The organism is Gardnerella sp. KA00243 (genome assembly GCF_049244105.1).
Classification (GTDB): domain Bacteria; phylum Actinomycetota; class Actinomycetes; order Actinomycetales; family Bifidobacteriaceae; genus Bifidobacterium; species Bifidobacterium leopoldii.
This window is the reverse complement of record NZ_CP058375.1, coordinates 1441789-1499459: the sequence shown is the minus strand read 5'-3', so window position 1 is coordinate 1499459 and position 57671 is coordinate 1441789. Positions and strand designations below refer to the sequence as shown.

The window sequence follows — 57671 nt, the reverse complement described above, 5'->3', positions numbered from 1 at the left end:
TGTTGCTGCTAGTATTTTTGGAGTTCAATGGACTTTGCGCATTAGTGCTATTATTACGGGAATTATGGCTCTTATCGTTATTTTTGGAGTCAAGGGCGAAGGCACAGGTTCTGCTCACAATCTTGCGCGTAGAGCTATTGACCGTATGCGCGTTTTGCATATTCCTCATTCAGCAGAGCATCACGACGTAATGCACGATCACACCCATAATCATTACTAAATGCTTATTAAACGCTTACTAAGTCGCTTTTAAGGATACTAGACTGAGCAAAATCCTTACTTTGGCAATTTCTGTGCAGAACAGTTATGCAATACGCTTTCCATACTCTGCTTTTCTTCGCGAGTTACAGTTAAACCATATTTATATTTAACAGCTATTTGCCTAGCAACATATTCGCACCTAAAGGTTTTGTTTGAAGGAAGCCAGTAAGCTGCGGACGCGGAACCTTTTTCTTGATTAGCAGCTCCTTCAACCGCGAGTAGATTCATCATATCGTTGCCAAATTTTAATCGTTTTGCACGATTCCATTTCCATGCTCCAGATTCCCACGCATTTTGTAATGCAACAACATGATCTATTTGAATTAAGGCACTAGTTTTTCGCCCACGCACGAAGTTGATATCTTTGCCAGTATACGGATCATGCAACAAGCCGAAACGCACTTGGCAAGATCCTGCGTACTTGTATTTCACATTTTGTAAATCACGCGCTAAAACATCTTCCCTAACGTCACATCCGTTACCGTCATCGTCAGTAGTACGATATCCAAATACTTGACGCTCGTACCCGTAACGATAAGGCTTAGATATACGCAATTTTTTCAATGCTTGCGCAGCTTCTCCGCTTGCTTCATATTCTCCTGTAATCTTCCCAACGTTACTGTTTATTTTAGGAAGCAACAAGCCAATAACAATCCCACATAAAACAGCAAACAACAGCATCCAAAACAGCGCAAGAAACTGCCTCTTGTTACCACGATTACGCATGTTCAGCCCCCAACCCAACTTATGCATATTCTATATTTTTTAAATTAAAGTTAGTTACTGCTCTTAACTCTCATAACAGACGGTATTCTTTGTAAAACAACATCTACAACTTGCTGAATCATAATTACAAGCAAAACCATTGCCATAACAGCATAAACAGTGCTCCATGCTGGAATATTAGCTGGAACCGGATGGATAGTGTGAGAAACAACTAGTGCGGCTACAGAAATGCTAATTAACGATATAGCAAGAACAAGTGCCGACATGCCTCCACTTTTACGAGCCAAACGCATTCTTTGTTGAGAAACTTTATGCATTGAAGTAACCATTCGATTAACGCAATGCTCACCTTGCCTAAATGCAAGTACTTCATCGATACCAAGTTCAATATCACTTACTTCATTCTCAACTTCATGTTGTTCAATGCGCACTTTATTTGCAATATGCTTGGAGCGTATAAGTAAGTATCGAGGAACAATAAACATAATAAACACGCACGAAGCAATAGCTACATAAGACAAATTCGCATCGAAATAGTACAAAACAACCATAAGAGGCACAACTGCAAATATCATTCCAACATTCATGCTGATATGAGCTTTATGCCAACGTTCGTGATGCATATCTACACCTGCAAATGTTGTAACAAGAGTTAATGCACGAACTGCCATACAAGCAACAGCAACAAGCACACACTGTTGCATTACAAAACCAAATATTGGACGTCCTGCAACAGCAAACATTGCTGAAACAATAGCAACAGGAATACATACTGCAGAAACAAGATTGAGAGCAGTACTAAACATTGATATAAAAGCAAAAATAGCACGTTTGAACTTTGAGATTGTTCTCACTTCATAAGTGTAAGCAATACTTGCAATAGAAGAAATATGCTTGTTTTTATTAGGATCTTGCTGAGCTTGCTCAACGTTTTGCGAGTTTCGTGAGTTTTGCGAGTTCTGAGATTCGTTTAATTGATTTAGTTGCGTAATATTTTTAGAACTATCATTAGCAATATGACGATACGATTCTACAGTTGCTATTTCGTCCGTTGAGCTAATACCAGCATCATTTGGCATTAACACTATTACATTTGCATAACGCGCTATGCGACGCAATATTTTAACAATTCCTTCAGCTTCATGATTGCTAATATCACATTGGGAATAATCAAAAACGTACACTTTAGTGTGTCTTAAAATTGCTCTAGCGAGAATAACTCGACGTTTTAAATCTTCAGAATTATAGGATGCTTCAGGATTATTAAAAAGTCTATCTATTGGCATATCTAGACCGTCGTAATCGGCATAAACAACGCCATCTATTCGCACAGCTCGCAATGCATCCCACATCGCAGTAGTCGTAGCTGTTGGAGCAGCCAAAAGTAAGTTTTCTCGCAATGTTGTGGAAAATAGATGACTTCGCTCGCTAACTATAGTAACAATATCTGCTAAAGCTGCAGAACTTGCATCATTCAACGACAAGTAAGATGCACTATCGTTTGCGTCAAATACTTCAGAAACTACAAATGGAGAAACGTCGTCTTCATGAATATCATAACGGTCGCTATAAGAAAGCAATATGTCAGCAGATTTGTTAAAACCTGTACCAGAAAGTATTTTCTCACGCATAACATGATGATATTTACTTGGAATAACTTGCAATTCACCAGATTTTGCAATTATCGATAAACGCTGAGCTTCATTAGTATTCGCATTATTTTCCAAAATATTGCATCGCATACGCAAAGCAATATTGGTTGAGCCATCAGGCAAAGATAATGTTGAACCATCGTCACTAAATGCTATTGGAGCAGGAGAATCAGTAACCATTTTTAACAATGTTTCAACATGATCCAAACCATGAACAGCATGCTTAACTACATGCATATTCTTACCAACAATTCTCAGTGGCTGGACGCTTAACATTAACAAGGGCATTGTTAACAGAGCTGCAGCAAGACCTACACCTTTAACGGAAGATAACCAAACAGTTGCAACAATTGCGAGTCCAGCAATAACATAGGCAAATAACGCACTTACACAACGCCACGATACTGGGCTTAGTGCCAACGAGAATATAAGAGAAGCGACATTAAACAATGCAGCTAATGCGCAAATCCCGGCTATAGCAGGGTTAACTGTAAATAGTGCTGCAGAAACAACCACAGGAACAGGAATAGCTGCAATAATTTGTGGAACTAAAGAAGCAACAAAACTTTGTATTGCAAAAATATCTTCATTTACACGCAAAGAAGTAATGTCATGAGAATCTTCAATATCTACAGAACGTAGAGATAACATTGCGTGCAACATTTTAGGGCGCAAACGCATAGCTATTCGCGACTCAATTTCTGCACAAACAGTACACGACCAGTAAAAAACTGCATATTTCAGCAAAATAATAGCAGCTAAAGCAATAATGTAAGACGTAAATTCAACAGAACTCATTAAAGAAGTTCCAGTAGAACGAACAGGTCTTAATACTGGAGACAACATCCCAACGCAAACGTAGACAAAAGCTATGTTTACAAGATAAGAAATCGCAAGACACGCCGACCTTAAAATAACTAGATGCTTAATTCCTGGCACGAACGCAAAGCAGCGATTTATCATCTCCTGATCCTTTTCTTTATTCCATATTTATTCAAAAAACCACACACTCCCAACTGATGTTAAGATTACGCTTCACACACACCATCAACACGCCGGCATCCGCGTAATTATGCTGATTTTAAGCCATTTTGCCAGATATTAGCATTAAGAAAATAAAGTTGTTTCACAACTGTTTCACGCAATATTTAAATAATCAAAAAAATAATTAAAAATACCATTCTTAATTCTATTCTCGATAATTTTTAATGCAATTTTTCACAATCGCAAAATTATCTCAATACGGCACCAATAGAAGAACGCAATTTTAAGCCAGCAGGTATTTGCCCAACTCCATGAGACATATCTGGGAATGCTGGCTCAGGCCCATGATTCATTAATCTCAAAGCTTCACGCACTGCCAACGACCCTAATTGCTGCATATCGAGACTCACAGTTGTAAGAGGTGGGAAAAAATCACTTATTGCCGGAATATCGCCGAAACCAACAACACTAATATCACTCGGAATTTTCAAACCGTGCTCATACAAGGAACGCACAACTCCTACTGCCTGCTCATCGCTTGAAGCAACAATAACAGTCGGCAATGCAATGCCATCTATGCCAAATTTCTCAATCATATGATTCATTCGCGCGTAACTTTCAGAAGACTTCCACGAAGTACATTGCACAATATGCGAATGAATACCTTGAGCAGTTGAAAGTGAACGCCATGCAATGAGTCGCGTTGCAGCACCTCTCCATTGCGAAGGACCTGCTATATAAATGGCATTTCGATGTCCATAATGCGCAATAAGTGACACAATATCGTTCATTGCGCGAGATTGATTAATACCAATCATTGAATACTCAACGTTGCTATGAGAACGCAACATATTCATGCCTTCATGCGCGCTTATTGCACCATGAGTAGCAGTAACGCATACGCACGGCTTAAGAATACGCGTACGACACAGTGACGTAAATATTGCATCTGTTGGAGCGTCAATTATTAATCCGTCGACATTTTGCTCTTCAAAACTCTCGCATAAATCTTGAATATCACTTTGTTCACATAATGTTTCGTTGACCATGCTAATAGAAAGAAAAAGACCACGAGATTTTGCTTGCGCTTCTATAGGAGCAATAATGTTTCGAGATGTTCTATTTTCTGCACCAACGATAAGCCCTAAAGTACGCGATTTCTTAGTTGCTAATGCGCGTGCTGAATTACTCGGATAATACCCAAGCTGCTCAATAACTCGCAGAACTTTAATTCGCGTGCTAGCAGAAACATCAGGAGAATTATTAATAACGCGAGAAACAGTTTGATGACTTACACCAGCAGCGTGCGCAACATCGATCATTGACACGCGTTTTGCTTCATTTTTTGCCATATGCACCCTCGCTTATAAATGCCAAGACAATCTATGCAAATCGCTAGGTCCTACTTTTTTAATGGCATTGCGATGAGCTAAAGAACCGTAACCCTTATTACTTGCCCAATCGTAGGCTTCATATTGCGGATTTTTAGCAAGAGATACCATAAGATTATCTCTAGTAACTTTTGCCAAAACTGCAGCTGCAGCTACGCTCGCACACTGCCTGTCTGCTTTTACTAAAGTATGAACTTTTACAGGCTCAGGAACGTAAGGAGCGTCAAAAGTATTTGCGACTTTGTCAATATAATCGCAAGGTCCATCCAATATTGCGGCAATACGAAAGTTTGAATTCGCACGCGTATTCGCACGCGTATTCGCATTTACGCTAAAACTTAGCTTTTTAATATCTTCTTCAACTTTAGAAATTGCTTTTAATGCAGCGACACCAAGCGCATAGCTAATGCCCCACTCATCAATTTCTGTGTTAGTGCAAGATTCGACTGCCCAAGTTGTACACCATTTTTGCAACGGTTCATAAAGCTCTTCTCGACGCTTTTCGCTCAGCAATTTAGAATCAGCTAAGCCTTCAGGCATATAGTTTTCTTTTACTTGTTTAATTCCAATAACTACAGCTCCTACCATCACAGGACCTGCAAGAGAGCCTCTTCCTACTTCATCAAGACCAATAACCCAATCATAGCCTTCGCAAAGCAGATCTTGCTCATATTTAAATGATGGAACAAGCGGTATATTGGATGATTTATTTGGCATAATTGAAATCAGTTGATATAAGTCGCGCTAATACAATTTCGTTAATACTAATTGCGCTAATACTCTTATTTTGCAGGACGATCAGGCACATTGTTAAAATCATCATGATGTTCGTCTAAAAGACCAATTCGATCAAGCGGCCACGATCTAAACACAGCAACGCCCTCGATTTTGGAAATAGGAACTAAACCGTCATCGCCATCATTGCGATGGTATCGTGAATCTGCAGAATTAGAACGATTATCACCCAAAACAAACACGTGACCGGCTTTGACTTTTACTTTAAACGGAAAAGCACTCGGGTCAACACCAGGACGAATATAGGAAGATTCTCGTATTGGAACACCGTTCACAACAATAGGCTGCCCAGCGCCTTTACATTCAACAGTATCTCCAGGCAAACCAATAAGACGCTTAATTAAATCCTTGCCAACAGCACCGGAAGAATTTTCACCACTCAACCAATGTGCAGGATCCTCAAAAACAACAATATCTCCACGTTTTAATGGGAATAAGCGCGGAGTTAGCTTAGTCGTAATAACATAATCGCCAATATGAATAGTATCTAGCATAGAGCCAGAAGGAATTGTGTAAGCTCCAAATAGGAACACACGAATAAGTATCACTACTAATACTGGAATACCGAACCATGTTATAGCATCGCGCAAAGTTAGGCGGTCATTTTTAGCACGCTTAGAATGTGCAAAATGCTTACCTTTTCTATTTTTGCGCTTAAACATGCGAGAGCCGGAAGGTAAATCTCCTTCCGGCTCTGGTGGAACCGGTGAAGGATCTATACCATGACCCGCTACTGAAACGATATGAGTATCGCTAATTTGCGTGTCATCAGTCATAACAAATACCCTTCACATAAGTTCCATTTTACTTAGCAGAGTTATCGCGACGCTCGGCAATACGAGCAGCCTTACCACGCAAAGCGCGCAAGTAGTAAAGCTTAGCGCGACGAACGCGACCGCTACGAACCAGCTTAATCGAATCGATAGCTGGAGAATGAAGTGGGAAACGACGCTCAACACCAGTGCCGAAGCTCACCTTACGAACAACGAAAGTTTCACGCACGCCAGCACCCTTACGAGCAATCACAACGCCGGTGAAAGTCTGAATACGAGTGTTGTTGCCTTCCTGAATCTTAACATTGACATCAACGGTATCGCCAGGACGGAAAGCTGGAATTTCTTCAGCAGCCTTAAGATGCTTAGCATCAAATGCTTCTACAGCATTTACCATAATATTCCTCCATCGCCGCCGCATATCGACGCATAGTAAGCGTTAGCAACAAATGTGCTACGCAATTCTTTCCCCAAAAAGTTCGCTTTTTAGGGGGCTTCCGATCCGCGCAATCTTAAATAAGAAGCGACTAGACCTAAAAGATAAAAGAACTATGCGGCATCCCTTTATCGAAAGCATACAAATACCAAATTATGCTCAATAATGGACATTATTGAGCATAATTCCGCACTATTCTGCACTATTTCAGCGCACAACTCCATCGAGAGGAGCAGTTTCAACTGTACGAGTCAACTCGTCATCATCAGCGTCATAATCAAACAACTCGCCGTAACGACCCCAGCTAATTGCAATATCAAACTGCTGACGTGCCAAAGCATCCGTGTGCTTACTGCGCAACAAATCCAAAATCAGCTCGCCACGAAGCTTTCCGTTACGATTCCTACTCAAAGCTTGATCAATTGCGTGCACAAGAGGTGCATGTTCAATCGCAAGACGAGCAAAAACTTGCTTACTGTGCAAAATATCGGCATTATGCCACTCTTCACCCTCAGAAGTAATAGTAATATGACCGTTTTCTGCAGTAAGTAAATTAAGCATCGTGCCCGCATCGACAAGTGGGAACAAATCATCAATCTCAAACGACAAATCAGCTGCCAAATCCGCCAAATCAATGCCATCTGGGTTTTCAGAAATCACGTCAAGCAAACCAGCCATACCACCTGGTGTAGCGTTTGGAAGCAAATGAACAGCCACAGGCTCTGCCTTTACCTCACCTGCTTCAGCTTCATCCTCACTTTGCTTATCTTCATCTTCATCGTCATGGTGGCGCTGAATAAGCATATCTGCAATTGCTGCAGCTTCGTTATCTTCAGCATCTTCATTAGTTGCATTATTTGCTTGATCTTGAGAATCAGCATCTTCGGAAGCGTCTTGCTCTGCAGCGCTTTCTGGAGCAGAACCAGTCAAAATAGCATACAGATTATCAACCATCGCTTCAAATTCAGCACTGTGCTTATCTCGAGGACGAGGCAAATCAACATTCACATCAGCAATTAAGTGACCTGGATGAGATCCAAGAACCACAACGCGATCAGCCATTTGCACAGCTTCTTCAATATTGTGCGTCACAATAAGCACAGACTTAATATCTCGCTCCTCGCTAGACCACAGCTTAAGAACTTCCTGACGCAAGTTTTCTGCAGTAAGCACATCGAGAGCAGAGAATGGCTCGTCCATAAATAATGCATCCGGTCGTAGCACCAACGCGCGCGCAATACCAACTCGCTGACGCATACCGCCGGAAAGTTCCTTAGGATATGCTGTTTCAAAGCCGTCCAAACCGATTGCGTCAATTGCAGCTAAAGCAAGCTCAGTACGCTTTTCTTTACTAACGCCTCTAGCACGCAAACCAAGTTCCACATTGTCTTGTACTGTAAGCCACGGCATAAGAGCGAAGGTTTGAAATACGATTGCAACACCTGGGTTTGGACCTGTCAGCTCGCGTCCGCGATACGTTACTGTGCCTTCTGTTGGCTGCACAAGACCAGCCATTGTGCGTAGGAAAGTTGATTTTCCAGCACCAGAACGTCCTAATATTGCTACGATTTCACCTTCGCGAAGGGTGAAAGAAATATCGTGCAAAACGTGCTGAGTAGTGCCACTGTCAGAAGTGAAGCTTTGACTGATGTGCTTTGCGTCGATAATATCGCTTGTAATTGAGGATTGCACTTTTTTTGCATTGCTCTTTAAAGTATTCATAATTTTGCCAATCTTTTTCATAAAATTTTGTTATTTTAAGCGATTTATTAGTAATTTTATTAGTCGATTTATTAGTCGATTTAATTCAATACGTAACGTTTTTCGGAAATACGTTGCATTGGCGACCAGAATAATCGGTTGCTTAAAACAACAATCAAGCTCATAACAGTTACGCCAACTAAAGTGCGCGCAGAATCTCCTAAAGTGGTTGCATTAGTAATATATGCGCCCAAACCCTGAGTTTCCATGTGGTTCTTTCCATATTCCACAATCTCAGACACAATCGAAGCATTCCATGCACCGCCTGCAGCTGTAATACCGCCAGTGCACCATGAACCGAAAATAGACGGCAAAATAAGCGTCTTCCATCGCAAAGTACGATCCAAGCGGAAGCTGCGCGTCATTTCACGCAAATCATCAGGGATAGCACTAGCACCTGCAATAACATTGAACAGAATGTACCATTGCGTGCCAAGAGCCATCAAAATAATACTTCCCCAACCAAGATCAATATGCCAAGCCATAAACCAAGCCATAGCAAACGGGAAGATGAAGTTTGCTGGGAAGCTAGCAAGAATTTGCACTATAGGCTGCATAATACGCGAAATCTTAGGATTCATGCCGATTACAACACCAACAGGAACCCAAATAAGCGAGCTTATTAAAATCAACACAGCAACGCGTATAAAAGTGATGCCACCAAGCATGCCTGCAGTAATAAACTCATGCAAACCTGCAGTTGTATACACAAAGTAAAGCATATGGGCAGCGCCAGCAGCCACAATAATTAGCATAATAACGTTAAATACCCAATCACCAAGCTTATGCTGAGCAGCCTTGTGAGGCCACTTGGAGCCTGTGCGACCGAATGGGCGCGTTACTTTTTCAAGCCACTCGCGAATTGGCAAAAACAGTTTACTAATAACTTCATCTGCATGAGAGTGACGAATAAGAGTCAAAATAGCACTGTGACGCTCATTATCAGATGCGCTTTGCGTAATGCGGAAACGCTCAGCCCAAGCTGTAAGCGGTTTCCACAAGAAGAAGTCAAGTGCCAAAACAACAATCACCATCGACACAATAGCCCACCAAATAAGACCAAGCTTATTTTCGGCAGCAGCTTGTGCCACAAAACTACCGATGCCAGGAAGAGCGTAAGTGTGATTATTTACGGAAATCATTTCCGAAGCTGTAAGGAAGAACCATCCGCCTCCAACAGACATCATGCAATTCCAAAGCAGTGGAATCATTGCGTTAGGCATGTCTAGCACCCAGAAACGTTGCCAATGCGTGAGTTGCAAACTACGAACTGCCTCATCCAGTTCCTTTGGCTCGCTGAGCAGCGAACGGTGGAACGAAAAAGTCATATTCCATGCTTGACTCGTAAAAATAGCAAAAATCGAAGCGGCTTCAACACCAAGCATCGATCCAGGGAAAATTACCAACCAAATCGTGACAGTTGCCGAAAGGAAGCCAAGAATTGGAACTGATTGCAAAATATCTAGAAGAGGAATAAGCACCTTGCCAAGCCTACGACTGCGAGCTGCAAGAGAGCCATAAACAATAGTAAAGATAAGAGATGCAACTAATGCGATCAGCATGCGAAATACTGAGCGCAAAGTGTAGTAAGGCAGATTGATTAAGTCCGTGGATACCTTAGATGGTATGCCACTTGGACCAATCGGTTGATTTATGCGCTGAATAAGGAAGGCAGTTACGCCAAAAACGGCAATAATGCCAACGCACACAATAATATCCGACCAGAAACGAGTGTTCTCGTCGACTTGCGCACCTGCGCTTTCTTTGCGCGAAGTTGTAAATACGGTCATAATAAAGTCCTCGAATAGGCAATAAGTGGGTTCACTTTCGTGTATTTTTTATTTCTATTCATTTATTACGCAGATATCTATTGAGATTTCTATGCGAATTTCTATTTAGATTTTCGTAAATTCTTGCGTAGCCGTATCACCATTGATTACGTTACAGGCGCAAATAACTAGAACTCACGTTTTAACTCCACAAATTATATTTCGTAAGTTATATTTCGTAAGTTATATATTTCGCAAGTTTTGCAACCTAAATTCGGTGATTGCCGGCTTCATATATTCAGGAGGAACATCCGAACTACTACTGCCAATAGTGTCGGAACCTTCATCAGTACGAGTACTAGAATTATGGCTTTTACTGTCATGTTTCACGGCAAATCACCTCCTTAAGTTAGTGCGCTGCCGGCGCAAATCTTCATCATTGAATCGGAGGTTTACAAGAGAACAGAGGCGCACCAAAACACACAAACGCATGTTAAGCGTGCCACGTCGTTCAAGCTTCAGCTTCGCAGGGCGGTGGCGTTGCATTAGTCGAAGCCTTGAATTCGACAACGACTGTTAACCAGCGTGCAGTGTCTCCACTGTGTTGCGGCAGCAACCCGTATCCCCGTGGTAGCCTTACCTACCGACCGTGCTCATTATAAATTATTGTTGCAGTTGTGTCAACATGCAGCAAAACACATTGCGATGCATTTGAAACTTACAAAACTCAGCGACAGATGCTAAACAAAAAAGCCTCTTGACGAATTAACGCCAAGAGGCTTATAAATCAACAATCGCTAAAAACGATTGCCTATATGACTACTATCTTACTTGCGATGAGCGCGATAGAAGCGAATCAAGCTCTGTGTAGAAGCATCCTGAGCTGCCAAAGCTTCATCATCCTTAGAAATTGCAGGAGTAATCTGCTTTGCAAGCTGCTTGCCAAGCTCCACACCCCACTGATCGTAGGAATCCAAGCCCCACACAGTGCCTTCAACGAAGGTAATGTGCTCGTAGAGAGCAATAAGCTCGCCCAAGCTAAATGGAGTCAAAGCATCGCCGAAAATGGACGTGGTTGGACGGTTGCCCTTGAACACGCGAGCTGGCACAATCTCCTCTGGAGTGCCTTCAGCGCGAACTTCATCAGCAGTCTTGCCGAAAGCAAGAGCCTTAGTCTGTGCAAGATAGTTGCCCAAGAAGAGCTCGTGCACATCCTGATCGCCATCCTTAGTAGGATTTGGCGTGTTCACGAAAGCAATGAAATCAGCTGGAATAAGCTGAGTGCCCTGGTGAATCAACTGGTAGAAAGCGTGCTGGCCGTTAGTACCTGGCTCACCCCAGAAGATTTCGCCGGTTTCGCTTGTTACAGGAGTGCCGTCCCAGCGCACAGACTTACCGTTGGATTCCATGGTGAGCTGCTGCAAATAAGCTGGGAAGCGGTGCAAGTATTGATCGTATGGAAGCACAGCGTGAGAAGCAACCTTGTAGAAGTTGCGGTACCAAACGTTGAGCATACCGAGAAGCACAACAACGTTCTTCTCGAATGGAGTCTCAGCGAAGTAAGTATCGATTGCATGGAAGCCCTTCAAGAACTCTTCGAAGCGCTCTGGACCGAGAACAACAGCCAAAGAAGTGCCGACAGCGGAATCCACAGAGTAACGACCGCCAACCCAGCTCCAGAAGCCAAAAGCGTTGGTTGGGTTGATGCCGAACTCTTCAACCTTTTCGAGGTTGGTGGAAACAGCCACGAAGTGCTTAGCAACAGCTTCAGCCTTCTTTGCGTCGCTTCCGTCAATAGCACCGCACTCCTGAAGCTTATTCAGCAACCAAGTGCGAGCGGTACGAGCGTTGGTCAAAGTCTCCAAAGTAGTGAAGGTCTTGGAAACAATGATGAACAAAGTGGTTTCTGGATCCAAATCCTTGGTCTTTTCTGCCATATCGTTTGGATCAATGTTAGAAACGTAGCGAGCGCTAATACCAGCGTCAGCATATGGCTTCAAAGCTTCGTAAACCATGACCGGACCCAAATCAGAGCCGCCGATACCAATGTTTACAACGGTCTTAATGTTCTTGCCGGTAACGCCCTTCCAAGCGCCGGAACGAACTTCGTTAGCGAAATCGTAAATGCGACCCAACACTTCACGCACGTCTGCAACGGTATCTTGACCGTCAACAATGAACTTGCCAGCATCCTCTGCAGGACGACGCAAAGCAGTGTGCAAAACTGCACGATCTTCTGTATTATTAATGTGCACGCCAGTGTACATTGCCTTAGTGCGCTCGTCAAGCTTAACTGCCTTTGCAAGGTCTGCGAAAAGCTTAAGAGTTTCAGGCTTAATTAAATTCTTAGAAAGATCGAAGTGGAGATCTCCAGCTTCGAAGCTCAACTTATCCACGCGATTTGCATCCTCAGCAAACCACTTCTTCAGGCAAACACCTTCTGATTGCAACTCGTCGTAATGCTTCTGCAATGCAGCCCACTCTGGGGTTTTTACGGCGTCAACTGGCGGATTGATGGCCATTTCTAGGTCCTTTCATTTCTTCAACTTACGTGACAGCAATCGTCACTATAGTCCAATTCACAAGATACTCACAAAAGCAGACAGAAACACGCGAAGCTTAACACAAAAATGAACACAATCACACTGGTGCTGCGCGAAAGCAGGTCGTCGCGCCTGCGAGGAAAGAAATCCCACAAAACTCGCGCCACACTAAACGAATTGCAATACAAACTATGCAATACTTGCTTAATGACTATTATATTTTGTACGGCGCGCCCATTGGACAAATTTAAAAATATGATATATAGTAATTGATTTGTGCGCGAGTCGCGAATGCGTCTCGGGCAACATGCCGCTTTAGCTCAGTCGGTAGAGCGTCTCCCTCGTAATGAGAAGGTCGACAGTTCGATTCTGTCAAGCGGCTCTCTGACTCGCTCGAGTGTATTAATACTTTTGATTTGTTTTTATTCGCTCGATTATTTATATGAGTCTATGCGCGAGTGGCGGAATGGTAGACGCGCAGGATTTAGGTTCCTGTGTCTTACGACGTGTGGGTTCAAGTCCCATCTCGCGCACGAAATTTTTCGCTTATTCAGTAATAAATGCTTATTCGGTAATAAATAATGCCTGCAACTCCGGCAAAAGCGCGCGCAAAGCATTACCTCTGTGCGAAATAGCATTCTTTTCTTCTTGAGTCAGCTCCGCGCTAGTCAAACCTTTCATTTGCACACCATCGCGAATAGGCTGAAGATCTGGCACAAATAGCGGATCATAGCCGAAACCGTTAGTTCCGTGCACCTCGCGCAACAAGTGACCAACCATTTCTCCGACTCGAACAGTCTCAAAGCCGTGAGAATGCGACATAACACTGCCTTCAGGAACCTCACTGCACCCATCCGGAATAGCAAGAGCTGCAGCACAACGAAAACGAGCAGTACGACATTGATCTGGAATATCAGAAAGTTGGCGCAAAAGAAGCTCATTATTAGCTTTATCGTCCCCATGCACACCACTCCACCTGGCAGAAAGAATACCAGGGGCAGCACCAAGCACGTCGACAATAAGACCCGAATCGTCTGCAATAGCAGGATAACCTGTTCTTGCAGCAACATCACGCGCTTTGAGCAAAGCATTCTGTTCAAAAGTCACGCCAGTTTCCACAGGATCAGGCAAGCCAAGAGAACCTGCAGTTACTAACTCGAAACTGTTTGCCAGCTTCGACAATTGCTCCTCTAAAATTTGCTTAATTTCAACGAGTTTTCCCTCATTATGTGTTGCCACAATAAGCTTCACGCCCGTTCTCCTTCAATCTCTTCTATTTTGCTAAAGCGGCTTTTTGAGCAGCTTGCAATTCGCGATTACCTTTAGTTGCCAAATCAAGTAACGTATTTAATTCGTCGCGATTAAATGGACGATGTTCTGCAGTGCCTTGAATTTCAATGAAAGTGCCGGAACCTGTCATAGCTACGTTCATATCTGTCATAGCTTGACTGTCTTCAACATAAGGCAAATCAAGCATAGGCGTGCCGTTAATAACGCCTACAGAAACAGCGGAAATAGAATCCTTAATAACACTTGCAGCAGAGCGAATATGACCATTCTTTTCTGCCCAATTAAGCGCATCTACCAAAGCTACATAAGCTCCAGTTACAGAAGCAGTACGAGTTCCACCATCCGCTTGCAACACGTCGCAATCAATTTGAATCTGGCACTCACCCATTGCTTTCATATCGACTACACCGCGCAAGCAGCGACCAATAAGACGACTAATTTCGTGAGTGCGACCACCAATTTTTCCACGCACAGATTCGCGATCAGTTCGCTCAGCTGTTGCTCTAGGAAGCATAGAATATTCGGCAGTTACCCAACCCAAACCGGAATCTCTACGCCAACGAGGCACACCAACCGTAAAAGTTGCAGTGCACATTACGCGCGTATTGCCACACTCAATAAGCACAGAACCTTCAGGAACATCAGTAAATTTACGTGTTATGCGCACAGGTCGGAGCTCGTCAACATTACGACCGTCAACGCGAATTGGTTTTACAGATTCCAACATATCCTTGATTTGAGTCATACCTCACAAATTTAGCACGTGGCTGTTATCTTCTATTTCTTCTTCTTAGCGCGCAGCAATTTTGTACTAAAGCTGCTCAGAAAGCTTCATCCACTCATCCTCAAGAGCACTGGTTTCTTGCTCGTTTTTTTGGAGATCTTCGTTAAGAGATTGAAGTCCAACAAAGTCACTTGGGTTATGCGCAGCCATTTGCGCTTCAATTTGCGACTTTTCTTCTTCAAGCTTTGTAAGTTTTCGCTCGATTGCAGAAACTCGCCTTGCAGCATCGTGATAGGCTTTGCCTGTAAGTTTTGGCTCAGCTACTGTACTTTCTGAACTTTCTTTAGTTGTAGAATTTGCAGTACTTGAAGCATTCACAGTACTCGCAGTACTAATGCTATTTTCGTGATCACGCTGCAACTTTTCTACAATTTGCAAATACTCATCTACACCGCCTGGAAGGTGACGAATTTTGCCGTCAATAAGCGCAAATTGCTGGTCTGTTACGCGCTCAAGCAAGTAGCGATCGTGCGAAACAACAATCAAAGTGCCGGGCCAAGTATCGAGCAAATCCTCCATAACTGCAAGCATGTCAGTGTCAAGATCGTTTCCAGGCTCATCCATAATCAGCACGTTTGGCTCGTTTAGCAAAATCAGCAGCAACTGCATACGGCGCTTTTGACCGCCCGAAAGATCCGCAATTGGTGTCATAAGCTGCTCGGGCTTAAAACCAAGCCTTTCCATAAGCTGACCTGGAGTCACTTCTTTGCCATCGATAATATAGCTAGGCTTATAGCGACTTAAAACTTCTTTTACTTTATATTTTCCAAGCTTTTCAAGCTCTTCTAGCCGCTGCGAAAGCACAGCAAATTTTACAGTCTTGCCAATATTTACGTGTCCAAGCGTAGGCTTTAGAGACCCGTCAATAATGCTTAATAATGTTGATTTTCCTGCTCCATTCGCGCCCACAATTCCAAAACGATCGCCTGGGCCTATAAGCCAAGTTGCATCGTCTAAAATCATGCGTCCAGTAATAGTTTTGCGCGATGCAGCTGAAGTTTCTGCAATGTTTTCTGCGCTCGTAGCAGTATTTTCAGAAGTATTTTCCGCAGTATTTTCAAAAGAATTTTCTTGACTCTCGTCAACGGCAATAGTAACGCTTCCTACGTGAGTTGGTTGCGCAAAAGCAGATTCTACAATATCGACTTTATTTGATTTTTCTGCATTATCTTCACCTAAAGATGCGTTTTCTACAATATCCGGATCGATATTTTTTAGCTGCTGAGCGTTGTCGAAAATTTGCGTAACGTCAATTAAATCAACAACTTGCTTACCAAGACGCGAAGTTGCCATTTTCTTCAATTCAAGAGTGTCTCTTAGCGGCGGCACATCTGCAATAAGCTCACGCGCTTGCTTTACGTGGAATTTTTGCTTAGTAGAACGCGCACGAGCACCCCTAGAAAGCCAAGCTAACTCTTTTCTTGCCAAATTTCTGCGACGCTCTTCGCGCACATCCGCTTGGCGTTCACGCTCCACGCGTTGCATCATATAAGCGCTGTAACCACCCTCGAAAGGATCAATTACGCCGTCGTGCACTTCCCACATCGAAGTGCAAACCTCATCCAAGAACCAACGGTCGTGCGTCACAATCAAAAGCGCACCTTGACCGTCCTGCCAACGGTGAAGAAGATGCTCCGCAAGCCAATGAATCGTCACAACGTCCAAATGATTCGTAGGCTCATCCAAAGCCAAAATATCCCAATCGTGCAACAATAATCTTGCTAAATCTGCGCGCCTGCGCTGGCCTCCAGAAAGCGTGCCTACTTTTGCTTCCAAATTTATGCCACCAAGAAGCGCTTCTACAATTTCGCGTGAACGCTGATCTGCAGCCCACTCGTAATCTTCGCGATTTTCAAGAGCAGCCTCGCGCACAGTTGCGTTATCATCCAATGGATCTCGCTGATCCAACATGCCAAAAGTAAGCCCTCCGCGTTTTGTAACGCGACCAGAATCAGGCTGCATTGTACCGGCAAGTAGTCGAAGTAGCGTTGACTTTCCGTCACCATTTTTTCCAACAATACCTATTCTGTCGCCTTCAAAAACACCTTGAGTTACGTCTGTAAAAATCGTTTTTGTAGCAAATTCTAGCGAAACTCGTTCTAATCCCAAATCATACGTAGGCATAATCCACAAATATAGCTGAACACTTATACGAAAGGATATAGAAGAAATATGGAAAAATGCGATCGCAAATGCGAACACGAAGCTTAAAAGCGCTTGTGTTGGTAGTAGGACTATAATAATACGTGCTATGAAAACTCAGAACAATCAACAAAATCAACAGAATATGCAGAGCAAACACAATCAAAACAATCAAAACAACTCACATGCGCAACACAACGAAGATGGAGTTTTGAGATTAGATGGCGATGAAACACGTCCTGGAGACCCAACGCAGGAACTTTTGAACGCTTTAGGCACAACTATTTCGCCGGATCTTTTGGTAGAAGCACTCACCCACCGCTCGTTCTCGCACGAGCATCCTGGCACACGAAATTATGAGCGACTTGAGTTTTTGGGCGATGCTGTGCTTGAGTTAGTTTCTACGGAAACGCTGTTTTCTACACATCCAGACATGACTGAAGGTCAGCTTGCAAAGATGCGAGCGAAAGCTGTGTCTGAATGGGCGCTTTCTGCTGTTGCGCGCGAAAAGCTGCATGTTGGCGCGTATATTCTTCTCGGTCGCGGAGAAATGGAGCAGGGCGGAAATAATAAAGATTCAATTTTGTGCGATATTGTTGAAGCGCTTATTGGCGCAACTTTTGTTGAGCATGGAATTGATGAAGCTCGCAGAGTTGTGCATCGTTTGATTGACGACACTTTGGCGGAAGTGCTAACTGAAGGACCAGCTCTCGATTGGAAGACTTCGCTTACAGTCAAAGCTCACGATATGGGTTTGGAAGATCCAGAGTATCGAATGGCTGTTTCTGGGCCAGAATACGCACCAGTGTTTGAAGCTCGCGCGGTTTTGGCGCATAAGGATGGCGACGAAGTGCTGGGAGTCGGAAGTGGCTCTAGCAAACGAAAAGCGCAACTCGCAGCCGCCGAAATCGCTTGGCACGCACTCGACGCGCGTAAGTAACTACGAACTTTACCTGATCTGCGAACTTTGTCATCGATACTTCGAATACGATAAGCGACTATCAATCAAAGAACACTAGCATTATTGCTCTGCCATCGCTACACCGAAATGACTACCACACAACAAAAACACTAATCATTTTCTGAGTAGTGAGGGGTGGGTGTTGCTTGAGAGGTCGAATATTAGTGCGGTAGAGATTTGAGATTTTTCGCACTGAGCGCGGCGAACGTCAGAGCCGCAGGCTGCTGATTCGCCAAGCGAAGAAGAAAAATCGAAAAATCTCTGCGATAAAACGAGGTTATTAAAGATTAAACACGCAGAGTTTGGGGGATTTCTTTACGAGCACTAAAAGAGGACTGAGGAAGCAACATTCCTTAAGAACAAAGCAAACAGCAAAACCTCTAACAGCCAAAGCGACGAAGGACGGGACGTGCGAGGAGAGAAATCCCCCAAAACTCACGCCACACCAAACGATAACTCGCGCAACAACCACAATACGCAAGAAAAAGAAAAACCCTGCCACCCGTCGATGGCAGGGTTTCTGTTAATAAAACCTACTTGGTGTGCTCGGAGCGAATAGCTTCACGGTAAACACGACCACGGAAGGTTCCGCAAGATGGGCAAGCCATGTGTGGGAATGCCTGAGAACCGCAGTTCGGGCAAGTCACAGTCTGCACGGCAGACGCCTTCCAATTAGCGCGACGCGAATGCGTATTAGCACGCGAGGTCTTGTACTTAGGCAGTGCCATAATTCTTTCCTCTATTTCGTTCAATCGATTGAGCTTAAGCGTTCTGTATATTACAGCAAGCGCCGTACAAATTGCGCAACCTAATTTCTCTTTAGCGCAACAGAAACTTTACAAGCGCGCGCAGTTTATGCCGCTTTTCAACCCAAAAACGGCAGCTACTTTACACCTCGTATTAATGCCGCTCTTCATTCTGCTCAAGCTGAGCTTTCAAATCCTCTAAAGCAGCAAAACGAATATCCGTAACGTCGTGATGATGATCTGGATGCTCGTTTAAGTTTTCGCCACACTGAGAGCAAAGTCCGCGGCAATCCGGCTCGCACAACGGCTGCAACGGCAACTCACTTACCATCGTGTCGCGAATAAGAGCCTCAATATCCGCAAAATCGCCACCCGCAACTAGCGGATACACATTGCCTGACTCGTCATTTTCATCCCAAATTTGCGATTCAGCTTCATCCGCATCGCCACGAGTATTGCGATTATCAGAACGATTAGAACGCGAGTCAGCATATGGGAAGAATACACACACATCCACTTTCCAATCGCGACGAAGCGGCATCAAGCATCGAGTACATTCTGCATGCACCGGAGCAGTAATACTGCCCTGAAACATTAAGCCGTCAACCACAGCATCAAAATCGCCATCAACCATAACATCGCTGCCTGGCTTTACGCCAATAACGTAATCTCCAATGCCTTCCGGCGCCGGAAATACGCGATGCAACGACATGCTACTACCAGCGCGCGCAGCCATTTGCGCTACTGGAACAGCCCATGGTGATTGGGATGGATGCGAAGCCATTACTAATTCCTTTCCTCTTCATCATCGTCATACAATGATGAGCTAATGTCGTTTTGTACGTGCGCTGCAGCTCGGCGACGATCTTCTAACACTCGCTGACCCGCTTGCACGTCTTGCTCTAATTTATCTAGCTGCTGCTTTAAGCCTTCCATAACAGTTGCGCAATACTGATCCGCACCTTGCGTAAGCTTGTCTGATTTTGCTTGCGCAGTAGCGAGAATATCGCGAGCTTTCTGTTTTGCTAAAGCCGTTACGTTTTCTTGACCTGCTAAGAATTGAGCACGCTCTTGCGCCTCTTCAATTATTTCTGCAGATTGAGATTGCGCTGAGGAAACAATAGAGCTTGCTTGTGCTTGCGCTGTACGCAAACGTCGCTCTGCTTCTCGCATTAATGCAGAAGCTCGCTCCAATTGCACAGGAAGCATATCTTTCAAACGTGCTAACTGATCAACGAACTCATCGCGATCAATTTTTACCATTCCTGCAGCAAACAGAACATTCTTTGCTTCCGAAAGCGTTGCTTCCATTGCGTCAATAATGTCGTAAACTGTAGTAAATTCAGCGCGACTCTTTGAACGCACTTCATCGCTTATTGTTTCTGCAGCTACTTTTGAAGTTTCAGATTCATTTTCCTCAAAGTCGATAGCACCACCGTCTTCTCGCTCTCGTAAATCTGGAAGAGGGAAAGGAGAAAATGATGCTGGCGAAGAAGCTGCTTTGCTATTTTTCTTGTTCTTATTTGCACTATCAGCGCCATTATCTTGCACATCTTCCGCAGCAGAAACACTTCCGACTGCTGCAACAGATGACGTTTCTGTATTGTCAGCATCTGAGTCAACTAATAGGTCGCCTTCACGCGCACTTCGCACGTCGGATTGCGTTGTATTTACAACGCCGTCTTGAGCATCTTCTTCATCTGCGAGAACTGGATGCAATGGAAGCTTTTGATTGCGATCAACTTGCACTTCGCGCTCCATTGTGTCGTCTCCTTCACTAGATAATCCAGAAGTTGCGTCAGTAAGTTCATTTTTATTTGTCATCTTCTACTCTCCTGTTCAATTGTTCAGCATAGGTGAATTGTTATCTACGCCTAATGATTGTTCATTAAAAAGCTTTTTTAATAAGGGTATTACGTTATCTGGAACCATGCCAGTAACATTTCCACCATGACGAGCAACATCTTTAACCACAGAGCTTGAAACATGCTCAAGCACAGGATCAGCAGGCAGAAAAAGCGTTTCGATACCTGCTAATTTGCGGTTCACTAGCGCCATTCCAAGTTCTGCCTCATAATCACCGTTTTGACGTAAGCCTTTTACGATTACTGTAGCACCAACTTTTGTACAGTAATCAGTAATCAAACCAGCTGTTGAAGTTACTACTATTTTGCAATTGCGATTGAAACTATTCTGAGCTTGCGGCAAATTATTTATTGCTTCTTGAATAATTTTTACGCGCTCAGATTCAGGAAATAACGGAGTCTTTGCAGCATTTACCGCAACTAGCACATGTACTTCATCAAATAGATGCGTACAACGTTGTATTACGTCTAAATGGCCGGCAGTGACTGGATCATACGAGCCGGGGCACACAGCTATAGTCATGCTCTTAGATTATCACCCATTGCGCTCAGAACAAAAATATATTAATAAAATAGCGTTACTTTTATCGTTAAAGATAGAAGTAACGCTGATATTTAATATAAATTGCTTAAATACGCAACATAATTACTTAAAAATTAAACTTTCCTAATTCCTCGTATATGCGCTTGCATTCAGGGCAAACTGGGTAGTCATTTGCTTCGTGTCGAGGAATCCACACTTTACCGCACAAAGCTACTACTGGTCGACCAGTTAAGCGCGACTCTTCAATTTTGTCTTTTGACACATAGTGCGCAAAACGATCTGCATTACCACCATCATCTAGACGAGCATCTTCGTCAACTTCTGGACGTTCTAGAACAGAAGTGCTTGTGCCGGAACCAGAGTCTGGATCTGTGGATTGCGAACCAGATTCCATAACAGCATCTAACGCATTATCTGCTTCTAAAGATGAAAACATCTCGCATCCTTTCGTAACGCATTGTGTAACGAATTTCGTAGCGCACTAAAATTTAATTGAATTTTATTCGCAAAACCAAGCATAAAGCATTATCGCAACAAACACTCAAAAAGCTGTCGGAAACGCTAATCTTTACGCATGAATTATTTGCGAAAATTATTTGCGATCCTTTTGCGAATCTTATTTAGTTATTTAGTAAAGTTTAGTTTTAAAAAAATCAATTTACAGTACTTGAATTTCTGTTGGTATTGCAGGATCTCCGCGCATCAAACTTTGCGCAGCCAAAGGCAGTCGACGCAAAGCAGAAGCGCAATAATCCTGGGCACGCATAATCGCATCGTGACCCATAAACTGTTCGTCAGCTTCACCGTCGACCATGTAATCAACTAGCAGATTTTCCCACGAATCCTTAGGCTTAAACTGAGCGAGCGCAACTTCCGAACCGGAAATCACGTGTTCGCAATCAGCTACACCGCAAGAATCGCTGCTGTAATCGTATGAACGATACGCCAACTTACGTCCAGGCACAGTCGCTTTATTCTTAGAACGCTTAGCAACAGGCTGCATTACACCATCTGCACCCTCACGCTCAGTAAGCTTATAAACCATTGCGCAAGTTGGAGCGCCGGAGCCGGTTACAAGCATTGTGCCGATGCCGTAAGAATCCACAGGCGCATTTTGCAAGGAAGCAAGAGCATACTCGTCCAAATCGTTAGTAACTGTAATCTTTGTGTTTTTAGCACCCAACTCGTCGAGCTGATTCCTAACGCGACGAGCCAGAGCGCACAAATCTCCAGAATCAATACGAATTCCGCCAAGATCTGGACCTGCAACTTCCACGGCTGTCTTTACAGCTTCCTCAATATTATAAGTGTCAACAAGAAGCGTAGTGCCTTTGCCAAGAGCTGCAATTTGAGAAGTGAAAGCGTCACGCTCAGTGTCGTGAACAAGAGTGAAGCAGTGAGCTGCAGTTCCGATTGCCTTTAAACCGTAAAGTTTTGCAGCTAACAGATTTGCAGTACCTTTAAAACCGCCAATTACTGCGGCACGAGATGCAGCAACTGCAGAATATTCGTTCGTGCGGCGGCCGCCCATATCCATGCAAGGACGTCCTGCGGAAGCAGAAACCATGCGAGCTGCAGCAGACGCCACAGCACAATCGTAATTGAGAACGGAAAGCAGAAGAGTTTCAAGCAAAGTGCACTCGCCGAAAGTGCCTTCTACTTGCAAAATTGGCGAGTTAGGGAAGAACATCTCACCCTCGCGATAACCGGAAATTTTACCGCGGAATCGGAAATTTTTCAGCCATTCAATGGTTTCTGCACTAACAATTTTGCGATCACTTAAGAAACGTAAATCATCTTCCGAAAGATGGAATTTTTGCAACTCTTCCAAAATGCGGCCCATGCCAGCAACAACTCCGTAACGACGGCCTTGAGGCAAGTGGCGCGTAAAAATTTCAAAAACGCACTTGCGATTTGCGGTGCCGTCTTTAAGAGCAGCGTCGAGCATAGTGTATTCATACATGTCCGTCATAAGAGCAGATGAAATCTCAGCCATGATATTCCTTTCGTAACGAACAAAATAAAAACAGCTAGGTAATAGATAAGTAATAGATATGAATCTAATTGGATTACTAAAGCTAAATCTAAAACCAAATCGCAATAATTGTATCGCTAACTAAAGAGCCGACGTACGAAATGCAACTTCTCGAAGTCACTCTGAGTATAAAGAAGCATTTATAATAGCAATTATGCTTAATAAGAGTTTGAACGAAGAGACTGCAAAAGTTACTAAAGCCGCAGAAAACCTGCACTTATACAACACGGCTTCACATTCAACGAACACTTTCGTACCTAAAAAGCCTGGTCAAGTAGGCATGTACGTGTGCGGCGCCACAGTGCAAAGTTCTCCGCATATTGGTCATATTCGCGCAGCGATCGCATTCGATATAATCCGTCGCTGGATGCTACGTTTAGGCTACAAAGTCACGTTTGTTAGAAACGTCACAGATATTGACGATAAAATTATGAAAAAAGCCAATGAATCAGGGCAAAATTGGTGGGAACGAGCATATATTTACGAGCGCGAATTTACAAAATCCTACAATACTTTAGGGGTACTTGCGCCAACAGTTGAGCCGCGCGCAACAGGTCATATTACAGACATGGTTGAGCTGATTGAGCGTTTGATTGAGCGCGGTCACGCATATGTTATTAATGACAGCGACGGAAATCCTACTGGAAATGTTTATTTTGACGTGCCAAGTTGGGAGCATTACGGCGAATTAACGCACCAAAATCAGAACCAAAATGAAACTTGCGCAGACGAAGCCGCAGCTATTGCAGACGCAAAAGGTCCAAGCGTAGACGCTGCTGAAAACGATATTTACAATCCAACAGATCCTGCAGATGCTTCACCAGACAAACATGATCCTAGGGATTTCGCACTTTGGAAAGCACCTTGCGATTTCGATCAGCCGGATGCGCGCTGGAAAACTCCTTTTGGCGAGGGACGCCCTGGTTGGCATATTGAATGCTCTGCTATGAGCCATCGATATCTTGGCGACGATTTCGATATTCACGGAGGCGGCCTGGATTTGCGTTTCCCTCACCACGAAAACGAAATGGCACAAACGCGTGCTGCTGGCTGGGAAAGCGCTGATGTGTGGATGCATTCAGCATGGGTTACCGCAAAAGGTGAAAAAATGTCCAAATCCTTAGGAAATGGACTTTCCGTACCAGTAGTTTTGGCAAATAATTCGGCTTGGGTTGTGCGTTATGCTTTGGGAGCAGTGCAATATCGTGCAATGCTGGAGTGGTCCGACCAAGCTTTGGTGGAGTCAAAATCGGCTTACGATCGCATTATGAACTTCCTTGAGAGAGCTGGCAGATTGCTTGACAAGAAGCCAACTTGCGAAGAAGTGCACTCTGTTAACGCAGACGAGCTTCCAGAAGATTTTACTCGCGCTATGAACGATGACATTAACGTTTCTGGCGCAATCGCAGAAATATTTACTACAATTCGTCAAGGAAATGCTCTTATTGACGACTGCAGCAAAGATTCTTCACAAGCACAAAGCGAAAGCGTACAAAAGCTCATATATCTCGCTGTTTTGCAAGTGCGAGCTATGTTAGATACTTTGGGCTTGGATCCTTACGCAAAAACGTGGGCTTCGAACGATAATCAATCGTCTGCAGAAGGCTCAAATGGCAAGGAAAGCAAAGAATACTCAGCTTTGGACTCTTTAATTACTTTGCAACTTAAAGCTAGAGCAGATGCTAGAAAAGCAAAGGATTTTGCTACTGCAGATGCTATTCGCGACGCGTTAAATAACGCAGGAATTGTAATTGTCGATACTTCGCAAGGATCATCTTGGCATTTGCAATAAACGAAAGTAACGCAAAAGTATTAGTTAGCAATTGCACTAAAGTTACGTTAGCAACAACAGGTAGAATGGAAAACTATGGCAGCATTTAGTTCGTTAACAGACCGCCTTTCCAATGCTTTTAAGCATTTGCGCAGCAAAGGCAAGCTATCAGAATCCGATATTGACGGCACAATTCGCGAGATTCGTCGCGCACTTCTCGATGCAGACGTTGCGTTGGAAGTAGTACGCTCATTCACTGCTCGAATTCGCGAGCGCGCTCTTGGTGAGGAAGTTTCGCACGCTTTAAATCCAGCTCAGCAAGTTGTGAAAATTGTAAACGACGAGCTTACGCAAGTATTGGGCGCAGGTGTAGATAGGCAGCTTAATTTTGCGAAGTACCCTCCAACTGTAATTATGCTTGCAGGTTTGCAAGGTGCAGGTAAAACTACGCTTGCTGGAAAGCTAGGCTACTGGCTAAAGGATGCAGGTCATACTCCTTTGCTTGTAGCAGCAGATTTGCAACGACCTAATGCAGTCACACAGCTGCAAGTTGTTGGCGAGCGCGCAGGAGTTCCTGTATTTGCTCCAGAAAAGGGTGTGCAAACAGGTGGAAGCGCGATTTCTTTGCCATGGTTCACTAAAGGCGACCCTGTTAAAGTTGCGCGCGATTCTATTAATTATGCGCGCGAAAAAATGTATGACACTGTGATTATTGATACCGCAGGTCGTTTGGGTGTTGACGAAGAGCTTATGAAGCAGGCACGCAATATTCGCGATGCCGTGCAACCGCAAGAAGTGCTGTTTGTTATTGATGCAATGATTGGTCAGGATGCTGTTCGCACTGCTCAAGCTTTTAACGATGGCGTGAACTTTACTGGCGTTGTGCTTTCTAAGCTTGATGGCGACGCTCGAGGCGGTGCTGCACTTTCGGTTGCAAGCGTTACTGGAAAGCCGATTTTGTTTGCTTCTACAGGTGAAGGTTTGAAGGATTTTGAAATCTTCCATCCTGATCGAATGGCTTCACGCATACTCGATATGGGCGATATTTTGACGCTTATTGAGCACGCACAGAAGCAGTTCGACGAAGAAGAATCGCGCAAGGCTGCTGCAAAAATAGCTGAAGGCAGCTTTGGTTTGGATGATTTTTTGGAGCAGCTTCAGCAAGTTCGTAAGCTTGGCTCAATGAAGAAGCTTTTGGGCATGATGCCTGGAATGGCAGCTCACCGTCAGGAGCTTGAGCAGTTTGACGATAAGGAAATTGACCGAACTGAGGCAATTATTCGCTCTATGACTCCTCAAGAGCGTAGAAATACAAAGATTATTGACGGATCTCGCCGCGCGAGAATTGCTGCTGGTTCAGGTGTGAGCGTTTCGCAAGTTAATGCACTTTTGCAACGTTTCGAGCAGGCTGCAAAAATGATGAAGCGAATGAGCGGAGGCGCTGGAATGCCTGGCATGGGCGGAATTCCTGGCTTCGGTGGAGCCGGCAGTAAGTCGAAGCGCAAAGACAAGAAAGGCAAGAAGAAGGGCGGAAAGTCCGGAAATCCAATGCGCAGGGAAGCTGAAGAGCGCGCGTTGCGTGAGCGTCTTTCTGGCGAATCTACTAGCGACGATGTTGCAGGTTCTGCTTTTGCAAAGCCGCAGCAACCAAATCTTCAGAATCTTCCTGAAGGACTTAAGGAACTTATGAATTCCGAAGATGCAAATCAAGATAATCAACTGCCACCTAACTTTGGCGGCGGATTAGCTGGCTTATTCGGTCGATGATTTTAGTATTGGCGTTTTTGTGGGTTATATTTGTGCCGCTTCTTTTGTGGCAGTTGATGCGTTGGCTGCCAACAGGTGCGGATAAATATAACCCACTTCCGTATATTATTGCGCTGCTTCCACTTGCAACTTACGTTATGGGAGCACTGTTTTTGTGTAATTTTGGCGGTTTTTTGCTGTATACATGCTGCGCAGAAAAAGTGACGAAATCGCTTAATTTAGCGCAATCTTACGCGAAATCTTACGGATATTTATGTATTGCGTACGCTGTGCTATTTTTGATTTCGCTTAAGTCGCATACGCCGTACTGGTTTGCAAAATTACGTAGGTTGCACGAAAGCAGGTCGTCGCGCAAAAGCTGCAAGAAACGGCATCAAGAAATACGCGTGATGACTCTTAATTGCAGATACGGAAAAGCGAGCGCATCCGAAATAATAGAAATAACGAAAAAATATCACGTAAATACGTTACTTTTACAAGAATTAAGCGAGTCTTTAGTAAAAAATCTTGAGAAACTTGGAATATACGAAATTTTCCCAACTTCGTGCGTAGGTGCGCAAAGTGAGCATAATAACGGCGGATTCAACGCTATTTTTACGCAATATTCCGCGATTTCTACTTGCAATAATTCCGTAAAAATTGAAGCTGCAAGCGTGCCTCGCGTTACAACTTGCTTAGATTTTGGTGCAACTGAAAAAGTTGTAGTGAAATTTGCTTCTGCACATCCAAAGTCACCGATGCGTGGGTGTGCTGCTTGGAGTAATGGAATTCGCGCACTTGCGACTATTGATTCTACTTATTGCGTTGACGAATCCACTTCGAAAACTTGCGATTTAGCAACTCTTACTATTGTTACTGGCGATCTTAATTCCACAGTCGACCACCCAAGCTTTCGCTCGCTTTTGAAATACGGATTTACAGACGTTGCACTTTCGCTTGGAAAGCGTCTACGCACATGGCCTACATGGCTTAAGTGGCCAAATCTTACACTTGACCATGTGCTATTTTGCGCAAAAAACTGTAAATCTAACGCACTATGGCAAAAGAATGTAGTTGTTGACGGCACTGATCACCTAGCCTACATCGCAGCAATCGACCTACAATCACTAGATAAAAACGTCCAAGCGCGCAGGCATAATGGATAAGTTATTCGCGTGAATCGGCGCCCTCTTCCCGATCACGTGAGGAACATGTGGAAGCTCGCAAGGAGTGCCCCACACCCGAACGAAATTCCACGACTCTAGTTATAAGGAGAGCCATTTTGGCAACCAAGATTCGTCTTAAGCGATTGGGCAAGAAGTTCTATGCCTTCTACCGTGTAGTCATTTCTGATTCACGCAACAAGCGCAACGGTCAGTCCATCGAAGAGATCGGCGTTTACGATCCAAACAAGCAGCCATCTATGATTCAGATTGATTCTGAGCGCGCACAGTACTGGCTTGGCGTTGGCGCACAGCCAACCGAACCAGTGTTGAAGCTCTTGAAGATCACTGGCGACTGGCAGAAGTTCAAGGGTCTCGACGGCGCTGAAGGCACGTTGAAGACTTCTGAAGCTGGCCCAGACGCACAGGCTCGCGTTGAAGCTGTTGAAGCTGAAGCTCAGAAGCTGAAGGCCGCTAAGTCTGAAGCCGCTGCTAAAGCTAAGGCTGCAGCTGAAGCCGCTGCAAACGAAGCCGAAGAAGCCCCAGCTGAAGCTGCCGAAGCCGAGGAAAAGGCTGAGTAATCATGCTGGCTCAAGCTGTTGAACATCTCATTAAGAACATCGTAGATTTTCCAGATGACGTGTCGGTACGTTCTCACGAAAATACTCGCGGCGAATTGCTTCGAGTACGCGTGAATCCTGAAGATATCGGTCGCGTTATTGGACGCAATGGTCGTACCGCTAATGCAATTCGCATTGTTGTGCAAGCTTTGAGCAACCACAATGTGCGCGTTGACATTATGGACGTACGTAAGTGAGATGAACGTGGCATTAGACCAACAATCTTTTGACAACCCTCAGCAAAGTCGTAATGACCTGCTGAGGGTTTGTCGTATCGGTAAAGCCCAAGGTTTAAAAGGTGAAGTCACTGTACAAATTTTTACAGATGAGCCTTATGAACGTTTTGAGCCTGGAAATATATTGTGCACTGCAAACGGCGAGCGCGAGTTCGTTATTGAGAACGCAAGAACGTTCAAAAATCGTTGGATTTTACTATTCGAAGAATCACAAAATCGCAACGATGCGGAAGCACTTAATGGCACTGAATTGTATGTGCATGCAGAAGATGCGCAAGAGCTTGCTGCTGAAAATGCTTGGTATATTAAGGATTTGGTCGGTTTGCAAGCGCGTTTGTGCGAAGAAAATCAGCTTGGGCTTACTCCTAAAGTTATTGGAAAAGTCGTGGATGTGCTCGACGGCGCGCAATCGTTACTGAAAATCCGTTTAGATCATCCGATTGACGAAGAGAATAAAACAGCGCTCGTGCCATTTGTTGAAGCTATTGTGCCGGAAGTTGATGTTGCAAACGGGTATTTGACTATTGATCCTCCTGGCGGTTTAATTCCGGGGCTTTTGTAGTTTTCGTAGTTTTGTAGTTTTCGTAGTAGAGTGCCTTATGATGGACATCGATATTATTTCCGTATTCCCAGAATATTTTCGCATGCTAGACCTAAGTTTGTTAGGCAAAGCGCAAAATAATGGTTTATTGCAAATTCGCGCATACAATTTACGCAAATGGACTCACGATGTGCATCAATCGGTTGATGACACGCCGGTTGGCGGTGGCGCTGGCATGGTTATGAAGCCTGAAGTTTGGGCGGAATGCTTAGACGAGCTGCTTAACTTGCCAAAATCTGAAGTAAAAAATACGTGTGATACGTGCGATAGTTGCGATACGTGTGATAGTTGCGAAGAAGCAAAAATCGCGCCTAATAAAATAGACTCAACTAAACCAATCCTTATATTCCCGAACCCTTCTGCCCCACTATTTACGCAAAAAGACGCAACGGAATTAAGCAACGCAAATCATTTGGTGTTTGGATGCGGCAGATACGAAGGCTACGACGCTAGGATTCCAGAATATTACCGCGCGCAAGGAATTGACGTACGCGAGTATTCAATTGGCGATTACGTGCTAAATGGCGGAGAAGTTGCAGTAAGCGTTATGCTTGAGGCAATTACACGCTTAATCCCTGGGTTTATGGGAAATCCTGAGTCGATTGTTGAAGAGTCGTACACAGGATCGGACGCACTCTTGGAACACCATCAATACACGCGTCCAACTACTTGGCGAGGTATAAGCGTTCCGGAAATACTCACTTCCGGAAATCACGCCAAAGTTGATCGTTTTCGTCGAGATGAAGCTATATCTCGCACAAGCGAAATTCGACCTGATTTGATTGAAAAATTGGACTGCCACAAGATAGATAAGGCGGATCGAAGAACGCTTATGTCGCTCGGATGGGAAGTTTCTGGCGATCATCCGCGCAAAAACTTACTCTAGCAACAAAAGCCAGAAATACTCCGGCAACAGTATTGCCCTGCTAACGTTAATTACTTGTTGATTAGAGAACACTAACATTATTGCTGCCGCACGTACAACACAAAATCCCTTCACCATAACACCACCACCTGTTTAGTACGCTAACTTCAATGTACTAATATTCGTGTGGTAGAGATTTGAGATTTTTCGCACTGAGCGCGGCGAACGTCAGAGCCGCAGGCTGCTGATTCGCCAAGCGAAGAAGAAAAATCGAAAAATCTCTGCGATAGACACGGTTATTAACGATTAAACACGCAGAGTTTGGGGGATTTCTTTACGAGCACTAAAAGAGGACTGATGGAGCAACGTTCTTTAAAGAACAAAGCAGACAGCAAAACATCTAACAGCCAAAGCGACTGAAGGACGGGACGTGCGAGGAGAGAAATCCCCCAAAACTCGCGCCACAGCCTGAGTGCGAAAACAGATTGTAACGAAGCCGAAAAATAAATTAGTCGCGAGAAGACTGAATAAACAACACGGAAGTTTCTCCGTAATTACGCGTATCAAACAGCTCCCAGCCCTCAGGCATAGTCGGCAAAACACTTCGCGCGCTACGCTCCAACACAATCAACGTATCTGCAGAAACGCTCACAACTCCGCTCGCAATCATCGAAGCCAATAAACTTTCGCAATCCGCAGTTTCGTAAGCATAAGGCGGATCAATAAAAACCAAGTCAAACGCTTCGCCACTATAATCCGCAACGAACTGCTCCGCGCGCTTTCGAAGAACCCTCATAGAAAGCGCAGAATCCCAAGCCTTTGAACTCTGCAACGCTTTCGACGTACGAAGTATAAGCGCAGCTGCTTGCGAATTTGCTTCAACAGAAACAAGCTCACGCGCGCCACGAGATAGCGCTTCAACTCCGAGTGCTCCCGTGCCAGCAAATAGATCAAGTACGCGCGCATTGTGCATAACATCCCACGAATCAAGCCTAGAAAATATCGCTTCTTTTGTGCGATCTGTAGTAGGTCTCGTACACGACTGCGCTGAAGTAAGCGGCAAAGATTTAAAACGTCCAGCAATAATGTGCATACTTCTAGCTTAGCTGGAACCTGCAGACACGCACGTGGCGGCAGAAACTTTACGCGCGTGTAAAGTTTCGGTCGGCTACGCGCCAAAAAACGGCAGAAACTGTGCAGCTGTGTAAAGGAAAAGTCGGCTACGCGCCAAAAAACGGCAGAAACTTTACAATATTACTTATCCGCCGCCTTAGGATCCGGAATTAAGAACGAGCAAGCGAGCGCAAAAGCGAGCAAAACGACGCCGGCAACCATCGCAGCAGCGTATCCGCATGTTACGCCACTCAAAGACGCAACATTCGTCATCACAGCATACAAAATTGCAAAACTTAAGCCGGCTCCCAAATTAAAAGCTCCAGCATTCATACCCGGCAAGTATCCCGGATTATCTTTTGGAGAAAGCACAATACCTAAGCCATTAAGCATAATATTTGCCATGCCAGAATAGCTCACACCTACCCACACTGAAAACAGCACCAAAGCCCAAGCAGACGGCATATAAGCAACATACACACCAAAAGCAACACAAATCATGCTAAACGCAATTCCAATACGCAACACAAGCCTGTACCCGTAATTTGCAGCGAGCACGCCCGAAATAGTGCCAAACAATAGCCCAATAATTGCGTAAGGAGTAAGAGTTACGAAACTTACCATATTTGTGCCAATATTTGCACCAAACTTACTATCGTTAGCAAGCTTTATCACAACGCCATTTATCAAAGCAAACACGCCAGTCATTGTCAATAAAGTGCACAAAAGCAAACCCCATGTACGACGCTGCTTCATATATGTTGTAGAAACCAGCGGAGCCGCGCTTAAAACTTCGATTTTCCAGAATATTGCGAAAAACAGCACAGCAACAAGCACAAGAATAAGCACCATAAGCCAGTTAGATTTAGCTAGTTTATTACTAAGTTCATTAATAGAAAGATATATTGCAAGAAACGCAATTCCGAGCGTTACAACTCCTAGCCAATCCATTCTGCTAGTAGCATCCGAGCGAGATTCATCAGCTAAAACAATAATCATAATAACAGCAATAGTTGCGATTGAAGCCATAATCCAGAAAACAGAACGGAATCCGTATTTACTGGCAAGCCAACCACCTAATAAAGCATCAAATCCAGCAATACCGCCATTTACAGAACTTAATATTGCCATCAACTTTGCGTAACTTTTTTCTTGCCGTACGCGCACGCGCAACATAATTAAGCACATTGGCAATACAGGACCGGAAGCACCTTGCAAAATACGCCCAAGCATAAGCATATTAACGTCTTGAGCTAGCGCAGAAATAATGCTTCCAAAAAGAGTTGAGATAAGAATTCCGGAAAGTACTTTTTTACGCCCAATTAGATCAGACAATCGCGGCAAAAATAGCGAAAATAATGCTGCAGCAGTAAAGAATATTGTTTGCGTTAAAGCGATTTGAGTATCTGTAGTATGAAGTTCTTTTGACATCGTCGTCAATACTGGCGAAAGCATAGAAACGTTTAGCTGGAACGCAAAGATAGCAGCAAGAAACGCCACCATTAACGCCAAAACGGAACGTCCACCCTTATCTAGCATACGCGTAGAAAATGTTGGAGATTCAACCTCAGCCATAATCTAACCTCCGCTTAATTACGTAAAGTCATTCAAACGTCATTCAAAAGTCACCAACAATCATCCAATGCGCTTAATCGCATCTATAATCAAATTCCAGAATTTATCGAAATCAAGTTTTGTAGCAACTTGCGTATGGCATTCTTCTTCAGAAGGTTCAGTGCCACGCAAATCTGCAACGGTCATGCCAAGAGTTAAGCCACTGTTTATTTCAACATCAAGTGGGCAACGCCTTGTGCTAATAACACTTTTATCGATCAAATAAGCGACTGTGCAAGGATCATGCACTGGAGGATCAACAAAATCTTGATTATTCTTATAAGCTTTACGGAAGTAATCCATAAGATCGCAAGCAAATTTGGAAACAGGCGTTCCAATAGAATTAATTTTCTTCTGTATCTCTAAAGTGCACAAAGCTTGGTGAGTTAAGTCTAAGCCAACCATCGTAACTCGCCAATTTTCATTAATCACAACATGCGCAGCTTCAGGATCTGTCTTAATATTAAACTCAGCAACAGCACTACAATTGCCGCTATGATAGCCACCACCCATAAGAACTACTTCTTTAACGCGGCTGACAATTCTAGGCTCCAATCGCACAGCCATAGCGATATTCGTAAGAGGTCCGGTTGGTACAAGCGTAATCGTGCCAGGCTCATGGCTCATAATTGTGTCAATAATCCAGTTAACAGCATGCCCTTTATCCAAAGGTTTAGTTGGCACTGGAATATTTGCTCCGTCTAATCCTGTTTCTCCATGAACAGCAGCAGCAACTTTTAGAGGACGAACCATAGGACGGTCGCATCCGGCATGAACTGGAATATTAGTTGCATGAGCTATTTCTAGAGTTGCTCGAGCATTGTATGTTACTTTTTCTAGGCTTTGATTTCCACCAACCGTAGTTACGCCGAGCAAATCGATACTAGGATTGCCAACAGCTAATAAAATTGCCATCGCATCGTCATGACCAGGGTCACAATCTAGGATGATGGAAGTCATACTAACTCCTTCATAAGCACATGTATTTTGGAAGCAAATCGTGACGAATGCACTTCGCATAAGAACGCAAAATTAAGCATGCTCATGAATATTCGTCATGCGTTGAGAAATAAGTTCTGGATTAAACGACTCATGTACAGGCTGCATAGATTCAGTATTCAAAGCTGCAGCAGCAACCGCAAATCTGCCAGTTTTTGAAGAATCAAATTCGTTATATCGCGCGTAAATAAGCGCCGCAGTAGCAGCATCGCTAGAACCGTTGTCGTTGCCGACTGCTTTAACACCAACATTGCTATTTCCGCGAGTTAGCATCATTCTCTGGACGCGCTTGACTGGGACAGGATAGAACGACACTCCCTCATCTGCAACACCATAAGCAACTCCTGCGCGACCGGCATTTACAAATACACGTTTTACTCCACGCTTGAGAAGCACATTCGCACAGCGAATTGCAGAACGCTCGTCAACAGCATTAATGCCAGTTAAAGCCTGCGATTCAGCAGTATCTAAAATAAGAGTGTCAATACGAGACAATCTAGAAAGCACTCGAGGAGCTTTTGCATCCGTAACTGCACGAACAACAATAGGACGGCGATAACGGTCACATAGCCACTCAATTGACTTTTGCGGAATATTAGTATCCAACACCAAAATATCAGCATTTTCAATAATAGACATACGCTCATGCAAAAAATCAGGAGTCATGTGATCGTAAATACTCATATCGTCTAAAGCAAGCAAACGCTGACCAGAAGCGTCACCAACATACATGTACGAAGCAGTCATCGACTCAGGAAGTTGCTTCGCATAACCAATATCTAAGCCGTTTGCAGCAGCATCAATGCGGAAAAGTTCTCCGTTGTGATCGCCACCGTACACAGAAACCATGCTTGTGCGAATATTAAGACGCTCCAACGCGACTGCAATATTCCTTCCAACACCGCCTAGCATGTAGCGCACGTGGGAAGCATTAGACGTGTAATCCATCAAATCTCCGCAAGCAATGCCAAGAACATCCATGCTAATTCCGCCAACAACAGTCACATAACTTGGAGGAGTAACAATATATCCCTTACCTCGTAAATATCCTTTGCGAATTAAATTGGAAATATGAGCGGCCACACCTGAACGAGTAATTCCTGCGAGATTTGCAAGTTCCTGCTGGCTAATCATCGGGTTTTGTTGAATCCAAGTCAAGATTTGTTGTTCGCGTTCAGTCATTGTCGCCTCATCTCTATTGTGATTACAAATGATGCCTACTATCTAGGATATTCACAATTCTCATAATATGCACGTAAATTTATGTAATTTTGTTGTTTTTTTATATTATATCTAACAAAAGTTGATATTAATTATCAATTAAAAATAGTTTCTTACAGTATTTTTTACTAAATTAAGTGCATAAATATGCAATAATTTTTTCTTTATACTTTTCTTTATAGGATATTTTATTCATACAATATTTTAATTTTATAAGATATTTTGCGAGCAAATTCAGAACTTTAGAATTTTAATTGCTTACGATTTGCGTACTTCCGCCTCTCGTAAAATCAAGCACTGCACCTGCAAGATACGGCAACGAAACAAGATGAGCGTCTTTTTGCAAAGTCTCCAACGCATCTTCACGAGCCATAGCGATAATCTTTGCATCCTTAACAACTCGCAAAATCTTCAAACTCGAGCGACCACCCGACTGCTTATCGCCAAGAACATCGCCAACATTGCGCAATTCCAAATCTTTTTTAGCAATTACGGCACCATCTAGCGAATTTTCAACAACTTGCAAACGTTCTTGAGCAAGACTTCCATCCTCAGTTTGCGCAACCAAAAATGCCCAAGAATTCGTGCCACCACGCCCAACACGTCCACGCAACTGATGCAATTGTGCAAGGCCAAAACGATCCGCGTCAAAAATCACAATGCAACTCGCTTGAGGCACATCAACACCGACCTCAATAACCGTTGTAGCAACAAGAACTTGCACATCTCCGCGTGCAAAATGTTCCATCGTTTCGCGTTTTGTAGCATCATCGTCGCGACCAGTAAGCTTAGCAAAAGTAACGCCTTTAAATTGCGGCAAAGCTGAAAGCCGCTTCAAAATGCCGTTAACTGTGTGAAGTTTACGCAAAGAATCTGCGCTATTTTCTTCAGATTGATTAGATTGCACAGATTGCGAAACATCTTCAAAACCTTCAGATTCATCGCTATCAAAATCCCTAGCAGAAGCACTACCAGAATCCCTACCAGAATCCCTACCAGAATCCTCATTAAAATCATCATCAATATGCGCGCAAACAACATACGCACGCTCACCTGCATCAATGCGAGCACGAATATGCGCAAACATTCTCGCCATAGTATTCGCATCCGATTCTTGTACAACAAAAGTGCGAATAGGTTTTCTGCCTCCAGGCAATTCAGTTAAATATGAAGCATCCAAATCACCGAACCACGTCATAGCAGCAGAGCGCGGAATAGGCGTTGCAGTCATTACTAAAAGATGCGGTGTAAAAGACTTTTCAGCACTATCATGCGGATCTACACTCATTTTGCGTAACAAAACATCGCGCTGCTCAACACCAAAACGATGTTGCTCATCAATAATTACCAAAGCTAAATTAGTCGGCTTAAAAGTCGACGAGAACGCTGCATGAGTTGCAACAATAAGCGAAGGCTCCCCACTTGCAACACTCGCTAGCGCACGTCTGCGATCCGCAAGTCTCATGCCGCCAGTTACTACGATTACAGGCACTTTTAGATTCGCGCGCGCAATCATTTGGCGCAAATTTTCGGCATGTTGAGACGCCAGAACTTGAGTAGGAGCCACAAGCACAGCCTGATATCCTGATCCAACTGCCTCAAGCATTGCAGCGAGCGCAACAACTGTTTTTCCGGAACCAACTTCACCTTGAAGCAAGCGACGCATCGGATGGCGCTCACGCATGTCACGTACAATCTCATCAATTACATCTTTTTGACCTGCAGTAAGCTCAAACGGCAAACTTTCCACAAATTCATTTCTTATAAGAGAATTATTACAGGATTTTGCTTGATTATCTTTAGAATCTTCACGAGATCGCAATACAGCTACTTGGGAAATAAAAGCTTCTTCATAGCGCAACGAGTCAACAGCTTTGTAAAATTCGTCAACTGATTGCGGATTATGAATTGAGTATATTGCTGACGCTCTAGTCATGAGGTTACGTTTTTTTAGCACTGATTCAGGCGTAATGTTTGGGATTTGCAGGGATTCAGTAGTGCAAGTTGCGGAATCTTTAGAATCTGCGGAAGCTGCGGAAGCTGCGAAATCTTCAGAATCTTTAGAAAGTGCAGAAAGTATAGAAAGTATAGTTTCGTGAATATGCTCACTAGAGATTCGCGAATTTGCATGATACACGGGCATAGGAGCACTCATACGCGCCAAACCATCTTCCACACTTCTTACAGTATCGCGAGATTGATGTAAGCTATCGCTTTCTTCTACAGCAGATACGGTTAAAATTTGAGGATGCGTAAATTGCAATTTACCATTAAAAGCACTAGACGTGCCGCCAACAACAACCATTTCGTCAACATGCATCTTTGCAGAAAGCCACTGAGCGTATTGACGATTTTTAGAAAAATAAATAAGTTGAGCTACTGCTTGCATATCTTGCAAAACGTTAATTTCGATTCTAAAACCGCGACGAGCGTTCATAGGCACAACGTTAATTGACTGAACTTGCGCATAGAAAGCCACTTCTTCGCCAATTTTTACATCTTTTAAGTTCGCAATTCTCAGTGGACTTGTAACTCTAAACGGGTAGTAAGTTAACGCGTCTTCAACTGTGACTATGCCCAAAGATTTTAATGCAGAAACGCGTCGCTTATTGCTGATTATCGCAGAAAGCGAAGTATGCATTTTGGCTGAGTTCGTGGGCGTATTTAGCATATTTCGATTATAAATCATCCGCAATCAGGAATATAACGTGCGCGCGAAAAAATATGCAAATACAAAAAAGCCCCGAGCACTGCTCAGGGCCTTACATTTAACACGCGATTCACGCCTCAACGCGCTGAACCTTGCCTGCCTTAATGCATTTTACGCACACACGAAGGCGAACGTTTTCGCCATCAATGGTGGTGCGAACCGGCTGAAGGTTCGGGCGGAAGGTGCGCTTATTGCGAATGTGCGAATGTGAAACGCTGAAACCGGTCTGCGGTCCCTTGCCACATACTGCGCAACGAGCTGCCATAATGGACTCCTATTTTCTTTGACTTGCAAGTCTTGCGTCATTCAAACACACGAACTACTTACGCAAATTACTTACGCACATTGCATAAACAAATAAGCACGCTTGAACGCACAACTACACAAGTATATCACTTACCAAGACAATCCGCACGCACAAACTCAGTCTTTTCTTGTAAATCCTTAACTGTCTTGCATCCAAGAAGCGCCATAATCACCCTAATTTGCTTCTTCCAGTTATCAATTTGCAAAGAAAGCGCGTCCTCACCTTCATGCATAAGCGTATGCAAAAACTCGCCAGCGACACCAACTGCCGAAGCGCCCAAAGCCAACGTGCGCACAACATCCAAAGGCGTGCGAACTCCTCCACTTGCGAAAACTTCCATATTTTTTAACGAATCACACTTGCGTATGTCAACCAGCGACTCAACAGTAGTAAGACCCCAATCAGCCAAATAATCACAGTCGCCTAAGTTCCTGCGAGCATTCTCTATTGTTACAAAATTAGTTCCACCACGACCAGAAACATCTACAGTGCGCACTCCAACATCTTTAAGACGCTGAACATCTTTAGCAGAAATTCCGCATCCAGTTTCCTTCACAATCACAGGCACTTTTAGAGCTTCACACGCACTGACAATAGACTCAATATTGCGCAACCAATTTCGAAAATCGCGATCGCCTTCTTGCATAACCAACTCTTGTGCAGCATTTAAATGCACTTGTAACGCATTCGCATGAATCATGTTTACAGCACGCAATGCATCAGACGCGCTAGTTCCAGCGCTAACATTTGCCATCACAAATCCGTGTGGATTTTCGCTTCTTATGACACTGAAAGTGCTGAGTAAAGTTTCGTCTCGAAGAGCAGCACTCAAAGATCCACTCGCCATAGCAACAGAATTTTTTGCAGCAACTCTAGCAAGACTTGCATTCACTTTTTTAGCAGCATCACTTCCGCCTGTCATTGCGTTAATATATATCGGCGAGCACCAATGCACAGAATCGCATACTTCGCTTCCTAGCACGCTCACGCTAGCGTCAATTTCTTCAAGCGCGACTTGCGGCAAAGCATTCGGCACAAAACGCACTTTGTCAAAATCTGAATCTGCACGAGTTTTATACTGCTTGTCCGCAAGCGCAATATGCGCGTCTTTTCGGTTTTGTATTATGCAAGATTGAGCAGATTGCATATTAAGCTCGTTACGCTTAGCAAACGCGTCTAATACAATATTTTCAGAAGGCTTACCAGTTCCAAAAATTTCCGTAACATCAATATTCAATGGCTTTATTCCATTGGCTTCCCAAGTAGATTTCATAGTTTCAATTACATTATTGTCATAAATTGTCGACAGCGCAATTGCGCAATCTCCTCCGCCTGCACCGCTAGTTTTTGCAGGAATACCGGCACAAGTCGCAATTTCAATAAATTTTGTAAGTTCACGCGTTTCGATAACAGTTCCAGTAAGAGCACTTAATTTTTGCAACAACGCACGATTTTGAGCAAAACCGCTATAGATTTCGCTTATTTCAAACTTTTCAATTGCGCGCGCAAGTTTTTGCACGCAAATCTCACTTTGTTTGCAAAAATCTTCGTAAGTAAAAGATTTAATTTTTTTGTCAAAAGCACTAGTTTCGACGTTACTTTCAACGTTATTTTCAGCGTTACTTTCAACGCTACTTTCCGTACTAGTTTTAACGCTACTTTCTACGCTACTTACTAGCTTTGCGCTAGACGCAGGAGAACCAGTCCAGCCGACTAAAAGTTTTAGCGACTTATCTACGTTTAAACGCTTAACTTCCAGTCGCGGCCACTTTTTGTGCAACAACTCACTGAAATCAGAGCATCCGGATTTTACTAGCGTAAGCTCAGCTTCAAGCCACTCGCGGTTATACGCGCGATACATAATCCAACCGCCATAAGAGCTGGCAGCAACGTCTCCACCGCTTCCGGATTTTTTAACACTCGACGACGCAATTAACGCTAACTTGCAAATTTCTGGAGTCGAAAGATTCAAATCATACCATTTACACAACGCACGAATAACTGCGACAGTTACTGCAGCAGAAGATCCAAGACCGTATTTTCTACCGGTTTTTGCGTCATCAAGTTCGCTAGAAATATGCACATTGTAACTTTTTCGGTTAATATTTGGCGCACATTCCTCACTAGCATAAGCGTCGACTACACTCATTGCTGCAAGCACATAAGCATATTTTCCGTCGTTTTGTATTTCAATACTTCCGTCGGATGCACGCGACCAAAGAAGCGGTTTATATTTTTCGCCATCTGAGGTAATCACACCACAATAATTTCTGCTACTAGGCGCATTTTTCTGCAAATTTTCGCGTAACTCTTCGTTTAAAGTTTCATCACTTACACTAACCGTCACATAACGATTAACAGCAGCAACAATTGCAGCACAGCCGTCAACAACAGCATACTCGCCCGCAATATAAAGCTTTCCTGGGGCACTAGAGCGCACTTGAGTCATATTATCCGCCTATTTTAAACTCGTACTCACCGTCACAGTGTCACCTGGCAGCGCAATCGCAAATTTCGGCTCGCAATATTCTGTATTACAAAAAACGCTAGAATTACGCAAACCATCTTCAACTCGCGAGCGCAACTGACACATCGCACGATAAGCATCATCTCCAGAAGTAAGCACCTTCACATTCGGACCAGCATCCATCGTAGACCACACCAGCCAACCATCTTTTCGCATATTTTTAACCGCTTCAAGCACAATATGCGTGCTACTAGTCAAATAATTCACCGATGGAACAGCATTATGCATAGTTTCGTGCATTCCAAAAGCATTGCGTTCAACAACCTCACCCAATTGCTCAATATCTGCTCGCTGAATTGCGTTTTTAGCAATTTCAAGGTCGTCCTTCGACTGCTCAACCCATTGCATATACGTTGGCGAAGTTTCAACCGTTCTGCGCATTGCTTCTCGGCTAGAAATCGGCTTTTTGCTATCGTCCAAAGTGACGACAATCATAGCAAGGTTTAAATTTTTAAGCGCAACTTGTGCGTTTTCAATAGGCTCTGCATAAGACGTTTCGTCGTCGCAACCTGCATGCCAAATTGAAAGTCCTCCAAAAATCGAACGACAAGCTGAACCAGAACCACGTCTTGCAAGTCTAGAAAGTTCTCGTGGAGTTAGGTTTAATCCAGCAGCGTACGAGGCAGCAGACGCAAGAGCTGCAAAACCAGACGCACTCGACGCAAGACCAGCAGCAGTTGGCACAATATTATGCGAAATAACGCTTGCTTTCATTGAAATTCCTGCAATTTCACGCACCAAATCGAGCATAGCGACTACGCGACGAAAAGTTTTGGCAGACGGCGAAATCTTTTCATTATCTAAAGTAAAAGTATCTTGTTCAAGATTATTCGCAAAACTTACGCTTGTAGTTGTAGACAAATCCGAAAGGGTGAGCGAAAGCGAGGAAGTATAAGGCAAAATCAGCTTTTCATCGCGCTTACCCCAATACTTAATCAGCGCAATATTCGCGTTTGCTTTAGCAAAAGCTGAGTTGGGTGAAAGACTAGCGTCAAACGTTATTTTTGGCTGAATTTCAACATTTTGCATGCTGTTCCTCTTGCGGCAGATAAGTAATTCTCGTTTGTTAATGTGCTAAGCAATATTTTAGCAAAACAGTGCGCACAAGCTTCTTTTCTTTAAACAACTGTAAAGTTTATGCTACATTTCAAGTAAAAATAAGATTCAATTTATTGCAGAATCACCTATATTTACAACCCACGTATCGCAAGCACCGGCATTTTTAAAAGCTTCACTCACTCGCTTAGCAACATCCTCACTATCAGCCAGCGCAATGACACATCCTCCACCACCTCCACCGGTAAGTTTTGCACCCAACGCGCCATGCTGACAAGCAGCATCTACCAAGGCGTCAAGTTTTGCAGTACTTACGCCCAAATCCGCCAAAATACGGTGTGCGAAAGTCATTTGCTTACCCATATTTTCAATACGACCAAACGCCAAATCATCTTCTGCAACAGCCGCAATCTCCCCCAATTTATTGAGCTGCGCTCCAACTTCAACAGGATTCGATTCTAAACGAGAACGTAAAGCTTCAACTGTTTCGCGAGTCATTCCTTTGCATCCAGAATCCGCCAAAACAAGCCACGCACGCATGTTAATTTCCATGCGATCAAAACAGCCACGACTAAAACGCACAGGCCAGGAAGCAGCAGTTGCAGTGGCATCCAAGCCTGAAGAACGTCCGTGAGCCACACACTCAGCAGTCTGCGTCAACTTAAAAATCTCATCATTGCTAGCTGCAACGCCATAATAGTCAAGAATCGCACGAATTACAGCACCAGCAGCTGCCGCAGACGAACCAAGACCTCGTTCTGCTGGAAAATCAGACTCGGTAAAAATGTGCAAATTCTCACCGTTCCACCCTGCAAACTCTAGCGACGCGCGAATTGCTGTTCGTATGCTATTAAAGCGCGTAGGAATTTCGGAAAGTTTGCCAGTAAAGTCAAGGCATGAAAGAGTTATATGTGAATCGAGATTCGTCGTAGATGCTAAAGATTCGCTTGATGTAGAAGATAAAGATTCACACGAAACAGGTGCTAAAGATTCATTGCAACTAGTTACAACAGCGCGCATACGCAAGTTTTTAAGCGGCAAAGCTATTGCAGAATGGCCATAAACCACGGAATGTTCGCCAAAAAGAATAACCTTCGCGCAAGTTTCGCCATAACCTTTGTGATTGCTGTATTTTATTGCGTTTTCAAGATTTGCGCTTACGGAATTTTTACAAGCATACTCTTCGTCATTGCGAATAGCAGATATGTTGGCATCTTGCGCTTTTGCGTTCATACTAAGCTCGTCAGCCAGTTCATATTTGCTTTCCAGCACAGTTTGCATCTCCTTTATAATTTCGCAATTTTCCAACTGTTCTAATTTAGTCGAGTAAAACTTAAAAAACTACGTTACGCACGTGACACTTACAACACATTCACATTTGGAAAACGGCAGAAACTTTACACGAGTGTAAAGTTTCGGTCGGATTAAAGCAATAAAACAGCAGAAACTGTGCACGCTTGTAAAGAAAAAGTCGCAAAATGGCAGAAAAACGGCAGAAACCTTACACGAGTGTAAAATTTCGGTCGGATTAAGGCAATAAAACGGCAGAAACTTTACACGCTTGTAAAGAAAAGGTCGCGCGGGGAATAGAAATGTAAAACCGACCAGCGCGCAGCAATAAAAAAACTCTGCGCAGCATCGCAATGAGAAAACTCAATACAACGCAAACGCAGAGTTAATGCTTAAGTTCAATCCACATGTATTACAAGCAGAAAACCACTAAAAGCAAGAATCTGCTTGCTGCAACATGTTTTGTAAAATTCACAAAGCTACTTACTCAGCCACAACCTTAACAGTGAAGGAAGCGGTGATTTCCGGATGCAACGTTACGGTTGCTGGGAACTCACCAGTGGTCTTAATAGTAGCAACCTTAATTGCGCGAGCCTCAACTTGAGCCTTGGAAGCCAAAGCAGCAGCAATCTTATCGGCAGGAACGCCACCGAAAAGCTTGCCGGATTCGGAAACCTTAGCAGAAAGCTCCACAACGGTGCCTTCAATCTGAGCCTTAGCTGCAACTGCCTCTTCACGAGTGGCAACAGCCTTGGCAAGACGAGCGCGACGCATTGCTTCAATCTGGGAAGCAGCACCCTTGTTCCATGCAAAAGCAAGACCCTGAGGAATCAGGTAGTTGCGTGCATAGCCAGCCTTAACTTCAACAACGTCACCAGAGTGACCGAGGTTGGCAACAGTCTTGGTAAGAATAACCTTGGTTTCAGCCATATTCCTATCCTCTCAATCAGCGACCGGTAGTGGCGTAAGGAAGCAAAGCCATTTCGCGAGCATTCTTCACTGCCTTCGCGATCTTGCGCTGTTCCTGCACGGTTACGCCGGTGATACGACGGGAACGAATCTTGCCGCGGTCAGAAACGAACTTGCGCAGCAAAGCAACGTCTTTATAATCAATTTCAGTAATCTTGGCAGCCTTCAAAGGATTTGGCTTCTTTTTGAAAGGCTTGACCGGTGGTTGCGGCCTTTTGCGTGACATAAGATGTCCTCTCTCAAATCCGTTATGCTTTTTGTTTGCATAACATGTAACTGATGATGTATTTATAAGGATTAAGTAAGCGCGTAAATAAGTGCATAAATAAACAAATAAATACGCTATCTATAGCTCAACTAAAACGTTAGAACTCAGGTTCTTCAGAATCGCCACCAAAATCAGAATTGGCACCGAAAGTTGAAAAACTATCGTTTGTTGGCGCAGCAGCACTCCACGGATCAGCCGCTGAAGAACTTGCGGCATGCTGAGAAGCGGTCTGGCTAGCAGCATAATTTGCTCCGCCAGCATAACCTGCACCAGCAGCATTTGCTGCACGCGAGCCACCAGCAAAACCTGTTGAAGAGCTTTGGCGGTTAACTTGCGCAGTTGCATAACGCAAAGATGGACCAATTTCGTCAACTGTAAGTTCAACAACTGTGCGATTCGAGCCGTCTTGCGCTTGATACGAACGCTGCGACAACCTGCCTTGAGCAATCACGCGCATGCCTTTAGAAAGGCTGTTTGCACAATGTTCTGCCAAGTCTCTCCACGCTGAGCAACGCATAAATAATGCAGGCCCATCCTCGAACTGATTCGTATTACGATTAAACGTTCTAGGTGTGGATGCAATGGTAAAGCTCGCAACAGAAGCACCGTTGGAAAGTGCCCTTAATTCAGGATCCGAAGTGAGATTTCCCACGACGGTAATAATTGTTTCACCTGCCATATCGTGCCTTTTCTTTCTCGCTTTACTCGTAATCGCATGTTAGTTAGCAATTACTGGCAATTTTGTGCGCAACTTATGCGCGGTTGTTTACGTATTTATTTAGCTTAACTAGTTTTTATTTAATTCACTAGAGCTTACTTAGTTTTGCTAGTTTTTACTTAGCGTCCTTGCGAAGAATCTTCGTGCGGATTACAGATTCGTTAAGGTTCAAAACACGGTCAAGTTCGTCACTTACAGATGGCTCGGCAGTGTAGTTCACCACAACGTAGTTACCTTCGGTTTTGCCTTCAATTTCGTAGGCAAACTTGCGGCGACCCCAGTAATCGGTACCGTCAACGGAACCGCCCTCGTTGGTGACAAGCTCAAGATACTGCTCGGTCAACTTCTTAAGACCGTGCTCATCCAGCTCAGGATTTGCAATGAACATCAGTTCATACTTATGTGCAGACATCACCCACCTCCTTCGGACTATCGGCTGTGGACCTTCCACAGCAGGAGTGTGTTTGCAAAATATGCGCGATTGTTTGATGATAAGCACCAAAACCGCACACAACTTCGCTATTTTACAGCACGCTCGTGACGACGAGAGTTACGCGCTTAAACGATGGTGTCAGGCGGCAGAAACTTTACAGCGGCGTAAAGTTTCGGTCAACTACGCGCCAAAAAACGGCAAAAACTTTACAGCGTTGTCAAGAAAAGGTCGTTTTCGTGCTAAAAAACGGCAAAAACTTTACACAGGAGTAAAGTTTTGGTCGGAATCAAGCGCAAAGTTCCGCAGCACACGCACGCATCGGCTATTTCCCAATAATTCTAGGCACTCCAACAGCTGCAAGTTTCTTCTCAAGCTTCCTAGGATCAAGGATATCCGAGTAATTAAAGCGCACGATTTTATTTACGCCACATTCCTTCATAAGCAATACCTCACGTTCCGCTTGTTTGTCGATATTCTTATGAATAACACTCTGGTTTCGCGATTCGAATAAATTTTTATTGTCTCCTGAAGAATTAAGATTCACATTCTTATATTGCGCATCATCTGTATCAATGTAGTATTTCGAATACCCGTCAAACTCCCCAACAATCAACTCCCCATTATTCAGGCTCCACAAAAAGTCGCAACGATACTTCAAATTTACATGTGGAATCTCAAACTCACGCTGTAATTCTGGTATCATAAATCCTAAATTAATCATTGTTCCCCGAGCTAAGGATTCACCAGCGTTCTCGCTAAGACCATTTGCAAAGAAGCAAAGCTTACATAATTTAGCCAACTTTTTTTGTTCACACTCAAAAATTTGCTTAAAAGACAATGAAAAATTAGTCCCACCATTCGTTTTTGCATAGTTTCGCAAGTCATCCAAATAAGCGTAATCCCTTGTATAATGACGTTGGTTTTTGTGTAAACTGCTATTCGCACACGTTTTATTATTTGCAATCTCACTATTACAATCGACGCCACTCAAGTTATTCTTGCAATCGCAGTATCGGCTTTTGCAAATTTCGATCACTCTGTTTAAATTCACATTGTCTCGCGCTGCTGAATCGAAAATAGGCAAAGCAAATCTAAATGAGTAATTATTAGCAACGTCAAACAACATAGTGCTTTTATCTACCAAGTGACTTTTTATTTCTTCAGTCACGCAATCGCTTGCATGCGGAAGCTTTATTAATTGTCCAGTACTGTTATTCTCACGCGTTAAAATGCGGACATCATCACTCATACCATTCTGTTCGTAACCTACGGAAGGAATAACTTTTAGTTGATTGTTATACTTGTTTGATTTTCGCTTGTTGCTTCGAATATAAATTTTAGTATCTCTTGCGTCCACACAATTTTTCTTTTTGCTAAGAAAAGCATTATCATAGCAATTTTTTTCGCTGTCATAATCTTTCGAAACTTGATACCCAAGAAGTGCCGAGGCAGTCGAAGCTGTTAATTTACAATCGGGGTGCGATTCAATAATAGATAACGCAATATGACGTATTTTTTCAGCTTCGTAAAGACTATTCCAATATTCTTTACGCATGTAAAGATTTTTGTACACGCGCACAGCTTCTCCACGTTGCGATGACCTTTGAACTGCTTTTCTTTCAGCATTAGTTTTCGGGGCGAAGCAACGCTTATTCTGTTCACTATTCGAAAATAAATCGTTTATATAAAAATTATTCATAATGCAAGGTTATTAAAGCATTATTCGTGCGTAAATAAATTTTTTGCATTGTGGATAAAAGGTAGGGAAAGAAGGTGCGAAAAGAAGGTGCGAAAAGAAGGTGCGGAATTGGCAGGTGGCGGCAGAAAGTTTACATGGGAGTAAAGGAAAGGTCGGATGCGCGCGATAAAACGGCAGAAACTTTACACAGGTGTAAAGGAAAAGTCGCGAAAGAGCGGAAAAACGGCAAAAACTGTGCAGCTGTGTAAAGGAAAAGTTGCGAAAGGGCAGAATAGCGGCAGAAACTTTACACGGGTGTAAAGAAAAAGCCGCGAAACCACGGAAAACACATCTAAGAAATCGAATTTCGGGTTATAAGCCCAAAATGCTAAAGTACTTTTACCGACATTTTCCAATTAATGCGGAATAAACATTCTATATTCTATCTAATCCACATAATACACAGACAAAGGTAAATACTAGTAAGCAACCTTCAATTGTAGATTTAATCAGTTTATACGCTGTTTCTTCATCATCATACTTGCAATCTGTTCCACAACTTGCTTCGATTGCTTTTCTATCACATAACCATCTAGCAATAGCAAATAGTGCACCGACAGAACAAGTTACTATCGAAATCCAAGAATTAGTTCTATGCATAACAAAAGTAGCAAACAGCGCTAATCCAACAGATAATATCACGCCAAGTAATACAATTGAACAATCTATTAGTTTATATAGAATACCTTTAGATTCATCATATTTTTTATTATTCTTTTGAATTGACATCATAACCTTTATTAGTATACAATAAACCGATTTTATAGTTTGAATTATATTCAGAAAGGTAAGAATAGCAACTTAATGCAACTAATGGATGAGGACGAAGGCGTGAACACGCGCGTGCAGAGCACAAAATTGTTATAAAAAGGTTTATAGGTCAAAAAAAACTTAGTCTAGCGCACCTTTTAGCACACTAGACTAAGTAATTCACAGTAAAATCGACTCAACGATCAACCAGTAAGCTAAAGCCCAAATGATTCATCGCTGAATCAGCTTTTAGCTTAGTGACGGATCTTGCGAAGAGCAGCACCCATGCCAGCAAGCACAGAAGCAGCAACAGCAGCCATAGCTACAGCAGCACCAGTCTTAGCTAAACCAGCAGCAGCGGCACCATTAGCACCAGCGGCAGCACCGTTAGCATTGTTGTTCTGCTGAGCAGAAGCCTTGGTATCCTTACCCTTCTGACCCTGCTTAGCAGCAGCCTGAACTTCCTTACCAAACTTACCGCTCATAGCAGAAGCATAAGCATGCTTCAAACCAGGAACAGCTGGAACCTTTGGATCCAAAGGATCAGAAGTCACAACTGGTGGCAACAAAGCTGGGTTCACACCAGCAGCAACAGCCTCATTGTAAACATCCTTGTAAGTCTGCAAAGCCTTATTATAAGCAGCTACAGCAGCCAAATCCTTTGCCAGAGCATCATCATAAGCAGCCTTAGCCTTGGCAAGAGCAAGAGTTGCACGCTTAAGGTGAGCCTCAGCACGATCTGCAGCATCACGCAAATGAGTAAGGGTAGCAGAATCATTCACGCCAGAAGCCAAGAATGCGTTGAGCTTTCCATTAGCAGCACTGAATGCATCCATGCGAGCATTGTACTCAGCAATAGCAGCAACCAAAGCCTTATAAGCATCATTGAACTTATTCTTAGCAACAGCAAGTTCATCATCCTTGTTGTCCAAGTTCATCTTAGCAAGACGAACCTTGTTAATAAGAGCCCTCTTAACCTGATCCTCAGTTGGATCTGGAACTGCGCAGTTCTCCAATACGTTCTTAGCATCGAGATACTTAGCAAGAAGATCATTTACCTTAGTCTGCTGAGCTTCCTTAGCCCTAGTCTCTGTAACGTTAGCATTGTAAGCATCCACATACTTCTGAACCTTTACGTACAGATCATGTGAGACTTCAGATGGATCAGCATTATTCTTCAACAAGCCAGTAGCCAAAATTGTAACAGTATAATGTTCAGCTTCAGAATCCTTTGCAGGAGCTGGAGAAACTGTCATACCATCAAGAACAGCCTTAGCATCAGTATAAGCTTTGTAAGCAGCATCAGCAGACGTCTTAGCAGCGCTCTTGAATGGAGCAGGATCTGGGCATGCAGCCATTGCTGGAGCAGCAAAAGCGAAACCAGAGAGGAGGGTGGCGCCGGCAGCGAATGCGGCGATAGCCTTCTTATTCAACATAATATTTTCCTTTCTTCTTCTCCTTCGCACTAGGGTATGCGAAGAAAAATTTGCCATTTGCGGTTTCCCGCTCGTACCAGTGAACTAGGGATTCAACCGGTAACTGAGTTAAAACTTACCGCAAGCTCTCAGAAAACTCAACACTAAAATTCAGATTTCTAAGCGCCAAAAATACAAAAATCTTAGTAAATATTCGTTATATTCATTAAAAAGCAGAAATATTTACGACATTTTTCTGTATTTTTTAATAAAAATTACGCGACACGCCATATACTGGATTTTTTTAACGTTTTTTCAGCTTTCTTTAAGGTTTGAGTTTTGCGATTTCTTTAACAGCCTTATAAAACAAAGAAAAACGCAATATTTAACCATCGGCGAAATTTGTTTAAACATCGACACACTTGAAGCAAAACCAAACAGAAAAACCAAAAATGCCCGAGTAAACAACTCACTCGGGCATTACAATCATCAGCGCGCAAAATTAAACTTTGCAAAAATATTCGCAAAAATACTAATCAAGCAAATCGTCAGAATCTCCAGAACTCACTAAATCGTCAGCATTAGACGCATCAAGAACATCTCGCTCATCAATAACAGGTGCCAAAACCAAATCCTTCACAAGCTCACGCGTACGAAGCTGAGAATCAGCATCCAAACCATCGTCGGTAATAACAGTATCAACCTGATCAAAACGAGCAAATAGCGAAAGCGACGTACAACTCCATTTAGTATGATCCGTCAAAATAATCGTGCGATCCGCAATATCCATTAACGCCATATCAGTAGCAGCTTCCAAAGAATTTGGCATAAGGAATCCGCGAGGAAGAGACACAGAATGCGTGCCAAGAAAAACGGTATTCACACGAAGAGAAGCAACAACTTTATCTGCAATAGGCCCAACCAGCGAATTGGAACGCGTAATCACGCCACCGGTAACAATAACCTCGACATCCTTCGACTCTAAAGCTTGCACAAGCTCCGCAACAGGAATCGAATTGGTCAAAATCGTAATACCAGAAGCCCTGCGCGACTCGAGCAAATGTTGCGCAAACACATAAGCAGTGGTACCGCCGCCAATAGCAATCACATCCCCAGGAGACACATAATCCACAGCCAAACGCGCAATTGCATCCTTCAAACCAATATCCATTTGCGACTTTACAGAAAACAGCGGCTCCGAAAGCAGAGTATTAGTCGTCACTGCGCCGCCGTGAACGCGCTTTAAAAGCCCACGATCCGAAAGCTCTGCGATATCCCTGCGAACCGTCATAGCAGAAACGTTCAGTTCTTTAGAAAGCGCAGTAATGCGAACAGCACCGCGCGTACGGAGACGGCTTAAAATCAAATGTTGACGCTGTGAAGAAATCATACGAACATTATCGCACACGTAAACGCAAAAAACAAACGTAATTGAGCGTTTCAGGGCATTAAAACGAAAAGAACGCACATTTTGTTGTCAAGCAAAGCAAGTTTTATGAAAAATCGCACAAAAACGAACGCGTACTAAGGAAGAAAACGCACAAACTACGGCAAGAAAAAACGCACAAAATACACTAAGTAATAGCGCATATAACAATAATGCCCTACTATATAAATATGTATTACGTTTCTGAACACTCATTGCACAATGTCGTCAATAAAGCAACGACCGACCTTTTTACATTCTCATACAAACACATTATTAAACCGCATTTTGTTTTTAACATTCCTCCAGACGAAGCGCATGATCGCATGATTAATTTTTGCAAATTTAGCGAACGCACTCCTGGATTAATGTGGCTTCTTCGCGAAATGCTTAACTACACAGACCCAGTGCTAGAAACTAACGTTATGGGTGTGGATTTTGCAAATCCGTTTGGCTTAAGTGCAGGACTGGATAAAAACTGCCAAATGGCGACCGTACTAGACAACGCCGGCTTTGGTTTTGAAACAGTTGGCTCTACCACAAGCCGACCATGCGAAGGAAATCAAAAACCTTGGTATCATCGCCTTCCAGAATATGACTCTATTCTTGTACACGCAGGACTAGCAAACGATGGCAGCGAAGCCGTTGTTGCACGAGCCGAGAAAGCCTGGACGCATGCAAAGTCTATGAATATGTCTATTTCTATTGCGCGCACAAACGACGACTTAGTTGGCGACTTGGAAGAAGGAATTGAAGACTACCATATTTCTATGGAACGTGCAGCCGGAAAAAGCTCAATAATTGAAGTAAATATTTCATGCCCGAACACGCGTGTGGGTGAACCATTTAGTCAGCCGGAAGCACTTGACAAATTATTCACCGATCTTGACACTATTAAGCGACCTCAGCCAACGTTAGTTAAGATGCCGCTTAATTTGCACGGTGGTTGGGAACAGTTCAAATCTTTGCTTGACGTACTTGCCGAACATAAAGTTGACGGAGTAAGTATTGCGAACTTGCAAAAGAATCGCGCAGGACTTGATGTTCCGGAAGATTGGCAAGGAGCACTTTCTGGAGGTCCTACCTACAGCGCAAGCAACGAGCTTATTCGACGCACGCGCAAAGCTTTTGGTAAACGTTTTGCTATTGCAGGCATTGGCGGAGTATTTACGCCAAAGCAAGCATATGAGAAGATTCGCTCAGGCGCTGATTTGGTTATGTTTATTACGTCACTTATGTACAGAGGACCGCAGCAAATCACAACGCTGAAACGCGGACTTGCGGATCTTTTGAAACGCGACGGCTTTGAGCATGTTACAGACGCAGTTGGTGCGGATTTGAACTAGTACAGTGCGTATTTGCGCTAAAGATGACCCTTACTTTGCTCACAATCAAGTAGCATAAGTAAGGGTCTATTTGTAAGGAACAGCACAAAACAACTTAGTATTTAGTAAGTTAACTAGCAATTACGAGTTAACAAATACCATTTAGTAATTATCAGTTTCTGAATTACTATAGTCGTCGCGACGAGCAGTGCCGTACTGATCTTGCGTGTTCTTTTGTTTCTTAGCTTCTTCCTGCTGTTCTTGTGCTGCCTGCTTTCTAGCGTCTTCATCTCGCTTCTGCTGATCAGTTTTAACAGTATTTTTAGGCATGCCAGGCAGAGTTCCACCGGCAGTGTACTTTGGATCAGGCTTGCCATAATCGTTGTCAACAGGAATGTTAGCAGCTTTCAAATAGTCATTCATAAACTGTTTCCACGCTGGCGTTGCAATATACATACCATACCAAGCTGCCATTGTACGACCGTTAATAGTCATGCCATTAAAGCTTTTTTGTGATTCGGCGTTACCAACTGCCACAAACGAAGCAACTTGATACGGCACAAAACCAGCTGTAGTCATGTAGTACTGTTCGTTAGTACCAGTTTTTGCGAAAGTCTTGCGACCACCATCAAGTTGGGTAGTTGAAGCCTCGCCGCCAGGTTGCACAACACCCTGATTCAGCGCATAAGCAGCAGTTTGAGCAATTCCCTTTGGAATTGCTTGATGGCAATGCGCACTAGGAACTTTCAAACGCTTACCATTTTTGTCAACAACTCGCTTAATAGCAATAGGATCACATGCCACGCCATCAGCACCAATAGTTGCATACACATTCGCCACAGTTAAAGGCGAAGCTTGCACAGAACCAATCGTCATAGGCGGATTAAGCGAGTTAGAAGAATACACACTTTCCTGACCAAGAGGCGAATTATGGTAACCAAGTATGCGAGCAGCATCCGCGATTGAACACAGCTTAATTTGCTGAGCCATAGAAGCCTGAGTGGTATTATGCGAGCGCACAAGACCTTGCAAAGGAGTTTCCGGATTAGTTGTGCCACCACCAGAGTTTTGAACTGACCAACTACCAACTCCGCGGAATTTGCTGCAATTAAAATCAGCATTGTTGTAAAGCATAGAAGTGCGAAGAGGCTGATTAATCGACTTTCCAGCAAGCATCCATGCAACCATATTAATTGGCTTCCACGTAGAACCAATCTGCCAACCAAGACCGCCACCATCGCGCTCATCTACAGCATAGTTCAAAGCCGTATGCGTAGGATCTGATTTTGCAGCATCCGTAGCATCATAAATACGATTGCTGCCAAATGCCAAAACTTCACCAGTTCCAGGCTTAATTGCCGCAATTGAAACTTCAAAACCGCTCTTATCGTTTACAGGAATCGTATCTCTAGCAGCTTTCATAGCAGCCTTGCTGGCGCGCAAATCCATAGTTGTGTAGATATCAAGACCACCCTCAGTAAGCAACTTTTCGCGCATGGCAGCAGTTTTACCAAACTCGCGAGAATGCAAAATTTTCTTCGTTACATAATCGCAGAAGAATGCTGCATCACCTGCAGCTTGGCATCCAATCTTAGAAACTTCCCTCTGTATGTTAAGAGTGCTTTTAAGAGGAATAGCAACAGCGGAATCATGCTCGCTCTTAGTAATAAAACCTTGACGAAGCATTAAATCAAGTACAATATTGCGCTGCTTTTGCGCTTCAGGTTGATTTGCTTCAATAGAAGGATCGTAACGCGAAGGATTCTTTGTAATTGCAGCAATAGTTGCCGATTGCACAAGATTAAGCTTTGCAGCACTCGTATTGAAGTATCGATGAGCTGCAGTTTCTACGCCGTAAATATTATTGCTACCAAACTGCGCAATATTTAAATATCCCTGCAAAATCTCAAGTTTGGAGTATTTTTTCTCCATTTGAATTGCAATAAGCATTTCGCGCAATTTACGAGCAATAGTGCCTTCAGAAGCGTGATACTCAGCTAAAGGATCGTTATTTTCGCGAGCTTTAATCATAAGCACATTTTTTACATATTGCTGAGTTAAGGAAGAGCCACCTTGCATATCTCCCTTTTTAACGAATGTTTGCACGAATGCGCGAATAACACCTTGCATATCTACGCCGGAATGCTCAAAGAATCGACGGTCTTCACGAGCAACCATTGCTCGCTGCATATATTGCGATATGCGTCGAAGCGGCACTACAGTGCGGTTTTGAGCATAAAAAGTTGCAATAATAGTTTTGCCATCAGAAGCGTAAAGTCGCGATTTTTGCGGCAAAGCAGTTACATCAAAATCGATGCCGTCAACGCGAAGTGAAGGTACTACTGTTTTCACTATGCTATTCACGCTCATTACGCCAGGAACAAACATAATACTTGCTGCAACACCTCCTGCAACACACAAAGTGATGTAGGTAAGGAACAGTGCTAGCACACGGCGAACAGTCAGTGAATTCTTTTTCGGCATGCGTACTATTCTAAAGGTTTGCCTCTACTTGAAAACTGGCATCATAAACATTCGCACTTTAACGCTCAGCTCGACGAATAAGCATGCCAGGCTTATAAATAATAATTGACCTGCCTTGGCGCATAATCCAGCCTCTGTTTGCAAAATCCATAAGTGCTTTGTTAACTGTTTCGCGTGAAGAGCCAACAAGTTGCGCAAGCTCTTCTTGCGTTAAATCATGCGGCACAAGCAAGCCATCGCTCATAGGCTCGCCAAATCTTGAAGCTAAATTCAGCAAAGTCTTCGCTAAACGAGCAGGAACATCCATAAAAACTAAGTCGGAAATTCGCTCATTATTTGCTCTCATGCGCGCTGCAAGCACTTGAAGCATATCTACTGCAACGCTAGGGTGATTGTTTAGCCAATGGAATAACACGTCATTTTCTAGCCATAAAACTCTAGTATTGTTTGTAATAGATATTGCTGAAGCTGTACGAGGACCGCCGCTAGGATCAAAAACGGGAATTTCGCCTAGAATTTCGCCAGGAGTGTGAATACTTAACAATTGCACACGATTGTCGTTTGAATGACGAACTAATTTTACTCTTCCACGCTCAAGCAAGTACATTCGATGGTCAGTATCGCCTTCATTAAAAATTGCCGAACCTTTTTTAAATGTCGATTCTTGCAAATACTGCATCAATTCTTTTACTTGATCAGCTGGAACTTGCTTAAACAATGCGGTATGTTGCAGTGAAAATTCATCACTGTCAACGCTGAGTGTTGCCATTGCTGCTCTACCCCTTCATTAAGCAATAAGTAGATATCTCCATTGAACTACCTGTATGCGGATGAGCGCAAACGCAAACGAAAAACGTAAGCGAAAAACGCACATCACCTGACCTATGATATCACGAAAGACGAGGAAACGACATTTACTTTACAACGCTGTAAAGTTTCTGCCGCTTTTCCGCGCGCAAACGACATTTACTTTACAACGCAGTAAAGTTTCTGCCGCTTCCGACTAACTATTTACTCCCATAACATGCAAGCACCATGCGTTTTCATAAGCTAACTCCTGCCATTGCCTGTACCTGCCAGAAGTGCCACCGTGGCCACCGTCAGTTTCAATACGAGCAATTGCATCAACCCCAGAAGCTTGCAATTTAGCGAGCCATTTCAAAGGTTCCGTAACAAGCACGCGCGTGTCGTGAATAGACGATGTGATTAAGATTTTCGGAAAATCAGCTAACTTCTTGCGACCATCTTCCGTTTTTGCGCAAGGCACATTTTCGTAAGGAGTATACGATTTCATATAAGCATAAGCTTCAGAATCATCGAGCGGATTGCCCCACTCATCCCACTCTGTTACAGTAAGCGGCAAAGAAGAGTCGAGCATAGACGTAAGGGCATCTACAAAAGGCACGTCTGCTTCAATTCCTGCATAACATTCCGGAGCCATATTTGCTATAGCACCCATAAGCAAGCCTCCCGCTGAACCACCGTTTGCAACAGTATGGCAAGCGGAAGCAAAACCAGCATTTTGCAAAGCACGCGTGGCATCAACAAAATCTTCAAAAGTATGCTTTTTATTAACGCGCCTACCCTGCTCATACCACGCGCGACCCATTTCGCCACCGCCTCGCACATGCACTTGCGCATATAACACGCCGCGATCCAGCAAACTCAAGCGACCGACAGAAAAAGTAGGGTCTGAACTAACTTCATACGCTCCATAACCAGTAATAAACATTGAGTCAGTTTGAGAAATTTTATCCGGACGCCACACAAGCGATACTGGCACACGCTCACCATCTCGAGCAGTAATCCAAACGCGCTTTTCAGCATAATTGTGCTCATTAAATTCGCCTAAAATTTTACCTTGCTTGAGCAGCACATCTTCGCCTGTTAAAGGATCCAACTCGCGAAGTTGACCTAAAGTTGCGTAACTGCCAAAAGCGTAACGCATATGCGGAGCTTCGTACGAAGGATTTCCAGTCATAGAAATACTAAATAAGCGATTATTGTTGATTTCTTCTTGTGAAATATTTGCGAGCGCAGCACGTGATTCGGCTTGCGCTTGATCCGCAAGTTGATCCGTAAGTTGAGAAGAAAATTGATCCGTAGGTTGATCCGTAAATTGATTCGCAAGCTGGGAAGAAAGTGGGTGCACTTCGCAAAAACGCCACGGTTTTGCTTGCAAAAAATCTTCAACAGCGCGCTTCTTGCTCATTACAGCCAAATGCGGCAAACCTTGAGAACGGTAAGCTAGTGCCACATAATTTTTGTACATTGACAATCCGCTTATGCTCAATCCAACTGCATTTTGCAATATTTCAGGATTTTGAGGCGAATTATAAGGCTTTGTAATAGGCTCACTTCCGGCACCTTTTTGCCAAGCATCTCCTTGCTCGCAACCATAAGGAGAACCCGAAGCAACACATACTCCATCCGAAAGCTTATACGTTACATGCCCATCAAACTTGCCGGAATTTCCTCTCATATCAATAATGTCAATTTCAAAATTAGGATTTTTAGCGTTATGGCACACAATCGCAATTGGAATATCTTCACCATTTTCGCCAGCATTCTCGAAGCAAGCGAAAGAAATATCGTATTCCACTCCCTCAACCGGCTCAATAACCATACGGAATTCGCCCTCAGGATTGCTCAAAGGAAGCATGAGCACACGCGATGTAGTCTTTGAACTACTGCTGATCATCATGTATCGTTCGTCAAAACTTTCATACACGTCAACAAAAAATCGCTCGTCAGTTTCTTCAAAAACTTTTACATCATTAGAAACGTTAGTGCCAACCTTATGCCTCCAAACCTGATAAGGACGCCAAGCATCATCAAGCTTTACATA

The 57671-nt window shown here is 43.5% G+C and carries 48 protein-coding genes, 2 tRNA genes, 2 pseudogenes and 1 riboswitch (2 of these 53 only partly in view); of the genes and pseudogenes, 12 read left to right on the top strand and 40 right to left on the bottom strand.

Features of this window, described 5'->3' with window-relative positions; all coding sequences use genetic code 11:
• On the top strand, positions 1–220 hold the 3' end of the coding sequence (locus tag HXT50_RS05925; protein ID WP_064340570.1) for an MDR family MFS transporter. Its footprint begins 1376 nt before the window's first position; 220 of the gene's 1596 nt are visible here — the last part of the coding sequence; the start codon falls outside the window, past its left edge; the stop codon is at positions 218–220.
• A 56-nt stretch (positions 221–276) separates the two neighbouring features.
• Here the strand turns inward: HXT50_RS05925 and HXT50_RS05920 are convergent, their stop codons facing one another.
• The 10 genes from HXT50_RS05920 to pgi all read right to left on the bottom strand — a co-directional run bounded on the left by HXT50_RS05920 (position 277) and on the right by pgi (position 13070).
• Positions 277–987: a GmrSD restriction endonuclease domain-containing protein gene (locus HXT50_RS05920; protein WP_174164399.1), complete on the bottom strand. Its 711-nt coding sequence runs from the start codon at positions 985–987 to the stop codon at positions 277–279.
• 50 nt (positions 988–1037) lie between these two features.
• On the bottom strand, positions 1038–3602 hold the full coding sequence (locus tag HXT50_RS05915) for an ABC transporter (RefSeq protein ID WP_174164204.1): 2565 nt from the start codon (positions 3600–3602) through the stop codon (positions 1038–1040).
• A gap of 269 nt (positions 3603–3871) precedes the next feature.
• Positions 3872–4975, bottom strand: a complete 1104-nt coding sequence (locus tag HXT50_RS05910; RefSeq protein ID WP_004105321.1) for a LacI family DNA-binding transcriptional regulator — start codon at positions 4973–4975, stop codon at positions 3872–3874.
• A 12-nt stretch (positions 4976–4987) separates the two neighbouring features.
• Positions 4988–5731 (bottom strand): ribonuclease HII, encoded by a 744-nt coding sequence (locus tag HXT50_RS05905; RefSeq protein WP_410297131.1) that lies wholly within the window; start codon positions 5729–5731, stop codon positions 4988–4990.
• Between the two features lie 65 nt (positions 5732–5796).
• Positions 5797–6585, bottom strand: a complete 789-nt coding sequence (lepB, locus tag HXT50_RS05900; RefSeq protein WP_004105326.1) for a signal peptidase I — start codon at positions 6583–6585, stop codon at positions 5797–5799.
• 28 nt (positions 6586–6613) lie between these two features.
• Positions 6614–6979 (bottom strand): 50S ribosomal protein L19, encoded by a 366-nt coding sequence (gene rplS / locus HXT50_RS05895; protein WP_004105329.1) that lies wholly within the window; start codon positions 6977–6979, stop codon positions 6614–6616.
• A 246-nt stretch (positions 6980–7225) separates the two neighbouring features.
• Entirely contained in the window at positions 7226–8740 is a 1515-nt protein-coding gene (locus HXT50_RS05890) for an ATP-binding cassette domain-containing protein (RefSeq protein WP_174164207.1), read from the bottom strand.
• Positions 8741–8820: 80 nt separating this feature from the next.
• Positions 8821–10569: an ABC transporter permease gene (locus HXT50_RS05885; RefSeq protein WP_004574036.1), complete on the bottom strand. Its 1749-nt coding sequence runs from the start codon at positions 10567–10569 to the stop codon at positions 8821–8823.
• A 222-nt stretch (positions 10570–10791) separates the two neighbouring features.
• Complete coding sequence (locus HXT50_RS05880; protein ID WP_004574037.1) at positions 10792–10938, bottom strand: hypothetical protein; 147 nt, start codon at positions 10936–10938, stop codon at positions 10792–10794.
• 104 nt (positions 10939–11042) lie between these two features.
• Positions 11043–11203, bottom strand: a riboswitch (M-box (ykoK) riboswitch).
• A 172-nt stretch (positions 11204–11375) separates the two neighbouring features.
• The gene (gene pgi, locus HXT50_RS05875) at positions 11376–13070 is read right to left on the bottom strand and encodes a glucose-6-phosphate isomerase (RefSeq protein WP_004105339.1); all 1695 of its coding nucleotides are present in this window, start codon (positions 13068–13070) and stop codon (positions 11376–11378) included.
• A 330-nt stretch (positions 13071–13400) separates the two neighbouring features.
• Between pgi and HXT50_RS05870 the strand changes: the two genes are divergently transcribed.
• A tRNA-Thr gene (locus HXT50_RS05870) sits at positions 13401–13473 on the top strand.
• 70 nt (positions 13474–13543) lie between these two features.
• Positions 13544–13624: transfer RNA gene (locus tag HXT50_RS05865), tRNA-Leu, on the top strand.
• A gap of 31 nt (positions 13625–13655) precedes the next feature.
• Here the strand turns inward: HXT50_RS05865 and HXT50_RS05860 are convergent.
• The 4 genes and pseudogenes from HXT50_RS05860 to HXT50_RS05845 all read right to left on the bottom strand — a co-directional run.
• Entirely contained in the window at positions 13656–14342 is a 687-nt protein-coding gene (locus HXT50_RS05860) for a non-canonical purine NTP pyrophosphatase (RefSeq protein ID WP_004105345.1), read from the bottom strand.
• Between the two features lie 22 nt (positions 14343–14364).
• Complete coding sequence (gene rph, locus HXT50_RS05855; RefSeq protein ID WP_004105347.1) at positions 14365–15126, bottom strand: ribonuclease PH; 762 nt, start codon at positions 15124–15126, stop codon at positions 14365–14367.
• 66 nt (positions 15127–15192) lie between these two features.
• Positions 15193–15423: pseudogene (locus tag HXT50_RS05850) on the bottom strand (ABC transporter C-terminal domain-containing protein); the annotation flags it as partial.
• Between the two features lie 104 nt (positions 15424–15527).
• A pseudogene (locus tag HXT50_RS05845) lies at positions 15528–17289 on the bottom strand (ABC-F family ATP-binding cassette domain-containing protein); the annotation flags it as partial.
• 127 nt (positions 17290–17416) lie between these two features.
• On the opposite strand from HXT50_RS05845, the gene rnc reads away from it, so the two are divergent.
• Positions 17417–18247 carry a ribonuclease III gene (rnc, locus tag HXT50_RS05840; protein ID WP_421777114.1) on the top strand — a complete coding sequence of 277 codons (831 nt, stop codon included), beginning with the start codon at positions 17417–17419 and terminating at the stop codon, positions 18245–18247.
• A 554-nt stretch (positions 18248–18801) separates the two neighbouring features.
• Here rnc and rpmF read toward each other — a convergent pair.
• The 6 genes from rpmF to HXT50_RS05810 all read right to left on the bottom strand — a co-directional run bounded on the left by rpmF (position 18802) and on the right by HXT50_RS05810 (position 23419).
• The gene (gene rpmF / locus HXT50_RS05835; RefSeq protein ID WP_004574042.1) at positions 18802–18996 is read right to left on the bottom strand and encodes a 50S ribosomal protein L32; all 195 of its coding nucleotides are present in this window, start codon (positions 18994–18996) and stop codon (positions 18802–18804) included.
• A gap of 172 nt (positions 18997–19168) precedes the next feature.
• Positions 19169–19798: a YceD family protein gene (locus tag HXT50_RS05830; protein ID WP_004574043.1), complete on the bottom strand. Its 630-nt coding sequence runs from the start codon at positions 19796–19798 to the stop codon at positions 19169–19171.
• Between the two features lie 2 nt (positions 19799–19800).
• The gene (locus HXT50_RS05825) at positions 19801–20838 is read right to left on the bottom strand and encodes a hypothetical protein (RefSeq protein WP_421777113.1); all 1038 of its coding nucleotides are present in this window, start codon (positions 20836–20838) and stop codon (positions 19801–19803) included.
• Positions 20839–20853: 15 nt separating this feature from the next.
• Positions 20854–21402, bottom strand: a complete 549-nt coding sequence (gene coaD / locus HXT50_RS05820; RefSeq protein ID WP_421777112.1) for a pantetheine-phosphate adenylyltransferase — start codon at positions 21400–21402, stop codon at positions 20854–20856.
• 127 nt (positions 21403–21529) lie between these two features.
• Positions 21530–21859: a DUF3039 domain-containing protein gene (locus HXT50_RS05815; protein WP_004105359.1), complete on the bottom strand. Its 330-nt coding sequence runs from the start codon at positions 21857–21859 to the stop codon at positions 21530–21532.
• 222 nt (positions 21860–22081) lie between these two features.
• Entirely contained in the window at positions 22082–23419 is a 1338-nt protein-coding gene (locus HXT50_RS05810) for a nicotinate phosphoribosyltransferase (RefSeq protein WP_174143446.1), read from the bottom strand.
• Between the two features lie 193 nt (positions 23420–23612).
• Between HXT50_RS05810 and cysS the strand changes: the two genes are divergently transcribed.
• The 7 genes from cysS (at position 23613) to trmD (ending at position 30481) form a co-directional block, all read left to right on the top strand.
• The gene (cysS, locus tag HXT50_RS05805; RefSeq protein ID WP_004105366.1) at positions 23613–25250 is read left to right on the top strand and encodes a cysteine--tRNA ligase; all 1638 of its coding nucleotides are present in this window, start codon (positions 23613–23615) and stop codon (positions 25248–25250) included.
• 75 nt (positions 25251–25325) lie between these two features.
• Positions 25326–26996 (top strand): signal recognition particle protein, encoded by a 1671-nt coding sequence (gene ffh / locus HXT50_RS05800; RefSeq protein ID WP_004105368.1) that lies wholly within the window; start codon positions 25326–25328, stop codon positions 26994–26996.
• A complete protein-coding gene (locus HXT50_RS05795; RefSeq protein WP_004105370.1) occupies positions 26993–28141 on the top strand; it encodes an endonuclease/exonuclease/phosphatase family protein in 1149 nt (382 codons plus the stop codon). Before ffh ends, HXT50_RS05795 begins: the two co-directional genes overlap by 4 nt.
• A gap of 116 nt (positions 28142–28257) precedes the next feature.
• Entirely contained in the window at positions 28258–28719 is a 462-nt protein-coding gene (gene rpsP / locus HXT50_RS05790) for a 30S ribosomal protein S16 (protein WP_004574047.1), read from the top strand.
• 2 nt (positions 28720–28721) lie between these two features.
• The gene (locus HXT50_RS05785; protein ID WP_421777111.1) at positions 28722–28955 is read left to right on the top strand and encodes an RNA-binding protein; all 234 of its coding nucleotides are present in this window, start codon (positions 28722–28724) and stop codon (positions 28953–28955) included.
• A 1-nt stretch (position 28956) separates the two neighbouring features.
• Positions 28957–29556 (top strand): ribosome maturation factor RimM, encoded by a 600-nt coding sequence (gene rimM / locus HXT50_RS05780; RefSeq protein ID WP_032835294.1) that lies wholly within the window; start codon positions 28957–28959, stop codon positions 29554–29556.
• Positions 29557–29596: 40 nt separating this feature from the next.
• Positions 29597–30481, top strand: a complete 885-nt coding sequence (gene trmD, locus HXT50_RS05775; RefSeq protein WP_421777149.1) for a tRNA (guanosine(37)-N1)-methyltransferase TrmD — start codon at positions 29597–29599, stop codon at positions 30479–30481.
• A 487-nt stretch (positions 30482–30968) separates the two neighbouring features.
• On the opposite strand, the gene rsmD is transcribed toward trmD, so the two are convergent.
• From rsmD to HXT50_RS05690, 17 genes are all read right to left on the bottom strand, one after another.
• Complete coding sequence (rsmD, locus tag HXT50_RS05770) at positions 30969–31553, bottom strand: 16S rRNA (guanine(966)-N(2))-methyltransferase RsmD (protein WP_410294749.1); 585 nt, start codon at positions 31551–31553, stop codon at positions 30969–30971.
• Between the two features lie 161 nt (positions 31554–31714).
• Positions 31715–33148: an MFS transporter gene (locus HXT50_RS05765; RefSeq protein WP_004105381.1), complete on the bottom strand. Its 1434-nt coding sequence runs from the start codon at positions 33146–33148 to the stop codon at positions 31715–31717.
• Between the two features lie 60 nt (positions 33149–33208).
• The gene (locus HXT50_RS05760) at positions 33209–34147 is read right to left on the bottom strand and encodes a nucleoside hydrolase (protein ID WP_421777110.1); all 939 of its coding nucleotides are present in this window, start codon (positions 34145–34147) and stop codon (positions 33209–33211) included.
• A gap of 72 nt (positions 34148–34219) precedes the next feature.
• The gene (locus HXT50_RS05755; protein WP_421777109.1) at positions 34220–35368 is read right to left on the bottom strand and encodes a PfkB family carbohydrate kinase; all 1149 of its coding nucleotides are present in this window, start codon (positions 35366–35368) and stop codon (positions 34220–34222) included.
• A gap of 289 nt (positions 35369–35657) precedes the next feature.
• The gene (locus HXT50_RS05750; protein ID WP_174143441.1) at positions 35658–38096 is read right to left on the bottom strand and encodes a DEAD/DEAH box helicase; all 2439 of its coding nucleotides are present in this window, start codon (positions 38094–38096) and stop codon (positions 35658–35660) included.
• Positions 38097–38187: 91 nt separating this feature from the next.
• Positions 38188–38382, bottom strand: coding sequence for a 50S ribosomal protein L28 (gene rpmB, locus HXT50_RS05745; RefSeq protein WP_004105392.1), 195 nt, complete (start codon positions 38380–38382; stop codon positions 38188–38190).
• 127 nt (positions 38383–38509) lie between these two features.
• Positions 38510–40873, bottom strand: coding sequence for a type 2 isopentenyl-diphosphate Delta-isomerase (gene fni, locus HXT50_RS05740; protein ID WP_421777108.1), 2364 nt, complete (start codon positions 40871–40873; stop codon positions 38510–38512).
• 9 nt (positions 40874–40882) lie between these two features.
• A complete protein-coding gene (mvaD, locus tag HXT50_RS05735; protein WP_101885892.1) occupies positions 40883–41980 on the bottom strand; it encodes a diphosphomevalonate decarboxylase in 1098 nt (365 codons plus the stop codon).
• Between the two features lie 135 nt (positions 41981–42115).
• Positions 42116–43240 carry a mevalonate kinase gene (gene mvk, locus HXT50_RS05730; RefSeq protein WP_421777148.1) on the bottom strand — a complete coding sequence of 375 codons (1125 nt, stop codon included), beginning with the start codon at positions 43238–43240 and terminating at the stop codon, positions 42116–42118.
• A 540-nt stretch (positions 43241–43780) separates the two neighbouring features.
• Positions 43781–44227: a 50S ribosomal protein L9 gene (gene rplI / locus HXT50_RS05725; RefSeq protein ID WP_410294745.1), complete on the bottom strand. Its 447-nt coding sequence runs from the start codon at positions 44225–44227 to the stop codon at positions 43781–43783.
• Positions 44228–44243: 16 nt separating this feature from the next.
• Entirely contained in the window at positions 44244–44492 is a 249-nt protein-coding gene (rpsR, locus tag HXT50_RS05720) for a 30S ribosomal protein S18 (RefSeq protein ID WP_004105399.1), read from the bottom strand.
• Positions 44493–44631: 139 nt separating this feature from the next.
• Positions 44632–45213: a single-stranded DNA-binding protein gene (locus HXT50_RS05715; protein WP_064340624.1), complete on the bottom strand. Its 582-nt coding sequence runs from the start codon at positions 45211–45213 to the stop codon at positions 44632–44634.
• A 154-nt stretch (positions 45214–45367) separates the two neighbouring features.
• Positions 45368–45664: a 30S ribosomal protein S6 gene (gene rpsF, locus HXT50_RS05710; RefSeq protein ID WP_004574062.1), complete on the bottom strand. Its 297-nt coding sequence runs from the start codon at positions 45662–45664 to the stop codon at positions 45368–45370.
• Positions 45665–46007: 343 nt separating this feature from the next.
• Positions 46008–47384, bottom strand: a complete 1377-nt coding sequence (locus tag HXT50_RS05705) for an AMP-dependent synthetase (RefSeq protein WP_112928500.1) — start codon at positions 47382–47384, stop codon at positions 46008–46010.
• A 414-nt stretch (positions 47385–47798) separates the two neighbouring features.
• Positions 47799–48155: a hypothetical protein gene (locus HXT50_RS05700; RefSeq protein ID WP_410299489.1), complete on the bottom strand. Its 357-nt coding sequence runs from the start codon at positions 48153–48155 to the stop codon at positions 47799–47801.
• Positions 48156–48427: 272 nt separating this feature from the next.
• Positions 48428–49609, bottom strand: coding sequence for a hypothetical protein (locus HXT50_RS05695; protein ID WP_421777107.1), 1182 nt, complete (start codon positions 49607–49609; stop codon positions 48428–48430).
• Between the two features lie 511 nt (positions 49610–50120).
• Positions 50121–50978 carry a DeoR/GlpR family DNA-binding transcription regulator gene (locus HXT50_RS05690; protein ID WP_004105415.1) on the bottom strand — a complete coding sequence of 286 codons (858 nt, stop codon included), beginning with the start codon at positions 50976–50978 and terminating at the stop codon, positions 50121–50123.
• 227 nt (positions 50979–51205) lie between these two features.
• On the opposite strand from HXT50_RS05690, the gene HXT50_RS05685 reads away from it, so the two are divergent.
• On the top strand, positions 51206–52360 hold the full coding sequence (locus tag HXT50_RS05685; protein ID WP_004105417.1) for a quinone-dependent dihydroorotate dehydrogenase: 1155 nt from the start codon (positions 51206–51208) through the stop codon (positions 52358–52360).
• Positions 52361–52501: 141 nt separating this feature from the next.
• Here the strand turns inward: HXT50_RS05685 and HXT50_RS05680 are convergent, their stop codons facing one another.
• From HXT50_RS05680 to HXT50_RS05670, 3 genes are all read right to left on the bottom strand, one after another.
• Positions 52502–54823, bottom strand: a complete 2322-nt coding sequence (locus HXT50_RS05680; protein WP_004574072.1) for a transglycosylase domain-containing protein — start codon at positions 54821–54823, stop codon at positions 52502–52504.
• Positions 54824–54881: 58 nt separating this feature from the next.
• A complete protein-coding gene (locus HXT50_RS05675; RefSeq protein WP_004105425.1) occupies positions 54882–55592 on the bottom strand; it encodes a Crp/Fnr family transcriptional regulator in 711 nt (236 codons plus the stop codon).
• Positions 55593–55826: 234 nt separating this feature from the next.
• Positions 55827–57671 carry the 3' portion of a S9 family peptidase gene (locus HXT50_RS05670; RefSeq protein WP_421777106.1) on the bottom strand. Its footprint extends 660 nt past the window's final position, so only the last 1845 of its 2505 coding nucleotides appear in the window; its start codon lies beyond the right edge, outside the window — the gene reads right to left on this strand; its stop codon occupies positions 55827–55829.

What these genes read in the sequence shown, in the direction of transcription:
- HXT50_RS05810 (WP_174143446.1), bottom strand. Translation starts at nt 23,419, where the DNA reads ATGGCTGAGATTTCATCTGCTCTTATGACGGACATGTATGAATACACT.
- HXT50_RS05885 (WP_004574036.1), bottom strand. Translation starts at nt 10,569, where the DNA reads ATGACCGTATTTACAACTTCGCGCAAAGAAAGCGCAGGTGCGCAAGTC.
- rnc (WP_421777114.1), top strand. Translation starts at nt 17,417, where the DNA reads ATGAAAACTCAGAACAATCAACAAAATCAACAGAATATGCAGAGCAAA.
- HXT50_RS05695 (WP_421777107.1), bottom strand. Translation starts at nt 49,609, where the DNA reads ATGTTGAATAAGAAGGCTATCGCCGCATTCGCTGCCGGCGCCACCCTC.
- pgi (WP_004105339.1), bottom strand. Translation starts at nt 13,070, where the DNA reads ATGGCCATCAATCCGCCAGTTGACGCCGTAAAAACCCCAGAGTGGGCT.
- HXT50_RS05915 (WP_174164204.1), bottom strand. Translation starts at nt 3,602, where the DNA reads ATGATAAATCGCTGCTTTGCGTTCGTGCCAGGAATTAAGCATCTAGTT.
- HXT50_RS05785 (WP_421777111.1), top strand. Translation starts at nt 28,722, where the DNA reads ATGCTGGCTCAAGCTGTTGAACATCTCATTAAGAACATCGTAGATTTT.
- rpsF (WP_004574062.1), bottom strand. Translation starts at nt 45,664, where the DNA reads ATGTCTGCACATAAGTATGAACTGATGTTCATTGCAAATCCTGAGCTG.
- HXT50_RS05905 (WP_410297131.1), bottom strand. Translation starts at nt 5,731, where the DNA reads ATGCCAAATAAATCATCCAATATACCGCTTGTTCCATCATTTAAATAT.
- rimM (WP_032835294.1), top strand. Translation starts at nt 28,957, where the DNA reads ATGAACGTGGCATTAGACCAACAATCTTTTGACAACCCTCAGCAAAGT.
- ffh (WP_004105368.1), top strand. Translation starts at nt 25,326, where the DNA reads ATGGCAGCATTTAGTTCGTTAACAGACCGCCTTTCCAATGCTTTTAAG.
- HXT50_RS05755 (WP_421777109.1), bottom strand. Translation starts at nt 35,368, where the DNA reads ATGACTGAACGCGAACAACAAATCTTGACTTGGATTCAACAAAACCCG.
- rpmF (WP_004574042.1), bottom strand. Translation starts at nt 18,996, where the DNA reads ATGGCACTGCCTAAGTACAAGACCTCGCGTGCTAATACGCATTCGCGT.
- HXT50_RS05700 (WP_410299489.1), bottom strand. Translation starts at nt 48,155, where the DNA reads ATGATGTCAATTCAAAAGAATAATAAAAAATATGATGAATCTAAAGGT.
- HXT50_RS05760 (WP_421777110.1), bottom strand. Translation starts at nt 34,147, where the DNA reads ATGACTTCCATCATCCTAGATTGTGACCCTGGTCATGACGATGCGATG.
- trmD (WP_421777149.1), top strand. Translation starts at nt 29,597, where the DNA reads ATGGACATCGATATTATTTCCGTATTCCCAGAATATTTTCGCATGCTA.
- rplS (WP_004105329.1), bottom strand. Translation starts at nt 6,979, where the DNA reads ATGGTAAATGCTGTAGAAGCATTTGATGCTAAGCATCTTAAGGCTGCT.
- HXT50_RS05690 (WP_004105415.1), bottom strand. Translation starts at nt 50,978, where the DNA reads ATGATTTCTTCACAGCGTCAACATTTGATTTTAAGCCGTCTCCGTACG.
- rpmB (WP_004105392.1), bottom strand. Translation starts at nt 38,382, where the DNA reads ATGGCAGCTCGTTGCGCAGTATGTGGCAAGGGACCGCAGACCGGTTTC.
- rph (WP_004105347.1), bottom strand. Translation starts at nt 15,126, where the DNA reads ATGACTCAAATCAAGGATATGTTGGAATCTGTAAAACCAATTCGCGTT.
- HXT50_RS05825 (WP_421777113.1), bottom strand. Translation starts at nt 20,838, where the DNA reads ATGACAAATAAAAATGAACTTACTGACGCAACTTCTGGATTATCTAGT.
- rplI (WP_410294745.1), bottom strand. Translation starts at nt 44,227, where the DNA reads ATGGCTGAAACCAAGGTTATTCTTACCAAGACTGTTGCCAACCTCGGT.
- cysS (WP_004105366.1), top strand. Translation starts at nt 23,613, where the DNA reads ATGCTTAATAAGAGTTTGAACGAAGAGACTGCAAAAGTTACTAAAGCC.
- HXT50_RS05750 (WP_174143441.1), bottom strand. Translation starts at nt 38,096, where the DNA reads ATGATTTATAATCGAAATATGCTAAATACGCCCACGAACTCAGCCAAA.
- rsmD (WP_410294749.1), bottom strand. Translation starts at nt 31,553, where the DNA reads ATGCACATTATTGCTGGACGTTTTAAATCTTTGCCGCTTACTTCAGCG.
- rpsR (WP_004105399.1), bottom strand. Translation starts at nt 44,492, where the DNA reads ATGTCACGCAAAAGGCCGCAACCACCGGTCAAGCCTTTCAAAAAGAAG.
- mvaD (WP_101885892.1), bottom strand. Translation starts at nt 41,980, where the DNA reads ATGCAAAATGTTGAAATTCAGCCAAAAATAACGTTTGACGCTAGTCTT.
- HXT50_RS05675 (WP_004105425.1), bottom strand. Translation starts at nt 55,592, where the DNA reads ATGGCAACACTCAGCGTTGACAGTGATGAATTTTCACTGCAACATACC.
- fni (WP_421777108.1), bottom strand. Translation starts at nt 40,873, where the DNA reads ATGACTCAAGTGCGCTCTAGTGCCCCAGGAAAGCTTTATATTGCGGGC.
- HXT50_RS05685 (WP_004105417.1), top strand. Translation starts at nt 51,206, where the DNA reads ATGTATTACGTTTCTGAACACTCATTGCACAATGTCGTCAATAAAGCA.
- mvk (WP_421777148.1), bottom strand. Translation starts at nt 43,240, where the DNA reads ATGAACGCAAAAGCGCAAGATGCCAACATATCTGCTATTCGCAATGAC.
- HXT50_RS05920 (WP_174164399.1), bottom strand. Translation starts at nt 987, where the DNA reads ATGCGTAATCGTGGTAACAAGAGGCAGTTTCTTGCGCTGTTTTGGATG.
- HXT50_RS05680 (WP_004574072.1), bottom strand. Translation starts at nt 54,823, where the DNA reads ATGCCGAAAAAGAATTCACTGACTGTTCGCCGTGTGCTAGCACTGTTC.
- HXT50_RS05715 (WP_064340624.1), bottom strand. Translation starts at nt 45,213, where the DNA reads ATGGCAGGTGAAACAATTATTACCGTCGTGGGAAATCTCACTTCGGAT.
- HXT50_RS05795 (WP_004105370.1), top strand. Translation starts at nt 26,993, where the DNA reads ATGATTTTAGTATTGGCGTTTTTGTGGGTTATATTTGTGCCGCTTCTT.
- HXT50_RS05705 (WP_112928500.1), bottom strand. Translation starts at nt 47,384, where the DNA reads ATGAATAATTTTTATATAAACGATTTATTTTCGAATAGTGAACAGAAT.
- HXT50_RS05815 (WP_004105359.1), bottom strand. Translation starts at nt 21,859, where the DNA reads ATGTTTTCATCTTTAGAAGCAGATAATGCGTTAGATGCTGTTATGGAA.
- lepB (WP_004105326.1), bottom strand. Translation starts at nt 6,585, where the DNA reads ATGACTGATGACACGCAAATTAGCGATACTCATATCGTTTCAGTAGCG.
- HXT50_RS05890 (WP_174164207.1), bottom strand. Translation starts at nt 8,740, where the DNA reads ATGAATACTTTAAAGAGCAATGCAAAAAAAGTGCAATCCTCAATTACA.
- HXT50_RS05910 (WP_004105321.1), bottom strand. Translation starts at nt 4,975, where the DNA reads ATGGCAAAAAATGAAGCAAAACGCGTGTCAATGATCGATGTTGCGCAC.
- coaD (WP_421777112.1), bottom strand. Translation starts at nt 21,402, where the DNA reads ATGACTATAGCTGTGTGCCCCGGCTCGTATGATCCAGTCACTGCCGGC.
- HXT50_RS05830 (WP_004574043.1), bottom strand. Translation starts at nt 19,798, where the DNA reads ATGGCTTCGCATCCATCCCAATCACCATGGGCTGTTCCAGTAGCGCAA.
- HXT50_RS05765 (WP_004105381.1), bottom strand. Translation starts at nt 33,148, where the DNA reads ATGGCTGAGGTTGAATCTCCAACATTTTCTACGCGTATGCTAGATAAG.